This is a genomic window from Herbaspirillum sp. Her3, assembly GCF_057961275.1.
In genome coordinates this window covers 4659916-4716560 of the sequence record NZ_CM176328.1, presented here as the reverse complement: position 1 = coordinate 4716560, position 56645 = coordinate 4659916, and the positions used below count along the sequence as shown (strand labels likewise).

General features: G+C 63.8%; 50 protein-coding genes (2 of these 50 only partly in view). 33 read left to right on the top strand and 17 right to left on the bottom strand.

Annotated elements, in window-relative coordinates:
• Window positions 1–28: the beginning of a nickel-responsive transcriptional regulator NikR gene (nikR, locus tag ACVC5H_RS21505; protein WP_489619763.1), read on the bottom strand. 440 nt of this gene lie to the left of the window's left edge; the window shows 28 of its 468 coding nt (coding positions 1–28); the start codon lies at window positions 26–28; the stop codon falls past the left edge of the window.
• Window positions 29–104: 76 nt separating this feature from the next.
• Window positions 105–1247, bottom strand: a complete 1143-nt coding sequence (locus ACVC5H_RS21500; protein WP_489619762.1) for a sigma-54 interaction domain-containing protein — start codon at window positions 1245–1247, stop codon at window positions 105–107.
• Between the two features lie 422 nt (window positions 1248–1669).
• Between ACVC5H_RS21500 and msuE the strand changes: the two genes are divergently transcribed.
• From msuE to ACVC5H_RS21460, 8 genes are all read left to right on the top strand, one after another.
• A complete protein-coding gene (msuE, locus tag ACVC5H_RS21495; protein ID WP_489619761.1) occupies window positions 1670–2230 on the top strand; it encodes an FMN reductase in 561 nt (186 codons plus the stop codon).
• A 218-nt stretch (window positions 2231–2448) separates the two neighbouring features.
• Complete coding sequence (gene sfnG / locus ACVC5H_RS21490) at window positions 2449–3597, top strand: dimethylsulfone monooxygenase SfnG (protein WP_489619760.1); 1149 nt, start codon at window positions 2449–2451, stop codon at window positions 3595–3597.
• The gene (locus ACVC5H_RS21485) at window positions 3594–4487 is read left to right on the top strand and encodes an ABC transporter ATP-binding protein (protein WP_489619759.1); all 894 of its coding nucleotides are present in this window, start codon (window positions 3594–3596) and stop codon (window positions 4485–4487) included. The genes sfnG and ACVC5H_RS21485 overlap by 4 nt, the downstream gene beginning before the upstream one ends.
• Entirely contained in the window at window positions 4487–5383 is an 897-nt protein-coding gene (locus ACVC5H_RS21480) for a branched-chain amino acid ABC transporter permease (RefSeq protein WP_489619758.1), read from the top strand. The genes ACVC5H_RS21485 and ACVC5H_RS21480 overlap by 1 nt, the downstream gene beginning before the upstream one ends.
• A 1-nt stretch (window position 5384) precedes the next feature.
• Window positions 5385–6440: a branched-chain amino acid ABC transporter permease gene (locus ACVC5H_RS21475; RefSeq protein ID WP_489619757.1), complete on the top strand. Its 1056-nt coding sequence runs from the start codon at window positions 5385–5387 to the stop codon at window positions 6438–6440.
• A 46-nt stretch (window positions 6441–6486) separates the two neighbouring features.
• A complete protein-coding gene (locus tag ACVC5H_RS21470) occupies window positions 6487–7803 on the top strand; it encodes an ABC transporter substrate-binding protein (protein WP_489619756.1) in 1317 nt (438 codons plus the stop codon).
• 74 nt (window positions 7804–7877) lie between these two features.
• Window positions 7878–9137 (top strand): SfnB family sulfur acquisition oxidoreductase, encoded by a 1260-nt coding sequence (locus ACVC5H_RS21465; protein WP_489619755.1) that lies wholly within the window; start codon window positions 7878–7880, stop codon window positions 9135–9137.
• A gap of 1 nt (window position 9138) precedes the next feature.
• A complete protein-coding gene (locus ACVC5H_RS21460; RefSeq protein ID WP_489619754.1) occupies window positions 9139–9900 on the top strand; it encodes an ABC transporter ATP-binding protein in 762 nt (253 codons plus the stop codon).
• A 4-nt stretch (window positions 9901–9904) separates the two neighbouring features.
• Here ACVC5H_RS21460 and ACVC5H_RS21455 read toward each other — a convergent pair whose 3' ends face one another.
• Window positions 9905–10819, bottom strand: coding sequence for a LysR family transcriptional regulator (locus tag ACVC5H_RS21455; RefSeq protein ID WP_489619753.1), 915 nt, complete (start codon window positions 10817–10819; stop codon window positions 9905–9907).
• A 255-nt stretch (window positions 10820–11074) separates the two neighbouring features.
• Here ACVC5H_RS21455 and ACVC5H_RS21450 point away from each other — a divergent pair, with 255 nt between their 5' ends.
• The 5 genes from ACVC5H_RS21450 to ACVC5H_RS21430 all read left to right on the top strand — a co-directional run bounded on the left by ACVC5H_RS21450 (window position 11075) and on the right by ACVC5H_RS21430 (window position 16985).
• Entirely contained in the window at window positions 11075–11941 is an 867-nt protein-coding gene (locus ACVC5H_RS21450; RefSeq protein WP_489619752.1) for an NAD(P)-dependent oxidoreductase, read from the top strand.
• Between the two features lie 15 nt (window positions 11942–11956).
• Window positions 11957–13471: an aldehyde dehydrogenase family protein gene (locus ACVC5H_RS21445; RefSeq protein ID WP_489619751.1), complete on the top strand. Its 1515-nt coding sequence runs from the start codon at window positions 11957–11959 to the stop codon at window positions 13469–13471.
• 94 nt (window positions 13472–13565) lie between these two features.
• Entirely contained in the window at window positions 13566–14900 is a 1335-nt protein-coding gene (locus ACVC5H_RS21440) for a DUF3100 domain-containing protein (RefSeq protein ID WP_489619750.1), read from the top strand.
• Window positions 14901–15052: 152 nt separating this feature from the next.
• Window positions 15053–16558, top strand: a complete 1506-nt coding sequence (locus tag ACVC5H_RS21435; protein ID WP_489619749.1) for a DASS family sodium-coupled anion symporter — start codon at window positions 15053–15055, stop codon at window positions 16556–16558.
• Window positions 16559–16676: 118 nt separating this feature from the next.
• Window positions 16677–16985, top strand: a complete 309-nt coding sequence (locus ACVC5H_RS21430) for a HigA family addiction module antitoxin (RefSeq protein WP_489619748.1) — start codon at window positions 16677–16679, stop codon at window positions 16983–16985.
• Between the two features lie 82 nt (window positions 16986–17067).
• Here ACVC5H_RS21430 and adhP read toward each other — a convergent pair whose 3' ends face one another.
• Complete coding sequence (adhP, locus tag ACVC5H_RS21425) at window positions 17068–18093, bottom strand: alcohol dehydrogenase AdhP (RefSeq protein WP_489619747.1); 1026 nt, start codon at window positions 18091–18093, stop codon at window positions 17068–17070.
• Window positions 18094–18407: 314 nt separating this feature from the next.
• Entirely contained in the window at window positions 18408–19166 is a 759-nt protein-coding gene (locus ACVC5H_RS21420; protein ID WP_489619746.1) for a DeoR/GlpR family DNA-binding transcription regulator, read from the bottom strand.
• Window positions 19167–19497: 331 nt separating this feature from the next.
• Between ACVC5H_RS21420 and glpD the strand changes: the two genes are divergently transcribed.
• The 8 genes from glpD to glpK all read left to right on the top strand — a co-directional run bounded on the left by glpD (window position 19498) and on the right by glpK (window position 28772).
• Complete coding sequence (gene glpD, locus ACVC5H_RS21415; RefSeq protein WP_489619745.1) at window positions 19498–21039, top strand: glycerol-3-phosphate dehydrogenase; 1542 nt, start codon at window positions 19498–19500, stop codon at window positions 21037–21039.
• 50 nt (window positions 21040–21089) lie between these two features.
• Window positions 21090–22190, top strand: coding sequence for an ABC transporter ATP-binding protein (locus ACVC5H_RS21410; RefSeq protein WP_489619744.1), 1101 nt, complete (start codon window positions 21090–21092; stop codon window positions 22188–22190).
• A gap of 1 nt (window position 22191) precedes the next feature.
• Window positions 22192–23280: an ABC transporter ATP-binding protein gene (locus tag ACVC5H_RS21405; RefSeq protein ID WP_489619743.1), complete on the top strand. Its 1089-nt coding sequence runs from the start codon at window positions 22192–22194 to the stop codon at window positions 23278–23280.
• Between the two features lie 3 nt (window positions 23281–23283).
• Window positions 23284–24174 carry a carbohydrate ABC transporter permease gene (locus ACVC5H_RS21400; protein WP_489619742.1) on the top strand — a complete coding sequence of 297 codons (891 nt, stop codon included), beginning with the start codon at window positions 23284–23286 and terminating at the stop codon, window positions 24172–24174.
• Window positions 24167–24985 (top strand): carbohydrate ABC transporter permease, encoded by an 819-nt coding sequence (locus ACVC5H_RS21395; protein ID WP_489619741.1) that lies wholly within the window; start codon window positions 24167–24169, stop codon window positions 24983–24985. Before ACVC5H_RS21400 ends, ACVC5H_RS21395 begins: the two co-directional genes overlap by 8 nt.
• A 2-nt stretch (window positions 24986–24987) precedes the next feature.
• Window positions 24988–25272, top strand: coding sequence for a DUF2160 domain-containing protein (locus ACVC5H_RS21390; RefSeq protein WP_489619740.1), 285 nt, complete (start codon window positions 24988–24990; stop codon window positions 25270–25272).
• 107 nt (window positions 25273–25379) lie between these two features.
• A complete protein-coding gene (locus tag ACVC5H_RS21385) occupies window positions 25380–27128 on the top strand; it encodes an ABC transporter substrate-binding protein (protein ID WP_489619739.1) in 1749 nt (582 codons plus the stop codon).
• 162 nt (window positions 27129–27290) lie between these two features.
• Window positions 27291–28772: a glycerol kinase GlpK gene (glpK, locus tag ACVC5H_RS21380; RefSeq protein WP_489619738.1), complete on the top strand. Its 1482-nt coding sequence runs from the start codon at window positions 27291–27293 to the stop codon at window positions 28770–28772.
• A gap of 30 nt (window positions 28773–28802) precedes the next feature.
• Here the strand turns inward: glpK and ACVC5H_RS21375 are convergent, their stop codons facing one another.
• A complete protein-coding gene (locus tag ACVC5H_RS21375; RefSeq protein ID WP_489619737.1) occupies window positions 28803–30023 on the bottom strand; it encodes a cyclic di-GMP phosphodiesterase in 1221 nt (406 codons plus the stop codon).
• Between the two features lie 704 nt (window positions 30024–30727).
• On the opposite strand from ACVC5H_RS21375, the gene ACVC5H_RS21370 reads away from it, so the two are divergent.
• Complete coding sequence (locus ACVC5H_RS21370) at window positions 30728–32551, top strand: methyl-accepting chemotaxis protein (RefSeq protein ID WP_489619736.1); 1824 nt, start codon at window positions 30728–30730, stop codon at window positions 32549–32551.
• A 125-nt stretch (window positions 32552–32676) separates the two neighbouring features.
• Window positions 32677–33396, top strand: coding sequence for a PEP-CTERM sorting domain-containing protein (locus ACVC5H_RS21365; protein ID WP_489619735.1), 720 nt, complete (start codon window positions 32677–32679; stop codon window positions 33394–33396).
• Between the two features lie 104 nt (window positions 33397–33500).
• Here the strand turns inward: ACVC5H_RS21365 and ACVC5H_RS21360 are convergent, their stop codons facing one another.
• Window positions 33501–34751, bottom strand: coding sequence for an MFS transporter (locus ACVC5H_RS21360; protein WP_489619734.1), 1251 nt, complete (start codon window positions 34749–34751; stop codon window positions 33501–33503).
• An 88-nt stretch (window positions 34752–34839) separates the two neighbouring features.
• Between ACVC5H_RS21360 and ACVC5H_RS21355 the strand changes: the two genes are divergently transcribed.
• Both ACVC5H_RS21355 and ACVC5H_RS21350 read left to right on the top strand, forming a co-directional pair.
• Window positions 34840–35661 carry an AraC family transcriptional regulator gene (locus ACVC5H_RS21355; protein ID WP_489619733.1) on the top strand — a complete coding sequence of 274 codons (822 nt, stop codon included), beginning with the start codon at window positions 34840–34842 and terminating at the stop codon, window positions 35659–35661.
• Between the two features lie 159 nt (window positions 35662–35820).
• On the top strand, window positions 35821–37677 hold the full coding sequence (locus ACVC5H_RS21350) for a hypothetical protein (protein WP_489619732.1): 1857 nt from the start codon (window positions 35821–35823) through the stop codon (window positions 37675–37677).
• A gap of 10 nt (window positions 37678–37687) precedes the next feature.
• On the opposite strand, the gene ACVC5H_RS21345 is transcribed toward ACVC5H_RS21350, so the two are convergent.
• Window positions 37688–39340 (bottom strand): isovaleryl-CoA dehydrogenase, encoded by a 1653-nt coding sequence (locus ACVC5H_RS21345; protein ID WP_489619731.1) that lies wholly within the window; start codon window positions 39338–39340, stop codon window positions 37688–37690.
• A 258-nt stretch (window positions 39341–39598) separates the two neighbouring features.
• On the opposite strand from ACVC5H_RS21345, the gene cysM reads away from it, so the two are divergent.
• Entirely contained in the window at window positions 39599–40501 is a 903-nt protein-coding gene (cysM, locus tag ACVC5H_RS21340) for a cysteine synthase CysM (RefSeq protein WP_489619730.1), read from the top strand.
• Window positions 40502–40660: 159 nt separating this feature from the next.
• On the opposite strand, the gene ACVC5H_RS21335 is transcribed toward cysM, so the two are convergent.
• Complete coding sequence (locus ACVC5H_RS21335; RefSeq protein WP_489619729.1) at window positions 40661–41011, bottom strand: hypothetical protein; 351 nt, start codon at window positions 41009–41011, stop codon at window positions 40661–40663.
• A 337-nt stretch (window positions 41012–41348) separates the two neighbouring features.
• On the bottom strand, window positions 41349–41948 hold the full coding sequence (locus ACVC5H_RS21330) for a DUF1415 domain-containing protein (protein WP_489619728.1): 600 nt from the start codon (window positions 41946–41948) through the stop codon (window positions 41349–41351).
• Window positions 41949–42088: 140 nt separating this feature from the next.
• Here ACVC5H_RS21330 and ACVC5H_RS21325 point away from each other — a divergent pair, with 140 nt between their 5' ends.
• Window positions 42089–42631 (top strand): YaeQ family protein, encoded by a 543-nt coding sequence (locus tag ACVC5H_RS21325; protein ID WP_489619727.1) that lies wholly within the window; start codon window positions 42089–42091, stop codon window positions 42629–42631.
• Between the two features lie 94 nt (window positions 42632–42725).
• On the opposite strand, the gene ACVC5H_RS21320 is transcribed toward ACVC5H_RS21325, so the two are convergent.
• From ACVC5H_RS21320 to mltB, 3 genes are all read right to left on the bottom strand, one after another.
• The gene (locus tag ACVC5H_RS21320; RefSeq protein WP_489619726.1) at window positions 42726–43898 is read right to left on the bottom strand and encodes a phosphotransferase enzyme family protein; all 1173 of its coding nucleotides are present in this window, start codon (window positions 43896–43898) and stop codon (window positions 42726–42728) included.
• 23 nt (window positions 43899–43921) lie between these two features.
• Window positions 43922–46090: a TonB-dependent siderophore receptor gene (locus ACVC5H_RS21315; protein ID WP_489619725.1), complete on the bottom strand. Its 2169-nt coding sequence runs from the start codon at window positions 46088–46090 to the stop codon at window positions 43922–43924.
• 74 nt (window positions 46091–46164) lie between these two features.
• Window positions 46165–47319, bottom strand: coding sequence for a lytic murein transglycosylase B (gene mltB / locus ACVC5H_RS21310; protein ID WP_489619724.1), 1155 nt, complete (start codon window positions 47317–47319; stop codon window positions 46165–46167).
• 208 nt (window positions 47320–47527) lie between these two features.
• On the opposite strand from mltB, the gene ACVC5H_RS21305 reads away from it, so the two are divergent.
• On the top strand, window positions 47528–48469 hold the full coding sequence (locus ACVC5H_RS21305) for a histone deacetylase family protein (RefSeq protein ID WP_489619723.1): 942 nt from the start codon (window positions 47528–47530) through the stop codon (window positions 48467–48469).
• A gap of 59 nt (window positions 48470–48528) precedes the next feature.
• Here ACVC5H_RS21305 and ACVC5H_RS21300 read toward each other — a convergent pair whose 3' ends face one another.
• Window positions 48529–49401: a LysR family transcriptional regulator gene (locus tag ACVC5H_RS21300; RefSeq protein WP_489619722.1), complete on the bottom strand. Its 873-nt coding sequence runs from the start codon at window positions 49399–49401 to the stop codon at window positions 48529–48531.
• 185 nt (window positions 49402–49586) lie between these two features.
• Here ACVC5H_RS21300 and ACVC5H_RS21295 point away from each other — a divergent pair, with 185 nt between their 5' ends.
• Both ACVC5H_RS21295 and ylqF read left to right on the top strand, forming a co-directional pair.
• On the top strand, window positions 49587–51035 hold the full coding sequence (locus ACVC5H_RS21295; RefSeq protein ID WP_489619721.1) for an MFS transporter: 1449 nt from the start codon (window positions 49587–49589) through the stop codon (window positions 51033–51035).
• 137 nt (window positions 51036–51172) lie between these two features.
• The gene (gene ylqF / locus ACVC5H_RS21290) at window positions 51173–52135 is read left to right on the top strand and encodes a ribosome biogenesis GTPase YlqF (protein ID WP_489619720.1); all 963 of its coding nucleotides are present in this window, start codon (window positions 51173–51175) and stop codon (window positions 52133–52135) included.
• Window positions 52136–52258: 123 nt separating this feature from the next.
• Here the strand turns inward: ylqF and ACVC5H_RS21285 are convergent, their stop codons facing one another.
• From ACVC5H_RS21285 to ACVC5H_RS21275, 3 genes are all read right to left on the bottom strand, one after another.
• Window positions 52259–53056, bottom strand: a complete 798-nt coding sequence (locus ACVC5H_RS21285; protein ID WP_489619719.1) for a MetQ/NlpA family ABC transporter substrate-binding protein — start codon at window positions 53054–53056, stop codon at window positions 52259–52261.
• A gap of 64 nt (window positions 53057–53120) precedes the next feature.
• Entirely contained in the window at window positions 53121–53774 is a 654-nt protein-coding gene (locus ACVC5H_RS21280; RefSeq protein WP_058894348.1) for a methionine ABC transporter permease, read from the bottom strand.
• The gene (locus ACVC5H_RS21275) at window positions 53764–54801 is read right to left on the bottom strand and encodes a methionine ABC transporter ATP-binding protein (RefSeq protein ID WP_489619718.1); all 1038 of its coding nucleotides are present in this window, start codon (window positions 54799–54801) and stop codon (window positions 53764–53766) included. The genes ACVC5H_RS21280 and ACVC5H_RS21275 overlap by 11 nt, the downstream gene beginning before the upstream one ends.
• A 410-nt stretch (window positions 54802–55211) precedes the next feature.
• Here ACVC5H_RS21275 and ACVC5H_RS21270 point away from each other — a divergent pair, with 410 nt between their 5' ends.
• The 3 genes from ACVC5H_RS21270 to ACVC5H_RS21260 form a co-directional block, all read left to right on the top strand.
• A complete protein-coding gene (locus ACVC5H_RS21270; protein WP_489619717.1) occupies window positions 55212–55454 on the top strand; it encodes a type II toxin-antitoxin system Phd/YefM family antitoxin in 243 nt (80 codons plus the stop codon).
• Entirely contained in the window at window positions 55451–55708 is a 258-nt protein-coding gene (locus ACVC5H_RS21265; protein WP_489619716.1) for a type II toxin-antitoxin system YoeB family toxin, read from the top strand. Before ACVC5H_RS21270 ends, ACVC5H_RS21265 begins: the two co-directional genes overlap by 4 nt.
• 227 nt (window positions 55709–55935) lie before the next feature.
• Window positions 55936–56645, top strand: the 5' portion of a protein-coding gene (locus ACVC5H_RS21260) for a porin (protein WP_489619715.1). Its footprint extends 544 nt past the window's final position; only the first 710 of its 1254 coding nucleotides appear in the window; the start codon lies at window positions 55936–55938; its stop codon lies off the right edge, out of view.

Here is a 56645-nt window from a genome sequence, read left to right as displayed (position 1 = left end):
CATCGACCGAAATTGTCCAGCGCTGCATTGCCATTCCCCTAGAGTGATAGGCGGGATCATAACAATGCGGCGCCGCTGCGGTCAAAATGCGCAGACAGTGCGCTTCATTTCAATGCCGAAATCTGCCCGTTGCGGATCAGTCGCGCACGCAGCACGTTGCGGCTGATGTCGAGCAGGCGCGCGGCCTGCACCTGGTTGCGTTCGCAAAATTCGAAGGCAGTGCGGAAGATGGTGTCCTCGATCTTCTCGAACAGGCCGTCCTGCGACTGGTTGAAGAGCGTCTGCAAGGCCTGCTCAAGTCCGTGCAGCGGATCGCCGCTGGTGCATGAGACCGTCCCGGCGGCATAGTCCGCGCGGCGTTCCACGTGCGAGAGATGGAAGTGTTCGGGGCGCAGGGCGTCATCCTGGCAGATCAGCAGTGCATGATGGATGGCATTTTCCAGTTCGCGGATGTTGCCCGGCCAGTCGTGCTGGTGCAGCTTGCGCTCGCCCTCGGCATCGATGCGCGTGGCCCCATAGCCCAGCCGCTGGCGATACTCATGCAGGAAGTGATACGCCAGCGGCAGGATGTCGGCCGGCCGTTCGCGCAGGCGCGGGATGGCCAGCTGCACGACCTGCAGCCGGTAATACAGGTCCTGGCGGAAATGCCCGGCGGCCACCGCATCCTGCAGGCGCACGTTGGTGGCGGCGATGATGCGCACGTCGATGGGGATGCTGCGGCGGGAACCGAGCCGCACCACTTCGCGTTCCTGCAGCACCCGCAACAGCTTGACCTGGATGGCCAGCGGCAGGTCGCCGATCTCATCGAGGAACAAGGTGCCGCCATTGGCGGCCTCGAACCATCCGGCCTTGTGGGCGATGGCGCCGGTGAAGGCGCCCTTCTCATGGCCGAACAATTCGCTCTCGGCCAGGCTCTCCGAAAACGCCCCGCAGTTCACCGCCACGAAAGGCGCATCGCGCCGTGCGCTCAATGCATGGACGTGGCGTGCAATCAATTCCTTGCCGGTACCGGTGGCACCGATGATGACCACATTGGCGTCGCTGGGTGCCACGCGCTGCACGCGCTCCAGCAAGGCCAGCGAGACCGGGTCATGGAACACCTGCGCGGTGGCGCGAATGGAAGTGCCCAGCTTGCGCGCATGCGGCAGCGTCAGCAGCGGTGAGATAGTGCGCGCTGTGATGTCGCCGTCACCCTCTGGTGAAGAGGACAGCGCATAGAGATGGGCAGAGCGATGGCTGGCATGCATGTCAGGCTCCGGACTGGATGAGTCTCCTGCATCGGGGGGAGGCGCAGGAAGACAGCGAATTGATTCTAACAATATGCACAGGACGAATTAACGATCAATTCAGCATAAGCATGCTCGGTATACGTTGGTTCATCTGGCGCAAACACTTGTCTGACAAGGGCCTGACGATAGGGCGTCGTGTTGTGGCGACAACCAGGCCGAGGAGGGAAGAAGCTGTCATACAGCTTTGAAAACTTAGTAATTCGTAGATCAGAAAAACTGCTGCTGCAGCAGCAGTCCCTGAGCATCTTGCTGCTGCAGCAGTAGCGCATATTTTGCAAGTCATTGATTTGAAAGGCTTCACCAGATGGCACGTTCTTCGCTGAAGGAGAAGGGCGCAATTGATCGCGTCCCCCTCTAGCCATCCAAGGAGAGCCTTCTTCATGAGCCGTCCCCTGCAAGTCGTCATCGTCGCCGGAAGCGGCCGCCGTCCTTCCCGCACCCTGGGCCTGCTGCATGCCATCGCGGCGCAACTGGGCCAGCACCTTGCCATCCAGACCGACGTGGTGGCGCTGTCCGACCTCAGTGGCCAGTTGCTCAGCGCGACCGAATTGGAGCAATTGCCCGACCCGGTACGCCAGAAGATCGCCGCCATCGGCGCTGCCGACCTGCTGCTGGCCGGCAGTCCGGTCTATCGCGGTTCCTATTCAGGTTTGTTCAAGCACCTGTTCGACCTGGTGCCGCAGGAGTCGCTCTTCGGCAAGCCCGTGCTGCTGGCCGCCACCGGGGGCAGCGACCGCCACGCGCTGGTCATCGATCACCAGCTGCGTCCGCTGTTCGCCTTCTTCCAGACGCTGCCCCTGCCCCTGGGCGTGTATGCCAATGCCAACGAATTCGACAACGAAACGATTACCAGCCAGGCCTTGCAGGAGCGCATTGCACTGACCGTGCAGCGTGCGCTGCCGGTGCTGCAGGCGCTGGCAACAAGCGCAGCCCCGAGCTAGGTGGGCTGACTCGGTTGTGCCGCCAGACACCGTTCATCCTGAGTAGCGGCCTTGCCGCGTATCGAAGGACGCTCCGGCCGATGCGCGTCTTCGATACGGCCCTGGCGGGCCTACTCAGTCCGAACGGTCTCAGACTGGTTTGCATCAGTTGATTCTGTCCATTGCATTGCCCTTACATCCATTTTTTTGATGACCGCAAGATCCACAGGAGATTTTTCATGAGCCAAGCACAGTCCACCACCGCCCCGCGCACCGATGCCGTCAAGTTCGCCTATTGGGTCCCCAACGTCAGCGGCGGCCTGGTGGTGAGCAAGATCCCGCAGCGCACTGACTGGAGCCTGGAATACAACCAGCGCCTGGCCGTGGCCGCCGAAAAGGCCGGCTTCGAATACGCCCTGAGCCAGATCCGCTTTACCGCCGGCTATGGCGCCGAATACCAGCACGAGTCGGTCTCCTTCAGCCAGGCCCTGCTGCACGCCACCACCAGGCTCAAGGTGTTGGCCGCGATCCTGCCGGGCCCGTGGCATCCGGCCGTGGTAGCCAAGCAGATCGCCACCATCGATCACATCTCCAATGGCCGCATCGCCATCAACGTGGTCAGCGGCTGGTTCAAGGGCGAGTTCCAGGCCATCGGCGAACCCTGGCTGGAACACGACGAACGCTATCGCCGCTCCAATGAATTCATCCGCGCGCTCAAGGGCATCTGGACGCAGGACGACTTCACCTTCAAGGGCGATTTCTATCGCTTCAACAATTACACCCTCAGTCCCAAGCCGGTGCAAAAACCGCATCCGGAAATCTTCCAGGGTGGCAGCTCCCGCGCAGCGCGCGACAACGCGGCCAGCGTCTCGGACTGGTACTTCACCAACGGCAATACGGTCGAAGGCCTCAAGGCACAGATCGACGACATCCAGGCCAAGGCCGCGCAGAACGGCCACAAGGTGCGCATCGGCGTGAACGCCTTCGTGATCGCCCGCGATACCGAAGAAGAAGCGCAAGCCGTCCTGCAGGACATCATCAAGCATGCCCACGTGGAAGCCGTGCATGCCTTCGGCGATGCGGTCAAGCAGGCCGGCCGTGCATCACCGGAAGGGGAGGGTAACTGGGCCAAGTCCACCTTCGAGGATCTGGTGCAATACAACGATGGCTTCAAGACCAATCTGATCGGCACCCCGCAACAGATCGCCGAGCGCATCGTCGCGCTCAAGGCCGTCGGTGTGGACCTGGTGCTGACCGGCTTCCTGCACTTCATCGAGGAAGTCGAATACTTCGGCCAGAAGGTGTTGCCGCTGGTGCGCGAACTGGAAGCGCGCCAGGCCGCCTCGGCCGGCGCTGCGCAGGCGAACGCGCTGGAAGCGGTGGCATGAGCATCGGCAGCGCGCCCGCTTCGGCGCTGCCCGGCCTGGCCGGGGCAGCGCTCAGTGCGCAGGCCGGGCCGTCAGCAGCCGCACAGGCCGGTGCCACGCCGGTGCTGCAGCTGGAAGGCATCAGCCTCTCCTTCGGTGGTGTGCAGGCGTTGCGCCACGTCGACCTGGCCCTGCATGAACGCGAGATCCTGGCCGTCATCGGTCCCAATGGGGCCGGCAAGAGTTCGCTGGTCAACGTCATGAGCGGGCTGTACCGGCCTACGCAAGGCATGGTCCATCTCGGCGGCCGGCGTTTCCGCCAGGTGCCCACTGCACGGCTGGGGCGGCTGGGCGTGGCACGCACCTTCCAGAACCTGGCGTTGTTCAAGGGCCTGAGCGTGCGCGACAACATCGTGCTGGGCCGCGTCAATGCGATGCGCTCCAGCTTCGTGGAGCAGATCGTCGGCCTCGGGCGCGCCCGCCGCGAGCGCAGCGAGGCACGCGCGCTGGCGGATCAGATGATGGATTTCCTTGACTTGCGCAGCGATGCACATCGTCCCGTGGGCGGCCTGCCCTATGGCCTGCAGAAGCGCGTGGAGCTGGCGCGCGCGCTGGTGGCGCGACCGCGCCTGCTGTTGCTGGATGAGCCCATGGCCGGCATGACCGTCACCGAAAAAAGCGAGATGGCGCATTTCGTGCGCGCCGCCCGCACGCAGTTCGATACGGCCATCCTGCTGATCGAACACGACATCGGTGTGGTCTTCGGCATCTCCGACCGCGTGGTGGTGCTCCAGCATGGCAGCAAGATCGCCGATGGTGCACCCGCTGCGGTGCGCCAGGATGCCGCCGTGATCGATGCCTATCTGGGCGTGGCGCACGCCGCTCCCCAGCCTCAAGAGGAGGCCGCGTGATGGCTGATGTCGATTGGGTCTTCTTTGCCGAAGTGCTGACCGGTGGCCTGCTCTCGGGGGTCATGTATTCGCTGGTGGCCATCGGCTTCGTGCTGATCTACAAGACCTCGGGCGTGCTCAACTTTGCCCAGGGTGCGCAGCTGCTGTTTGCGGCGCTGACCTTCGTGAGCCTGGTGGAGCACGGCATTCCCTTTTTGCTGGCCTTGCTGCTGACGCTGGCGGCGATGATCCTGCTGGGCTTGTCGATTGAGCGGGTGGTGTTGCGTCCGCTGCAGAACCAGTCGCCGATGACCCTGTTCATGGCCACGCTCGGCCTGTCCTACGTCATCGAGGGCGCGGCGCAATTGCTGTGGGGGACGCAGGTGCATGCGCTGGAACTGGGCATCGCCGATACGCCGCTGCAACTGGGCGGGATGATGATTTCTTCCTTCGATCTCTTCGCGGCCGCTACCGCTGCCCTGATGGTGGCGCTGCTGTCGGTCTTCTTCCGCTACACGCGCCTGGGGCTGGAATTCCGGGCCTTGGCCGATGACGGCTTTGCCGCGCTGGCCGTGGGATTGCGCCTGCCGCGCATCCTCGCGGCGGTGTGGGCGACGGCCGGATTGATTGCGCTGATCGCCGGATTGCTCTGGGGCGCGCGCCTCGGGGTGCAGTTCTCGCTGTCGCTGGTGGTGCTGAAAGCCTTGCCGGTGCTGGTGCTGGGCGGATTCGATTCGGTGCTGGGCGCCATCGTCGGCGGACTGTTGATCGGTGCGTTGGAAAAACTGGCGGAGGTCTATCTCGGCCCGCTGGTCGGCAGCGGCATCGAGGGCTGGTTCGCCTATGTCGCCGCGCTGGCCTTCCTGCTGGTCAGGCCCAGTGGCTTGTTCGGCCAGCGTGCATTGCAAAGGGCATGACATGACCACTTCCGTTGCCACACCTTCCCGCGCGCTGTCCACCCGCAGCGCTTCCCTGCGCGGCGCATGGCCCTGGCTGCTCTTGCTGCTGGTGGCCTATGGCGTGCTGCCTTGGGCCGCCTCGGCCTATGTCATCGATGCCTTGCTGATTCCCTTCCTGGCGCTCTCGCTGGCGGCGGTCGGGCTGAACCTGTTGACTGGCTATGCCGGCCAGCTCTCGCTGGGCAGTTCGGCCTTCATGGCGGTGGGGGCCTTTGCCGCCTACAACCTCAACCTGCGCGTGGAGGGCTTGCCGCTGCTGGTCTCCATTGCGCTGGCAGGGCTGGCGGCGACCGCCATCGGCCTGGTCTTCGGCTTGCCCAGCCTGCGCCTGCGCGGCTTTTACCTGGCCGTCTCGACGCTGGCGGCGCAGTTCTTCGTGCAGTGGGTGCTGGTCAAGTTCAGCTGGTTCAGCAATGACAATCCCTCGGGCGTGATCGATGCGCCGGCGCTGGTGGTGGGCGGCATCGCCTTCGATACACCGGCCGGGCGCTACCTGTTCGCGCTGGCCATCGTCACCGTGCTGACCCTGCTGTGCTGGCGGCTGGTACAGAGCCAGACCGGCCATCACTTCATCGCCGTGCGCGACAACGAACAGGCCGCCCGCGTGATCGGCGTGCCGGTGCTGCGTACCAAGCTGCTGGCCTTTGCGGTCTCGTCCTTCATCATCGGCGTGGCCGGCGTGCTGTGGGGCTTCGTCTACCTGCGCACGGTGGAGCCGGCCGGCTTCAATCTGGATCGATCGCTGCAGATCCTCTTCATCGTCATCATCGGCGGCCTGGCGACGATACGCGGGGCCTTCCTGGGGGCGGCGCTGATCGTGGTGTTTCCGCTGCTGCTGTCGCGCCTGGGCAGCCTGCTGCTGGGGCAGTGGTTCGACTCGGGCGTGCTGGAGATGAGCCAGCGCATCGTGCTGGGGGCGCTGATCATCTTCTTCCTCATCGTCGAACCGCAGGGGCTGGCGGCGCTGTGGGGACGGGCGCGCCGCAGACTTCATACGCCTGCATCTTCACCATAACTTTTTACCTTCACTTCCACACTCACCACGGAGAAGCTTCCTCACCATGCTGCACTCAAAATTTACAAAAGCCTTCATACTCGTCACCGCCTTGCTGTCTGCAGGCCTGCAAAATGCCCGCGCCGATGAACAATTCTTCCCCCTGCAGAGTTACCGGGTCGGTCCTTACGCCGCTGGCGGGACCGGCTTCTTTGGCGGTTTCATCGATTACCTCAACCTCATCAACCTGCGCGACGGCGGCGTGGGCGGCGTCAAGCTGACCTGGGAAGAGGGCGAGACCCAATACGAAGTGGAGCGCGGCGTGGAAGTCTACGAGCGCCTGAAGCAGCGTCCCAACATCGCCACCTGGAATCCGCTCTCGGTGGGTATCGCCTATGCGCTGCTGGACCGCGTGACGGCCGACAAGGTGCCGCTCCTGACGATCAACCACGGCCGCACCGATACCACCGACGGGCGCGTGTTCAAGTACATCTTCCCGCTGCTGCTGAACCCGTACAGCGAGACCTCGGGCATCGTCAACTACATCGCCAGCAAGGAAGGCGGCACCGACAAGCTCAAGGGCAAGAAGATCGTGGTGCTCTATCACGGTTCGCCCTACGGCAAGGAGACCATCCCCATCTACCAGCTGCTGTCGGAAAAATATGGCTTCTCGCTGCAGCAGATCGAAGTGCCGCATCCCGGCAATGACCAGCAGGCGCAGTGGCTGGCGATCCGCCGCGCCAAACCGGATTACGTGGTGCTGCGCGGCTGGGGCGTGATGAATCCGGTGGCGTTGAAGACGGCGCAGAAGTCGGGCTTCCCGGCCGATCACATCATCGGCAACGTCTGGTCCAATTCGGAAGAGGACGTGATTCCGGCAGGCGATGCCGCCAAGGGTTACGTGGCCATCACCACCGTGGCAGCGGGGGCGCAGTATCCGGTGCTGCAGGATATCCAGAAGATCGTCTATGGCGCCGGCAAGGGGAACCTGCAGGATCCCAGGCGCATCGGCAGCGTCTATCACAACCTGGGTGTACTCAACGGCATCCTCAACGTGGAAGCGATCCGCATCGCCCAGGCCAAGTTCGGCAAGCGCACCCTCACCGGCGATGAAATCCGCTGGGGTCTGGAAAACCTCAACATCGATCAGGCACGCGCTGCCGCACTCGGTGCCAAGGGCCTGTTCCACTCCATCCACGTGACCTGGGACAACCACGAAGGCGATGGCCTGGTGGCCTTCCAGCAATGGGATGGCAAGCAGTGGCACGTGGTCTCCGACTGGATTGCGCCAGACTGGAAACTGCTGCGTCCCATCATCGAAAAGTCTGCCCTGGCCTATGCCAAGGAAAAGAATATCAAGGTGCGCAAGAGCATCGATGACTGATGGCCGGGCGGCCCGGGCCTTGCCGGGCCGCCTGCCTTTTCCCCCACCTCTCCATTTTTCTGAAAGGCCGAACCATGTCTGCCGTGCTCGCTCCCTCTTTCCACTCCACTTCGCTTGCCTCTGGCCCGGTGCCGGGTCTGCCGCTTTCCGACAAGCCGGCGCACGTGATCCGCGACGATGCCGAAGCCATTGCCGTGGCCCATGCGCTGGCCAGGCGCCTGGCCGAAGGCGCGTCCGAACGCGACCGCCTGCGCCGCTGGCCGGTGGAAGAAATCGAAGCCTATTCGCAAAGCGGCCTGTGGGCCATCAACGTGCCGCGTGCCTTCGGCGGGGCCGAAGTCTCTTATGCCACGCTGGCCGAGGTAATCGCCATCATCTCGGCGGCCGATCCCTCGCTGGGCCAGATCACGCAGAACCATCTGGGCTTCGTGGCAGCGGTGCGCACGGTCTCCGATCCGGAGCAGCAGAAGCGCTTCTTTGCCGATTTCCTGCGCGGCGTGCGCTGGGGCAATGCGTTTTCCGAATCGGGCTCCAAGCGCGCGGCGGACTTCGAGACACGTTTCATCGATGCCGGTGACCACGTGATCGTGACCGGCAAGAAGTTTTATTCGACCGGTGCGCTGCTGGCGCATTACGTGCCCATCGTCGCCAATGACGAAGAGAACCGCACCTGGTACGTGGTGGCCGAGCGCAATGCGCCGGGCCTGTCCGTGATCGATGACTGGTCCGCCTTCGGCCAGCGCACCACGCTGAGCGGCACCGTCATCATCGACCAGGTGAAGGTGCCCAAGACGCATCTGATCCCGGCCTACAAGGGCTACCTGGAACCCTCGGCCGATGGCGCCATCTTCCAGATCATCCAGGCCGCGGTGGACGTGGGCATCGCCCGCGCTGCCATTGCCGATACCCAGGACTTCGTGCGCACCAAGTCGCGGCCATGGATCGACAGCCAGCGCGACCATGCCTGGGAAGATCCGTATTCCATCCAGGCCGTGGGTGACCTGCAGATCCGCCTGCATGCCAGCGAAGCGCTGCTGGAACGCGCCGGCCGTGCCATCGATGCGGCCGTGGCGGCGCCCGATGCCGAGAGTGTGGCACGTGCGCAGATCCTGACGGCCGAAGCCAAGGTGCTCTCCACCGAGATCGCCATTCACGCCACCAACAAGCTCTTCGAACTGGCCGGCACGCGCTCCACCCTGGGCCAGTACAACCTGGACCGCCATTGGCGCAATGCGCGCACCCATACGCTGCATGATCCGGTGCGGTGGAAATATGCCCTCGTCGGCAATTACTACCTCAATGGCGTCAAGCCTCCCTTCCACGCATGGAGCTGAGATGAGTGCGCCGCTGTTGCAGATCGAGTCCATCGAGGTGGTCTACCAGGGCGCGCTGCTGGCCCTGGAGGACGTCAGCCTGGAGGTGCGGGCCGGTGAAATCCACGCGCTCCTGGGGGCCAATGGCGCGGGCAAGTCGACCACGCTCAAGGCGGTCTCGCATCTGCTGCCGGCGCAGCGCGGGCAGGTGCGCGCCGGCCGCATTCTCTTCGATGGCCGCGAGGTGGCCCGCAGCAGTTCGGCCGAACTGGTGCGGCTGGGACTGGCGCAGGTGCTGGAAGGACGGCACTGCTTCAGCTCGCTCACCGTGGAAGAAAACCTGCTGACCGGATGGCCTGGCCACTTCACGCGGCGCCCCGTGCTGCGCGAGGCGCTGGAGCGCATCTATGCTCTCTTCCCGCAATTGCAGCAGCGGCGCGGCAGTCTGGCCGGGCTATGTTCGGGCGGCGAGCAGCAGATGCTGGCCATCGGCCGCGCGCTGATTTCGCGGCCGCGTCTGCTGGTACTGGATGAACCCTCGATGGGCCTGGCGCCGAAAGTGGTGGCCGACATCTTTGCGCAGCTGAGCCGGCTCAACCGGGAGGAGGGCGTGGCGCTGTTGGTGGCCGAGCAGAACTCGGCGGTGGCGCTGCAATACGCGCATCGGGCCACGGTGCTGGAGCATGGCCGCAGCGTGCTCAGCGATGAGGCTCAGGCGCTGCGCCAGCGGGCCGATATCCAGTCCTTCTACTTTGGCGAGGGGCGCGGCCTGCAGGCGGCCTGAGCGCTCAGTGCTGGAAGGCTTTCATGCGCGTGCTCAGATGCTGCAATAACCGGTTGGCAGCGGTGGAGAGCTGCCGCCCGGTGCGCGTGATGAGGTGGGCTTCCGAGCGGGCCAGCAGGGCATTGCGTACCGGAATCGCATAGAGTTCGCGGGCCGCCAGTTCGGTGGTCACGGCAAAGAGCGGCAAGAGCGTGAAGCCCAGTTCGGACTTCACGAAATGCTTGAGGATGGCAATCGAGTTGGTGGTGATGGTGGGCGTGAGCCGGGTCTTCTCGATCAGCGTGGCCGCTTCCACCAGCTGCCGCGTGCCATAGGCCAGGTGCGTGAGCGCCATCGGATAGCCCGCCAGTTCGCGCAGCGTCACCGACTCCACTTTCCCCAGCAACGGAAACTGCCGGCCCACGATGGCATACATGGGCTGGCGCGCCACTGCGCGGCTGACGATCTTGGCCTCCACCGGCGGATTGAAGACCAGCTCGATCTCGGCCTCGTCGGCGGCCACCGCACTGACCACTTCATTGGTGCCGGCCAGGTCCAGCACCAGCGCAATCTCGGGGTACTTCTTGCAGAACTGCTTGATGGGCCCGCTCACCATGTCCGAGATGAATCCCTCCCCCATGATGATGTTGATCGATCCGCGCTTCAGGCCGCGAATCTCCTGCAGCTTGGCCAGCACGTCGGACTGGTGCGAGCGCTGCTCCCGGTAATACTCCAGCAGCAGGGCGCCGGCTTCGGTCGGGCTGACGCCGCGCTTGTGGCGCTCGATCAGCGGCACCGCCAGTTCCTGTTCCAACAGGCTGATCTGGCGGCTCACCGCCGAGGGCGCGATGTCGAGGGCATCGGCCGCCGCCCGTACGCTGCCGGTGCGGACCGCTTCGTGCAGATAGGCAATGCGGTGGTCATTGAGCGTGTCGCCCATGCGCGTCTCCGTGTTCTCAAAATTAGAACAATAAACATGATCTGTGCGGATTGATTGTAGTGATCAAAGCCGCCAAACTCAATGCCCATCAGATGCAAGTTCGCGTATCACGCTGCGAACACCTTGCATCTTGTGCGGTATGTCAGTGATTTTGCTGCGATGCGCAAAATCGGTGCGGACCTCGCATCATGCTGGCGCAAGGCCGCCTCCATTTGGTGAACATGAGTTGATCGTTTGAGAACGCAAAGGACGAGGATGAAGAAGATCGGAGTGATTGGCCTGGGCAACATGGGCCGTGGCATGGCGTTTTCCCTGCAGCGCGGGGGCTATGAGGTGCTGGGCTATGACGCCCAGGAATCCACCCGCACCGCGCTGGCCCAGCAGGGGCTGCGCTGCGTGGACTCGATAGCGGCGCTGGCGCCGGCCGTGGAGATGGTGGTGCTGTCGCTGCCGACCTCGGACATCGTGGAGCAGGTGGTAGAGGGCGAGGGTGGCCTGTTGCAGCATGGCATGCCCGGGCTGGTGATCGTCGACACCACCACGGCCGACCCCAACAGTACCCGGCGCCTGGCCGCACTGTTGCAGGCGGCCGGCATGGAGCTGGTGGATGCGCCGGTCAGCGGCGGACCCAAGGGCGCGGCCACGGCCACCATGGGCATGGTCATCGGCGGCAGCGAACAGACCGTCGCGCGCATCGAGCCGGTCCTGGCGGTGATGAGCGCCAAGCGCGTGCACGTCGGCCCGGTGGGCGCGGGTCACGTGGCCAAGCTGCTCAACAACCTGGTCACCGGCACCCATCTGCTCATCGCTGGCGAAGCGGCGCGCATTGCGGCGGCCGCCGGGCTGGATGCGCGCCAGATCTTCCAGGGTCTGGCGTCGGGTTCGGCCAACAGCAAGGTGATCGAGGTCTTCTATCCGACCTGGATCTTCAATGAAGCCTTCGATTCCGGCTTCACCATGAAACTCATGCGCAAGGACCTGCGCCTGGCCATGAACCTGATCGAAGAGACCCGCAGCACCACGCCCCTGGCCAGGGAAGCGGGGCGGCTGTGGGCCCGCAGCGTGGAAGGCCTGGCCGATGCAGAAGATTTCAACCGCATCGTCAATTACATCGAACACTGATTTCCGGAGTCCTCCATGCAAAGCAATGACGCAGAAAACCTGATGCTGGCCTTTGGCCATTTCTTCCCCGGTGCCAAGGAGATCGGCTCCTGGATCAACGGCGAGCTGGTCGCCGGGCAGGGCGAGAGCATCCAGCTCTACAACCCCGCCACCGGCCGCGCTTCGCTGAGCTACCGCGATGGCGGTGCCGCAGCGGTAGAGGCGGCCGCTGTCGCCGCCCAGCGCGCACAGCGCCAGTGGTGGGCGCTGAGCCACGCTGCACGGGGCCGCGCCCTGTATGCCGTGGGCGCAGTCATTCGCGCCGAGGCTGAACCGCTGGCGCGACTGGAAGCGATCTCCTCGGGCAAGCCCATTCGCGATTGCCGTGCCGAGATGCAAAAGGTCGCGGAGATGTTCGAGTACTACGCAGGATGGGCCGACAAGTTCTACGGCGAAGTCATTCCCGTTCCCAGTTCGCACCTGAACTACACCCGCCGCGAACCCTATGGCACGGTGCTGCAGATGACGCCCTGGAACGCGCCGGCCTTCACCTGCGGCTGGCAGCTCGGCCCGGCGCTTGCCACCGGCAATGCGGTGCTGCTCAAGCCTTCCGAACTGACGCCCTTCTCCTCGCTGGCCATCGCCCGCCTGGGCGAGCAGGCCGGTCTGCCGGCCGGCCTGGTCAACGTGCTGGCCGGACTGGGCCAGACAATGGTGCCGCAGGCCATGGCGACCTGGACGGTGAAGAAGGTGATCTTCGTCGGTTCGCCCGCTACCGGCGCACTCATCGCCAAGGCTGCGGCCGCACGCGTGATGCCCTGTGTACTGGAGCTGGGTGGCAAGTCGGCCAACATCATCTTCGAGGATGCCGACCTGCGCCTGGCGGCCTTCGGGGCCCAGGCGGCGATCTTCTCGGGCGCCGGGCAGAGTTGCGTGGCCGGGTCGCGCCTGCTGGTCCAGCGCAAGGTCTATGACCGCTTCGTCGAGACGGTGGCCGCTGGTGCCGAGAAGATCCGCCTGGGCGCGCCGCTGGACGATAGCACCGAAGTTGGCCCGATCAACAACCGCAAGCAGTACGAGCACATCCAGCGCATGGTGGCCCGTGGACTGGAAGCGGGCGCGACCCTGGCAGCCGGCCACACGCGCTATGGCGAGGAGGGCTACTTCGTGCGCCCGACGCTGCTGGCGCATGCCAGCAATGCCATGGAGGTGGCGCGTTCGGAGATCTTCGGTCCGGTGGCCGTGGCCATTCCCTTCGAGGATGAAGAGGAAGCCATCGCCATCGCCAACGACAGCGAATTCGGCCTGGCCGGCGCGGTCTGGACCCGCGACGTGGCGCGTGCCCATCGGGTGGCGGCCAGCGTCAACGCCGGCACCTTCTGGGTCAACAGCTACAAGACCATCAACGTGGCCTCGCCCTTCGGCGGCTTCAACCGCAGCGGCTACGGGCGTTCCAGCGGCATGGAAGCGCTCTACGACTATACGCAGACCAAGAGCGTCTGGGTCGAGACCTCGGCCAATCCGGCCACGCCTTTCGGCTATGCCGGCTGAGGCCCGGCACTTTACGTAGTACACACTGACCGATCCACCACCAACCGGCCGCCTTGCCTGCGCAAGGTGGCCGTCGCCACGAGGGAGAAGCAAGATGCAAGCAAGCTATGCCAGTCATGTCGCGCCACCACAGGGAGAGCGTAGCCGCTTCCCCTTCCTGAAGCTCTACTTCCTGACCGCCATCGTGATGCTGCTGGCCGACTGGATCGGTTCGGTCACGTTCAACGTGGGTCCGGGCAAGGTGGTGCTCCTGCCCATGGTGTGGGCCATCCTCATGGGCGGCGTGCTGGGGCTGCTGCACAAGTCCATGCCGGCGCCGCTGCGGCTGGATACGTCCCTGCAATTCCGCGCGGCCTCGGTGCTGCAGCCGGCGCTGCTGCTGTTCATCGCCAAGCTGGGCGTGATGGTGGGCAGTTCGCTGCCCAAGCTGGCTGCTGCCGGCTGGGCGCTGGCTTTCCAGGAGCTGGGGCATTTCGTCGGCACCATCCTGATCGGCCTGCCGCTGGCGCTGTTGCTGGGCATCAAGCGCGAAGCCATCGGTGCCACCTTCTCGGTAGGGCGCGAACCCAGCCTGGCCATCATCGGCGAGCGCTATGGCATGGATTCTCCCGAGGGGCGCGGCGTGCTGGCCGAGTACCTGACCGGCACCCTGTTCGGCGCCGTGTTCATCGCCATCCTGGCGGGCTTCCTGGCCAGCCTCAACATCTTCCATCCGTATGCACTGGCCATGGGGGCGGGCGTGGGTTCGGGCAGCATGATGGCGGCGGCGGCCGGCGCCGTGGCGGCCCAGCAGACTGCCGACGTGGCCAAGGACGTGATGACCTTTGCGGCGGCCAGCAACCTCATCACCACCACGCTGGGTACCTACTTCACGCTCTTCATCTCGCTGCCGCTGGCGGTGTATGGCTATCGCGTGCTGGAACCCATCCTCGGGCGCACCACGCGCGCTTCCACCGAGCAGAGCCAGGTCAGCGCCAGCGACCATGCCGAAGCGCCGGAGCTGAACCCGCTGCAGAAGTGGGGCGCCTGGGGTGTGGCGGCGGTACTGACCCTGGTGAGCGACTGGATTCTCTATGGCAGCAAGCCCATCGAGACCTTGCCCGGCATGCTGGTGATCCTGGCGGCGGTGGCGGTGGGTGACGTGCTGTGCCGCCTGACGGGGCGCAAGGTACCGGCGGTGTGCTGGGTTTCCGTCGTGGCCATGGCCCTGACCTCGCCGATCTGTCCGTGGGCGCCGCAGCTGGTGGCGCTGACCGGCAAGATCAATTTCCTGTCGGTGACGCCGGTCATGCTGACCTTCGCCGGCCTGTCGCTGGCCAAGGATATTCCGGCCTTCCGTCGCCTTGGCTGGCGCATCGTGCTGGTGTCCTTCGCCGCCAATGCCGGCACCTTCATCGGTGCCACGCTGGTGGCCGAGATCTTCCATTGAGCGCCAATAAAACTGCACTTTGCTGGCCCAGATCAAAACATCGGCAATGAGCGCGACTGCGCGCTGACCCGGCTGACTATACTGGCGCAAGGATGGCCGTACGGCAACAGGCTGTGCGGCCATCTTGCTTTCATAGTCTTCAGGATGATGCGATGTTCAATCAACTCAAAGCCACCTTCAAGTATTTCAACGACGCTGTTCCCTTCAAGCTGGTGCCGGCCCTGATTGCCACGGCGGTACTGATCCTGCTGCTGCTCACCCCCTGTCCGGCCGGCCTGGAGCCCAAGGCCTGGGCGCTGGTGGCGATCTTCCTCACCACCATCGTGGCCATCATTCTGAAGGTCATGCCCATCGGCGTGATGGCGATGATGGCCATCGTCATCGTCTCGCTCTCGCAGGTGACGTCTACCTCATCCAAGGGGGCGATTGCCGATGCGTTGGCCAGTTTTTCCAATCCGCTGATCTGGCTCATCGTGGTGGCCATCCTGATTTCGCGCGGGCTGAAGAAGACCGGGCTGGGTCGGCGTGTCGGGCTGATGTTCATCGCGCTGCTGGGCAAGCGCACGGTCGGTATCGGCTATGGCCTGGCCATCTGTGAACTGGTGCTGGCACCCTTCACGCCCAGCAATACGGCGCGCGGTGGCGGCATCGTCCATCCCATCATGAAGTCGATTGCCAATGCCTTCGATTCCGATCCGGCCAAGGGCACGCAGAACAAGGTCGGCACCTACCTGGCGCTGGTCAACTATCACGCCAATCCGATCACCTCGGCCATGTTCCTCACGGCCACCGCGCCCAATCCGCTGGTGGTCAATTACGTGGCCAAGGCCACCGGGCATGCGCTGCAATTGTCCTGGACCACCTGGGCGCTGTGCATGCTGCTGCCGGGTCTGGTGTGCCTGCTCATCATGCCGCTGGTGATCTACCTGCTCTCGCTGCCGGAACTGAAGTCCACTCCCAATGCGGTCGATTACGCCCGCAGCGAACTGGACAAGATGGGCAAGCTCGGCGCCAGCGAAAAGGTCATGCTGGGCACCTTCGCCCTGTTGCTGCTGCTGTGGGCCAATGTCCCGGCCATGCTGCTGGGGGCGGCCTTTACGCTCGATCCGACGGTGGTCGCTTTCGTGGGGCTGTTCGTGCTCATCATCACCGGCACCATCGATTGGGATGACGTGCTCTCGGAGAAGAGTGCCTGGGATACCCTGGTCTGGTTCGGTGCGCTGGTGATGCTGGCCGAGCAGTTGAACAAGACCGGCGTCATCGCCTGGTTCTCCGAAGGCATGAAGGCCGCCATCATTGCCAGCGGCATGGGGTGGACGGCTGCGGCAGCGGTGCTGCTGATGGTATTCGTGCTGTCGCATTACTTCTTTGCCAGTACCACGGCGCACGTCAGCGCGATGATGCTGGCCTTCCTCACCGTGGGCGCGCAACTGCTGCCGCCGCAGTACGTAGTCCCCTTCATGCTGATGATGACCGCCGGTTCCGGCGTGATGATGACGCTGACCCATTACGCTACCGGTACCTCGCCGATCATCTTCGGCAGCGGCTATGTGTCCATGGGCAAGTGGTGGGGCGTGGGCTTCGTGATGGCGGTGGTGGAGCTGCTGGTGTTTGCGACGGTGGGGATGGTGTGGTGGAAGGTGTTGGGGTATTGGTAGAAAGGTGACGTTCTCGAAGCGGAGCAACATTGCGGCTGTTGTTGGTGGTGCGGCTTCGCTTCGTGATCGGGCTGGGCCAGAATGCAGCTTCCATCGTCACCTCAGCGAGGTCTGCATCATGCGAGAAATTGGTTCTGTATCGCCAGGCGAATTGCTTAAGCGGGAGTTCCTGAAACCCATGGGCATTACTCAATACCGCCTGGCAAAGGAAATCGGCGTCTCGCAGTTGCGCATCAGTGAGATCGTCAACGGCAAGCGCGCCATCACGGCAGAGTCTGATTTGCGGCTGGCGCGCTTCTTCGGTGTATCCGATGGCTATTGGCTGCGCGCTCAGGTTGCGCATGACACCGAGGTGGCGCGCGAAAAGATGCGCGATGTGCTGGCGGGCATCAAACAATGGCAGCCCAAGGAATCCACCCCTGCCTGAAAGTGAAACGCAGTCAATGAAAATGGCGGCTTCCACAAGGAGCCGCCATTTTTCATACTGCTGATCTGATTGCTTCGGACGCTTACTTCAGATCCAGCACAATGCGCCCATCAATCTTGCCCTCTTCCATGCGCGCAAAGATGGCATTGATGTTGTCCAGCTTGTCCCAGGTGAAGTGGGCCGCGACCTTGCCTTCGGCGGCGAAGACCAGCGACTCTTCCAGATCCTGGCGGGTGCCGACGATGGAGCCGCGCACTGTGATGCGCTTCAAGACCGTGTTGAACACCGGCAGGCTGATGTCACCCGGCGGCAGGCCGACCAGGGCCATGGTGCCGCGTGCGCGCAGGAAGCCGAAGGCCTGTTCCATCGCCTTGGGTGACACCGCCGTCACCAGCGCACCATGCGCACCACCGATGATGCGCTGGACCTCGGCCACCGCATTGTGGTCGCGGCCATCGACGGTGAGGTCCGCACCCAGCTTCTTGGCCAGGGCCAGCTTGTCTTCGTGGATGTCGGCGGCGACCACGTGCATGCCCATGGCCTTGGCATACTGCACGGCCATGTGGCCCAGGCCGCCGATGCCGGAGATGACCACCCATTCACCGGGACGTACCTCGGTTTCCTTCAAGCCCTTGTAGACGGTCACGCCGGCGCACAGCACCGGGGCGGCGGGGCCGAATTCCAGCGCGTCGGGCAGGCGGCCGACGAAGTTGGGATCGGCCAGGCCGTATTCGGCAAAGCTGCCGTTGACCGAATAGCCGGTGTTCTGTTGTTCGGCACACAGGGTTTCCCAGCCGGTACGGCAGGGCGAGCAGCAGCCGCAGGCAGTGTGCAGCCAGGGCACGCCGACGCGGTCGCCTTCCTTGACGTGCTTGACGCCCGCACCGAGCGCGGCGACGTAGCCGGTGCCTTCGTGGCCGGGAATGAACGGGGGCGTGGGTTTGACGGGCCAGTCGCCATGGGCCGCGTGCAGGTCGGTATGGCACACGCCGCTGGCTTCGAACTTGACCAGGATCTGGCCCGGACCCGGCGTCGGGACGGGCACTTGTTCGATGGACAGGGGCTTGCCGAATTCGCGGACGACGGCCGCTTTCATCATTTGCGTCATATGCACTCCTCGGGGGGATCAACGGGATGCAAGGGCAGGGCGGCGCGCTTGTGCAGAAATGGCGGCCTGTTGTTCCTGCCTGCAAATGCCACTATCCTCCGCACCCGCAATGACGACAATCGATGATTGCGCATGGATTGATCCATGTCGCCCATCGTTGAAAAACTCGAGGGCGCGGTCGCGCTGTTGCCATCCGCTGATCACACTTCGCAGCGCCTTCGATACGGCCCTGACGGGCCTGCTCAGTCCGAACGGGGGGAGTGGCGCAGATGACTTCCCTTGCGCTGGCGTCAGGTCCCGTCAGCCTGCGCTTCTTACTTTGCGATCACCACCTCCACATCCGTCTCCGCCAGTAGCGCAGCCAGTTCAGGCGGCGGCGGGGCATCGGTGAAGAGCACGTCGATCTGCGACAGGTGCGCCATCTTCACCAGCGCCTGCCGGCCGAACTTGCTGGCGTCGGCCACCAGCCAGACCTGGCGCGATTGTTCGATGATGGTCTGGGCCACCTTGACCTCGCGCGCATCGAAGTCGCGCAGTACGCCATCCATCTCGATGCTGGAGATGCCGATGATGCCGATGTCCACCTTGAACTGCCGGATGAAATCGATGGTGGCCTCGCCCACGATGCCGCGGTCCCGCGCGCGCACCACGCCACCGGCAATGATGACCTCCAGCGCCGGATTGCTGGCCAGCGAGGTCGCCACGTTCAGGTTGTTGGTGACCACGTGCAGGTTCTTGTGCTGCTGCAGGGCGCGCGCCACCTCTTCGGTGGTGGTGCCCAGGTTCAGGATCAGCGAACAGCCGTCCGGCACCCGCGCGGCCACCGTGCGGCCGATGCGGCGCTTGGCGTCCGCATGCATGACCTGGCGCTCGGGATAGGCAATGTTCTCGGTCGAGGACAGCAGGCTGACGCCGCCGTGATAGCGCGCCAGCAAACTCGCATCGACCATGGCCTTGACGTCGCGGCGGACGGTCTGGGTGGTCACGTTCAGTTGCTGGGCCAGCTCTTCCACGGAAATGGTGCCGTGCTTGCGGACGCATTCCAGCAGCGTCTGTTGCCTGGGATTGAGCATGGAGGTGGTGGGAATCCGTTGATTTTTGGAAAACACTTTGGGCGCTATATGAACATTAAAAAACATAAACGAACACAAAACAACAAATAATTGTTGATTTACTTTCGGGATGTCGCTTATCTTACGGTGCACTGACAACTCTAGGGAAAGTCCGCGCGGCGTAGCAGGTGATGCGCACCAATACACCGGCATCGCTGGCAGCAATACGGTTCTTTCCTTGGCGCAATACAGTCTGAAACCGGCAGCAACACGGTAGCAATACAGCCTCACTACAGTGAGCAATACAGTTTCAACACAGTTTCATTACGGAACAAACACGGAGAAGCGGCGAATGACGCTCGAATATGATCTCTTGGTGGTAGGCGGCGGCATCAACGGCGCGGGCATCGCGCGCGATGCGGCCGGCCGTGGCCTGCGGGTGCTGCTGTGCGAACAGCATGACCTGGCCCAGCATACCTCCTCGGCCAGCACCAAGCTCATCCATGGCGGCCTGCGCTACCTCGAGTACTACGAATTCAAGCTGGTGCGCAAGGCACTGCAGGAACGCGAAGTGCTGCTGCGCTCGGCACCGCACATCATCTGGCCGCTGCGCTTCGTCATGCCGCACGACGCCAGCCAGCGCCCGGCCTGGATGATCCGCGCCGGCCTGTTCATGTACGACCACCTGGCCAAACGCGAGATCCTGCCGCCCTCCGAAGGGGCCAACCTGAGCCGCCACGCCGCTGGCCAGCCGCTCAAGGGCGACTACCGCAAGGGGTTCGTCTATTCCGATGGCTGGGTCGATGATGCACGCCTGGTGGTGTTGAATGCGATGGACGCGCAAGAACACGGCGCCCGCATCCTCACCCGCACCAAGTGCATCAGCGCCCGCCGCGAAGGCGACCTCTGGCACGCGGTGCTGGAACATCAGCATGCCAGCGGCGTGCAGCAGGAAGAAGTGCGCGCCCGCGCCATCGTCAACGCCGCCGGACCCTGGGCTGCGCGCTTTGCGCAGGCGGTGCCGCAGGCCAAGACCGGACGCAGCCTGCGCCTGATCAAGGGCAGCCACATCGTGGTCAAGCGCCTGTTCGATCACCCTTACGCCTACATCTTCCAGAACCCGGACAAGCGCATCATCTTCGCCATCCCCTACCAGGAAGAATTCACCTTGATCGGTACCACCGATCTCGAATACCACGGCGATGCCGGCAAGGTCGAGATCGATGCGCAGGAGATCGAGTATCTCTGCGAGATGGCCAACCGTTATTTCAAGCGCCAGATCAGCCAGGCCGACGTGGTGTGGACCTACTCGGGCGTGCGTCCCTTGCTGGACGACAGTGCCGAGAATGCCTCGGCCATCACGCGCGACTACCTGCTCGAATGCGACGATGCCGGCGCGCCCATGCTCAACGTCTGGGGCGGCAAGATCACCACCTACCGCAAGCTGGCCGAAGAAGCGCTGTCCATGCTGGCCCCGCACCTCGGTGCATCGAGCCAGCCGTGGACGGCCGGTGCGCCGCTGCCCGGCGGCGACCTGGAGCAGCCCGGCAAGATGGTGGCACGCTACGACTTCGATGCCTGGCTGCGCAAGTTCCAGGCGCGCCATCCGTGGCTGCCGGCTGAGCTTGCCCATCGCTATGCGCGAAGCTATGGTTCGCGCGTGGAGCAGATCATCGGCCAGGCCGACAGCCTGGCCGCGCTGGGAGAAGAACTGACACCGGGCCTCTATGAGGCCGAAGCGCGCTATCTGGTGCAACACGAATGGGCGCGCGGCGCGGACGACATCCTGTGGCGCAGGAGCAAGCTGGGCCTGCACTGCGGGCCGCAGCACAGAGGACGATTGGAGGCGTGGCTGGCCAGTGTGCCGGACCCCGCCGTCCCGGTCCCCCACTGAGCCAGGTCGTCGCACACCATCAATCAAAAAAAATGTAGCGAGGAGACAGCGTGACCCTGGAACTGAAACAAGTGGCCAAGACGGTGGGTGCCGAAACGCACCTGTACCCGCTTGACCTGAACCTTGCCAAAGGCGGCATCAATGTCCTGCTGGGGCCGACCCAGGCGGGCAAGACGTCGCTCATGCGCATCATCGCCGGGCTCGACAAGCCCACCGCAGGACGCGTGCTGGTCGATGGCCAGGACGTGACCGGGGTGGGCGTGCGCGAGCGCAACCTGGCGATGGTGTACCAGCAATTCATCAACTATCCCGGCCTGACGGTGTTCGAGAACATCGCCGCGCCGCTGCGCCTGCAGAAGCAGCCCGGGCAGACCATCACCCAGCGCGTCAACGAGATCGCCGAGAAGCTGCACATCGCCCATCTGCTGCAACGCCTGCCGCTGGAACTGTCCGGCGGCCAGCAGCAGCGCTGCGCACTGGCACGCGCGCTCATCAAGCGTGCGCCGCTGGTGCTGCTGGATGAACCGCTGGTCAACCTCGACTACAAGCTGCGCGAAGAATTGCGCAGCGAACTCATTTCTCTCTTTGCCACCGGCGACACCACCGTGGTCTATGCCACCACCGAGCCGCAGGAAGCACTGCTGCTGGGCGGGCACACCGCCGTGATGCACGAGGGCCGCCTGCTGCAGTTCGCGCCTACGCTGGAACTGTTCAACAGTCCGGCCTCCACGCAGGTGGCCGCGATCTTCAATGATCCGCCGATGAACCTGCTGGACGCCACGGCGATCTCCTCGGCCCATGGCGTGGCGGCGATCCGCATGAACGACGGTAGCGTGCTGGAAATCGCCGGACGCCCGCTGGCCTTGTCCGAAGGCCAGTCCTGCAAGCTGGGCATCCGCTGCAACGACGTGCGCCTGGAAGCGCTCACCGCACCCGGCGTGAGCCTGGGATGCAGCGTGGCCCTGGCCGAACTCTCCGGTTCCGAAACCTACCTGCACCTGCGCCATGGCGACGTCCCGCTGGTGGCGCAGCTGTCGGGCGTGCATGAAGTGGCCATCGGCAGCACGGTGCAGGTGAGCATCGCCGCCGCCAAGGCTTTCCTGTTCGATACACAAGGGCGCCTGTTGAGCGCTCCGCTGGAGACTCGCTGACATGGCCCGCATCGAATTCAAGAACCTGGGCCACGCCTACGGCAGCAACCCGTCCAGCCTCAAGGACTACGCCCTGCAACCCATGAACATGGTGTGGGAAGACGGTGGCGCCTACGCCTTGCTCGGTCCCTCGGGCTGCGGCAAGTCCACGCTGCTCAATATCATTTCCGGCCTGCTGCAGCCCTCCGAAGGGCAGGTGCTCTTCGATGGCCGCGACATGACCCGCATGGCCACGCGCGAGCGCAACATCGCCCAGGTGTTCCAGTTCCCGGTGCTGTACGACACCATGAGCGTGTTCGACAACCTGGCCTTCCCCTTGCGCAACCGCAAGATGCCCGAGCGCGAAGTGCAGGCGCGGGTGCGCGAGATCGCCGAGATGCTCGATCTCACCCGCGACCTCAAGCAGCGCGCCGCCGGCCTGTCGGCCGACGCCAAGCAAAAGATTTCGCTGGGCCGGGGCCTGGTGCGAAAGGACGTGGCGGCGATCCTCTTCGATGAACCGCTGACGGTGATCGATCCCCACATGAAGTGGGAGCTGCGCCAGAAGTTGAAGGAAATCCATCATCAGTTGAAGCTCACCCTCATCTACGTCACCCACGACCAGGTGGAAGCGCTGACCTTCGCCGATGAAGTGGTGGTGATGACCGAGGGCAAGGTGGTGCAGCAGGGCAAGCCCGAGGCCTTGTTCCTGCGTCCCGATCACACCTTCGTCGGCTATTTCATCGGCAGCCCCGGCATGAACTTCTGCCCGGTGCGCGTGGAAGGCGATGCGGTCCTGCTGGGCCAGCAGCGCGTGCAGGTCGAGGCCACCCAATTGCAGGCGCTCAAGAACAGCAACGGTGAACTGAAGCTGGGCATCCGTCCCGAATTCGTCGAACTGGCCGCGCCCGGCACGGCCGGCGCGGTCAGCGCCGAGATCACCCAGGTGCAGCACCTGGGCACCAGCCAGCTGGTGACGGCGCAGTGCGAGGGCGTGAGCGTGAAGGCGCGCGTGGCGCCCGAGATGAAGATCGCCACCGGTCCGCACTGGCTGCGGCTGGCCAAGCCCGAGACGATCTACTTCAGCAACGACCAGAGAATAGGACGCTAAGCCATGAACAAGCCCTACAACAACAAGGCCTGGTTCTTCATCCTCCCGGTCTTCCTGACGGTGGCCTTCTCGGCCATCATTCCGCTGATGACGGTGGTCAACTATTCGGTGCAGGACATCATCAGCCCCGAGCAGAAAGTCTTCGTGGGCCTGGACTGGTTCCGCGAGGTCATGCGCGATGGCGAGCTGCATGCGGCCCTGCTGCGCCAGCTGATCTTTTCCTTCTGCGTGCTGCTGGTACAGATTCCGCTGGGCATCGGCCTGGCGCTGGCCATGCCCCACAAGGGCTGGAAATCCTCGGCCACGCTGGTGATCCTGGCCATGCCGCTGCTGATTCCCTGGAACGTGGTCGGCACCATCTGGCAGATCTTCGGCCGTGCCGACATCGGCCTGGGCGGCTACCTGCTCAACCTGCTGGGCATCGACTACAACTATGCCTCCAATCCGGCCGACGCCTGGCTGACCGTGCTGGTGATGGACGTCTGGCACTGGACGCCACTGGTGGCGCTGCTGGCCTTCGCCGGGCTGCGCTCGATTCCCGATGCCTATTACCAGGCGGCGCAGATCGATGGCGCCAGCCGCTGGGCGGTGTTCCGTTTCATCCAGCTGCCCAAGATGCGCGGCGTGCTGGTGATCGCGGTGCTGCTGCGCTTCATGGACAGCTTCATGATCTACACCGAGCCCTTCGTGCTCACCGGTGGCGGCCCTGGCAACTCGACCACCTTCCTGAGCCAGTACCTCACGCAGAAAGCCGTGGGCCAGTTCGACCTCGGACCGGCGGCCGCCTTCTCGCTGATCTACTTCCTCATCATCCTGCTGTTGTCCTTCGTGCTCTACAACTGGATGCAGAGCGCCGGCAACAATGCCAATGCTTCGGGTGGCCAACATGAATAAGACTCAAGACAAGACCTTTACCCGCCTGCTGGTGATGCTGGTCTACATCGCCTTCACGCTGGTGCCGCTGTACTGGCTGCTCAACACCTCGCTCAAGACCAACGAGGAAACGCTCTCGGTCTTCACGCTGTGGCCGAACGCGCCCACGCTGGACAACTACAAGGTGATCTTCACCGATCCCTCGTGGTATTCGGGTTACATCAACTCCATCATCTACGTGGCCATGAACACGGTCATGTCGCTGCTGGTGGCCTTGCCGGCCGCCTATGCCTTCTCGCGCTACCGCTTCCTGGGCGACAAGCACATGTTCTTCTGGCTGCTGACCAACCGCATGACGCCGCCCGCAGTGTTCCTGCTGCCGTTCTTCCAGCTCTATTCCACCATCGGCCTGTCGGACACGCACATCGCGGTGGCGCTGGCGCACATGCTCTTCAACGTGCCGCTGGCGGTGTGGATCCTGGAAGGCTTCATGTCGGGCGTGCCGCGCGAGATCGACGAGACGGCCTACATTGATGGCTTCTCCTTCCCGCGTTTCTTCCTGCGCATCTTCCTGCCGCTGATCAAATCGGGTGTGGGCGTGACGGCCTTCTTCTGCTTCATGTTCAGCTGGGTGGAGCTGCTGCTGGCCCGTACGCTCACCTCGGTCAATGCCAAGCCGATCAGCGCCATCATGACCCGTACCGCTTCGGCGGCGGGGATGGACTGGGGCATCCTGGCAGCGGCCGGCGTGTTGACGATTGTTCCGGGAGCGTTGGTGATCTGGTTCGTGCGCAACCACATCGCCAAGGGCTTCGCGATGGGGAGAGTGTGATCATGGGAAATGCATTGTCGTGGATGTCGTGGACGCCACCGGTGGCGATCTTTTTCGTGTGCGTGGTGCTGATGCTGGTGGGCATGACGGTGTGGGAAATCCGTTCGCCGACCATTGAGCGCAAGGGTTTCTTGCCCATGCGCACCACCCGGGGTGACCGGCTGTTCATCGGTCTCTTGACCGCGGCCTACATCAACCTGGCCTGGGTCGGGCTGACCGATATGGATCAGTGGTATGCCGCCGCGCTGGGTTTGCTGGCGCTGGTGCTGGTCATGCGCAAGGGTTAAGTTTTTAGTGTTGAAGCAGCAGGCAACAGATCTGTAATCACAATGGACGTCCGGGGATTCTCCTTCCCTACCCGGCACGCCAATTCAGGGGAAGGTGACGAGGAGACATGATGCAGAACATGCGGAAAATCAAACTGACCGTGCTGGTCGCCGCCATGGCCATGGCCGGGGTGGCCGGTAATGCCTGGGCCGACATCAAGGCGGCCGAAAAATGGGTGGATGCGGAGTTCCAGCCCAGCACGCTCTCGCGTCCGCAACAGGTCAGCGAGATGCAATGGTTCATCGACGCCGCCGCCAAGCTCAAGGCCAAGGGCGTCAAGGAAATCCACGTGGTCTCGGAGACCCTGGATACGCACGCCTACGAGTCCAAGACCCTGGCCAAGGCCTTCGAGGAAATCACCGGCATCAAGGTCATCCACGACGTGATCCAGGAAGGCGACGTGGTGGAAAAGATGCAGACCTCGCTGCAATCGGGCAAGTCCATCTATGACGGCTGGGTCAACGATTCCGACCTGATCGGTACCCACTACCGCAATGGCCAGACCGTGGTGCTGACCGACTACATGGCCGGCCCCGGCAAGGAATACACCAACCCCGGCCTGGACCTGAAGGACTTCATCGGCACCAGCTTCACCACCGCGCCCGACGGCAAGCTCTACCAGTTGCCCGACCAGCAGTTCGCCAACCTGTACTGGTTCCGTGCCGACTGGTTCGCGCGCAAGGACCTGCAGGACAAGTTCAAGGCCAAGTACGGCTATGAACTGGGCGTGCCGCAGAACTGGTCGGCCTACGAAGACATCGCGGCCTTCTTCACCAATGACGTGAAGGAGCTCGATGGCAAGAAGATCTATGGTCACATGGACTACGGCAAGAAGGACCCCTCGCTGGGCTGGCGTTTCACCGATGCCTGGCTGTCCATGGCCGGTGCCGCCGACAAGGGTCTGCCCAACGGCTTGCCGGTTGATGAGTGGGGTATCCGCGTGGCCGACGACAAGTGCACCCCGGTGGGCGCTTCGGTCTCGCGCGGTGGTGCTACCAACTCGCCGGCTGCCGTCTACGCCCTGACCAAGTACCTGGACTGGATGAAGAAGTACGCCCCGCCTGAAGCGCTGGGCATGACCTTCTCCGAAGCCGGCCCGGTGCCCTCGCAAGGCCACATCGCGCAGCAGATCTTCTGGTACAGCGCCTTCACCGCCAGCATGACCAAGCAGGGCCTGCCGGTGGTCAACGCCGACGGTTCGCCCAAGTGGCGCATGGCGCCCGGCCCGCATGGCCCGTACTGGAAGGATGGCATGCAGAACGGTTACCAGGACGTCGGTTCGTGGACCTTCCTGAAGAGCACCCCGCCGGACCAGATGGCCGCCGCCTGGCTGTATGCGCAGTTCACGACCTCCAAGACCGTCTCGCTGAAGAAGTCCATCGTCGGCGTGACCTTCATTCGTGACTCCGATATCCGTTCCGACTACTTCACCAAGAACGCCGCCAAGTACGGTGGCCTGATCGAGTTCTACCGCAGCCCGGCACGGGTGGCGTGGACGCCGACCGGGACCAACGTGCCTGACTATCCGAAGATGGCGCAGCTGTGGTGGAAGAACATCTCCTCGGCCATCTCCGGCGAGAAGACCCCGCAAGGTGCAATGGACAACCTGGCCGAAGAGATGGACGGTATCATGGCCCGCCTGCAGCGCGCCGGCATGAAGCAGTGCGCACCCAAGCTGAACCCGAAGAAGGACCCGGCCACCTGGCTCTCCGACAAGGGCGCACCGTGGGCCAAGCTGGCCAATGAAAAGCCCAAGGGCGAGACCATCCCCTATGACAAGCTGTTGCAGGCCTGGAAGGATGGCCGCGTACGCTGATGTGCTCTGACTGGCATCGTGTTTGAAAAGGCGCCATTCCGGCGGTGTCGGGATGGCGTTTTCGTGCTTCGGGTTGTATTTTTTTGTTAGTTTTCCGGTTGTAAAAATTTAGTCTTTCCGTTTTCAAACCTTAGTTTTTCAGTACGTCTGCAAGGAACAGTCATGGCTTATCTGCTCGCCCTCGACCAGGGTACCTCCAGCTCGCGCAGCATCATCTTCGACCAGAGCGGCGCCGTCGTCGCCACCGCCCAGCAGGAATTCCCGCAGATCTTCCCGCAACCGGGCTGGGTCGAGCACGATCCCATGGATCTCTGGCAGAGCCAGTTGCAGACCGCGCAGAAGGTGCTGGCGCAAAGCGGCATCAAGGCTGAAGAGCTGACGGCCCTGGGCATCACCAACCAGCGCGAGACTACCGTGGTCTGGGAGCGCGCCACCGGCAAGCCGGTCTACAACGCCGTGGTCTGGCAGGATCGTCGCGCCGAAGTGGTGTGCGCTTCGCTGCGTGAACGCGGCCTGGGCGAGGCCATCCAGAAGAAGACCGGGCTGGTGCTCGATCCTTATTTTTCCGGCACCAAGCTGCGCTGGATCCTCGATAACGTCGAGGGCCTGCGTGCGCGTGCCGAGCGCGGCGAGCTGCTGTTCGGCACGGTCGATTCCTGGCTGGTCTGGAACCTGACCGGTGGCCGCCTGCATGTGAGCGATCTCTCCAATGCGTCGCGCACCATGCTGTGGAATATCCATACCGGTGCCTGGGATGAAGAGCTGCTGCAATGGCTGGGCATTCCTGCATGCATGTTGCCCGAGGTCCATGCCTCGGCCCACATTTACGGCGAGATCGATGCGCAGCACCTGGGCGCGGCGGTGAAGATCGGCGGCATCGCCGGCGACCAGCAGTCGGCCCTGTTCGGCCAGGCCTGCGTGCGTCCCGGCATGGCCAAGAATACCTATGGCACCGGCTGCTTCATGCTGCTGCATACCGGTGACCAGTGCGCGACCTCACACAACGGCCTCATCAGCACGGCCGCCTGCCAGGTCGATGCGCACAAGCAATATGCGCTGGAGGGCAGCGTCTTCATTGGCGGTGCGGTGGTGCAGTGGCTGCGCGATGGCTTGAAGGCCATCAAGACCTCCACCGACGTCGAAGGCCTGGCCTGCACGGTGGAAGATTCGGGCGGGGTGGTGTTTGTGCCGTCCTTCACGGGGCTGGGCGCGCCTTACTGGAATCCCTCGGCCAAGGGAGCCATCGTCGGCCTCAGCCGGGGCAGCACGGTGGCGCACATCGCGCGTGCGGCACTGGAATCGATTGCCTTCCAGAGCACGGCCTTGCTCAATGCGATGGTGCGCGATGCGGTCTCGCCCATTACCGAATTGCGCGTGGATGGCGGGGCGGCGGCCAACAACCTGTTGCTGCAATTCCAGGCCGACCTGCTGGGCATTCCGGTGATCCGTCCGCAAGTGACCGAGACCACGGCGCTGGGCGCGGCCTACCTGGCCGGTGTGGCCACGGGCGTCTATCGCGATCTGTCAGAACTGTCTTCGCAATGGCGCATGGAGCGCACCTTCGAGCCGCACTTCACGCGCGAGCAGGCGCAGGAACGCATCCACGCGTGGGAAGCGGCGATACGCCAGGTCAGCGCTGGCTGAGCCGGCGCTGACACAGCTTGGCGCCGGAGCTCAGGCGGGGGTGCCGGTACTGAGCAACTGCATGGCATCGAGGTGGCTCAGGCGGGCCCACTCTTCGCCGCCGCGTGCGACGATGGTGTCGGCTTCGGGCGTGGCCATGAGGTCGAGGATCTCGGTGTCGCTCATTTCCATGTCGTCGTTGTAGCGGAACACCTTCAGCACCGGGCGCGTCAGGTCTTGCGCATTCTGGCGGATCACGAAGCCGGTGCGGCCCGATTCCAGCTTGACGATGGAGCCCACCGGATAGATGCCCAGGGTCTTGACGAAGGCCAGGAACATGGCGCGGTCGAAGTGGCCGCTCCAGGAAGCCATGCTGGAAATGGCCTCGGCCGGATCCCAGGCGCGCTTGTAGGGACGGTCCGAAGTCAGTGCGTCATACACGTCGCAAATGGCGGCCATGCGCGCATACAGGCTGATCTGGCCGCTGCGCAGCGCATCCGGATAGCCGTTGCCATCCATCTTTTCGTGATGGTGCAGGCAGACGTCGCGGGCGTAGTCGGGTACGTTGGGGTCCAGGCTCAGGTATTTGTAGCCCAGCTCGGGATGCTTCTTGATCTGGGAAAATTCCTCGTCGGTCAGCTTGCCGGGCTTGTTGAGCAATTCATGCGACAGGAAGGCCTTGCCCACATCGTGCAGGAAGCCGCCCAAGCCGGCTTCGCGGCAGGCGTTCTCGTCCAGGCCCAGGGTGCGCCCCAGGGCCACCATCAGGGCACAAACAGCCACCGAGTGCAGGTAAGTGTATTCATCGGCCATCTTCAGGCGCAGCACGCTGAGCGTGCCATTGGGGCTTTGCAGGACCGCGCCGGCAATCTCTTCCACCACCGTGACGCAGCGCTCCATGTCCAGCGCCTTGCCCAGCCGGGCTTCGCTGAACATGGCCTTGGTGGCTTTCTTGGCGGTCTCGCGCAGGGCCACGGCGTCCATCAGCGTGGTATCGATGTCCGGGCCGGGAGGCAGTTCAGGCAGATCGGGTAATTCCGGGGCGCTGGCCTCGGGCGTTTCATCGCCGCCATCGTCCGCTTCGTCCACGTCCAGGCCGCGTTCCGTATCGATCCAGCAATACGGGATGCCGCTGGCGTAGGCTTGCCTGAGCTCGCTGTCGCTCTTGAGCAGGAACTTGTTCTTCCAGAACGGATGATCCATCCAGGCCGCTTCAAAGCCTGAAAAATACATGCCGAGGACCAGATCCTCCGTTTTAATTTTTTTCAACATTTCTCGTACATCTTTCCGGCGGACCGGGAGGGGCTTGGTGACTTGGCATCCCGGGCCGCGGGCGGTGGAGCGCCGAGGGCGTCGCGAGGCAGGATTGCCGGTTGTTAATCATCTCATATGCATGAGCATATGTGAAAGTTTCTGTTTGTTGCGATTTTACCCACATGCGTGTTTGCCGGTTTTCAGTGGCGGTGCCGGGACGAAAAAAAGCCCGTCCGGGGGATGGACGGGCTGAAGATCCGCTGGATGTCGTCGCAGCGGACAAGGGGAAGAGGAGTCCCGATGTGGCTACTTTAGGCCTCGAAAATTAAGCCAGACTTAAATCCGCAAAAAGCTTGGGGCAGCCCAGGCGGGCGGGAGGGATGGCACTTTCCGGCCGGTAATGTGGCATGCGCGCATCACTTCATCTGGCTTTTGTTGGAAGTGCATGAATTTGTGAAATTCCGGACCGCCCGCTGTTACGCTTGCGAACACTCGGATGGCATCAAGACCACGGGGAAATCCGAGGTGGGGGCCAGCCACGTCAGAACGGGGTGAGGTGCGGGCAATCGCACCGGGCTCCGGATGGCGTACCGGTTCACATTTCTTCCACGCCGGCCGGGCCGGCGTCACAACGACATTTCATCCTGCCCCGGATGCCGGCCAGCTGCGCGCCGGTACCAGGGCCATGCGGCCATCCACGGTTTTCTTCTGTTCACACCACCATGACATCTTCTACTTCCCTGCGTACCCGGCTCATCGTGCTCTGTGCCGGCATCGTCGTGCTGGCCATGCTGGCCATCGTGCTGACCAACTTCCTCACCGCGCGCTCGCGCACCATGAGCGCGCTGGACGGCCAGATGGCCCAGCTGGCGCAAAGCCAGGCCGCGGCCATTGCCGAATGGGCCCAGGCCAAGAAACTGGTGGTGACTTCCCTCAAGCAGGCCGCCGACGCAGCCGAGCCGCTGCCCTTCGCGAAGGCGGCGCAGACTGCCGGGGACTTCGACATGGCCTACGTGGGTTATGCCGACAAGCACGCGGTGTTCTCGCAGCAGCGCAGCCGCGCGCCGGACTACGACCCGACCAAGCGCCCCTGGTACCAGCTGGCTGCTGCCACCAAGGGACCGGTGCTGACCGCCCCCTACACCAGCGCCAGTACCGGCAAGCTACTGGTGACCTTTGCCGAAGCCATCAGCAAGGATGGCCAGGTCAGCGCCGTGGCGGCGGCCGACGTGCTGCTGGACAGCGTAGTGGCCGACGTGGTGGCCATCAAGCCGACCCCCAACAGCCATGCCTTCCTGGTCGACCTGGGAGGCAAGATCATTGCCCACCCGAATGACAAGCTGCGCCTGAAACCCTTGTCCGATCTCGATGCGGCCATCACCCCGCAATCGCTGGCGGCGGCCATGGCGGCCAACGGCCATCAGGAACTGTCCCTGGACGGTCGCCAGCAGATGCTCTATGCCGCCCGCGTGGCCGGCACCGACTGGCTGCTGGTGGTGGCGCTGGACCGCGCCGATGCACTGGCATCGCTGACCGCCATGCTGGCCAGCTCGGGCGTGATGGCCGTGCTGGTGACGGTATTGGCGGCGCTGGTGCTGGGTGCGCTGATTTCGCGCGTGCTGCGCCGGCTGTCGGTGGTGCAGCGGGCACTTGAAGAAATCGCCGATGGCGATGGCGACCTCACCCGCCGTCTCGATACCCACGGCAGCACCGATGAGCTGGGGCGCATCAGCGCCGCGTTCAACCGCTTCGTGGACAAGGTGGAGCACGTCATGCTCGACATCCGCCAGGCCAGCCACACCATCCACGCGGCCACGCGCGACATCGCCAGCGGCAACATGGACCTGTCGCAACGCACCGAATCCCAGGCCAGCTCGCTTGAGCAGACCGCCGCCGCCATGGAGGAGCTGACCTCCAGCGTGCGCCAGAATGCCGATAACGCCCAGCAGGCCAATGAGCTCTCGAAATCGGCCTCCGAGATCGCCGGGCGGGGCGGCGCGATGGTGGAACAGGTGGTGCAGACCATGAGCGCCATCAATGCCTCTTCGCAAAAGATCGTGGACATCATCAGCGTGATCGATGGCATCGCCTTCCAGACCAATATCCTGGCCCTCAATGCAGCGGTGGAAGCGGCGCGTGCCGGCGAGCAGGGGCGCGGCTTCGCGGTGGTGGCCTCCGAGGTACGTTCGCTGGCCCAGCGTTCGGCCACGGCGGCCAAGGAAATCAAGGTCTTGATCGGCGATTCGGTGGAGCAGGTGCGGGCCGGCGAGCAAACCGTCAGCCAGGCCGGCAGCACCATTCGCAGCGTCGTGGAGAGCGTGCGCAAGGTCAGCGACGTGGTGGCCGAGATTACCTCGGCCAGCCGCGAGCAGAGCCAGGGCATCCAGCAGACCAACGACGCCGTGGCACACATGGACCAGGCCACCCAGCAAAACGCGGCGCTGGTGGAAGAGGCCGCCGCCGGTGCGCAGCAATTGCAGGAGCAGGCAGCGCGCCTGGCCGAGGTGGTGGCGCTCTTCCGCTTGCGTGATGCCGGTGGGCAATGAAGATAACAGGCTTTGTGAATGTTGTTGTTTAAATAACATCAGAGTGTAAATTTTCCTCAGTATTTTGTTGTCATTTGATTAAAATCAGATCCGCACTGATATCAATTCGACAACAAAGAGGAAACATGAAAACCCTGATTGCAGCCATCCTTCTGGTAGCCAGTTCAATCGCTGCCGCCGCCCCGAATAACAACAAGGGCGGCGGCAGCTCGGGCAACTCGGGCGGTTCCGGAGGTTCCAGCAGCTCCAGCGTGGGCAGCGCCAGCGCCAGCGACGTGACCCTGGGCGGCCTGAGCGCCAACAAGTTCGTCCTTGCCTCCGGCAACGCCCAGGCCGGGCAGAATGGTGACAGTTCGCTGTTCAGCAGTACCTTCGGCGGCAGCTGGAGCCTGCTGGGCAAGGTCGGCTCCAATGGCGCGCTCACCGGCGCCACCAGCCCGGTGCTGGGCTCCACCATCACGGTCACCTTCGGCCTGGCCAATGGCAGCAAGTCCGGCACCTGGAGCATCACCTCCAGCAAGAGCCTGCAGATGGACCTGGTGCTGGGCATCCACGCCGGCAACGCTACCGGTTCCTTCCTGTTCGACAATCTGACCCTGCTCGCCGGCAAAACACAGACCGGCACCTTTGCCATCAACTGGAACAACAATGGGGGCCAGGTACCGGCGTTCTCCAACCTGACCCTGTTCACCTCCTCCGCCTCCACCGTATCGCTGCGCAGCGTGGCCCCGGTCCCGGAACCCTCGACCTATGCCATGCTGCTGGCCGGCCTGGCCATGGTGGGCTGCCTGGCCTGGCGCCGCCGCAGCAAGCTCGCGGCCCCCACGCCGCTGGGTGCGGCCTGACGGCTGCCTGGCCTTGCCTGCTCAGGCAGGTATATGAAGAAAAACGCGCTGGCTTGCAGGCCAGCGCGTTTTTTCATTCATGCAGTCGACTTCATCAATGAAGTTCAGCGCTCGCGGACATCCGGCAGCAGCACCGTCAGCACCCCCGCCAGCGGCAGGAAGGCACACAGGCCATAGACCCAGGCGATGCCATAGAGATCAGCCAGGTGGCCCAGCAGTGCCGCGCCGATGCCGCCAAAGCCGAACATCAGCCCGAAGAACACGCCGGCGATCATGCCGACCTTGCCCGGCACCAGTTCCTGCGCATAGACCACGATGGCGGCGAAGGCCGACGAGATGACCAGCCCGATCACCACCGACAGCACGGCCGTCCAGAACAGGTTGGCATGCGGCAGCATCAGGGCGAAGGGGGCGGCGCCCAGGATGGAGATCCAGATCACCAGCTTGCGGCCGATGCGGTCGCCAATCGGGCCGCCCACGAAGGTGCCCACCGCCACTGCGCCCAGGAACAGGAACAGGTACAGCTGGGACGAAGCCACCGACATCTGGAAGCGTTCGATCAGGTAGAAGGTGAAGTAGCTGGTGAAGCTGGCCATGTAGAAGTACTTGGAAAACACCAGCAGCGCCAGCACCACCAGCGCGCGGCGCACGGTGGCCGGCGGCAGCGTATGGGCGGCACGCGGCTTGCCGCGGCCCTTGTTGGCCGCCAGGTGGCCGCGATACCAGCGCGACACGCGCGAGAGCACCACGATGGCCAGCACCGACAGCAGCACGAACCAGGCCACGTTGCCCTGGCCATACGGCACCACGATGGCCGCAGCCAGCAGCGGTCCAAAGGCCGAGCCGGCGTTGCCGCCCACCTGGAAGGTCGATTGCGCCAGGCCGAAGCGTCCGCCCGAAGCCATGCGGGCGATGCGCGAGGCTTCCGGGTGGAAGGTGGAGGAGCCCACGCCGATCAGGGCGGCCGCCAGCAGGAAGGCGCCGAAGCTGCCCGCCAGTGCCAGCAGCACGATGCCGATCAGGGTGGCCACGGCACCGGTGGGCAGCAGCCAGGGCTGCGGATGGCGGTCGGTATACATGCCGATCCAGGGTTGCAGCAGCGAGGCAGTGACCTGGAAGGTCAGCGTGATCAGCCCGACCTGGGTGAAGCTCAAGCCATAGCCGCTCTTGAGCATCGGATAGATCGAGGGCAGCAGGGCCTGGATCATGTCGTTGATCAGGTGCGCGCCGCCGCAGGCCAGGATGATGCTCATCACCAGCGGTTGGGCGGCGAGGGCGGCAGTAGCATTGGCAGCGGTGGATGCGCTTGAAGTGCTGGACGGCACGGCGGCATTGGAGTCGGTGGCACTGGTCATGGTGTCTGGTCAAGCAAGCAGAAGGAGGACTCGAAGCGTATCATTGGCACCTATTCATGCTGATGACACTTGTTAGCGATTAAATGCCATGCGTGCCCACCTGACCTCCGTCTGCCCCAGCGCCGAAGTGGATACTTTCCAGCACCTGCCGAGCAGCGTGGTGGCCTTCGCCCGTGAACTGTCCTACCGCGACCTGCTGACGGCGCATTCGCATCGGCGCGGCCAGTTGCTCTATGCGGTGGAGGGCGTGATGCAGGTGCGCACCCCGCAAGGCGTGTGGCTGGTGCCGCCGCAGCGGGCGCTGTGGGTACCGCCCCGGGTGGAGCACGAGATTCTCATGCTCAGCAAGGTCAGCATGCGCACCCTCTACATCGAGCAGGCCCAGGGGCGCGAGATCGGCGAGCAGTGCCGCCTGCTGGAAGTGTCGGTGCTGCTGCGCGAACTGATCCTGGCCATGCTGGCCGAGCCGCGCGATTATGCGCCCCACAGCCGGGCCGGCCATGTGGCCGAACTGATCCTGTCGGAACTGGCGCGTGCGCCTGCCATTCCGGTGGCGATCCCCTGGCCGCGCGACCGCCGCCTGCAGGCGATCTGCGAAGCCATCCTGGCCGATCCGGGGCGGCAGTTTTCGCTGGCCGACTGGGCCGGCATGGGTGGGGCCAGCGTGCGCACCGTGATCCGGCTCTTTCCCAAGGAGACCGGTTTGCAGTTTCGCCACTGGGTGCAGCAGGTGCACCTGAGCGAAGCCCTGGTACGCCTGGCGCGCGGCGACGCCGTGGGTGTGGTGGCGCAGGCGCTGGGTTACCGCAGCCAGAGCGCGTTTTCCAACATGTTCCGCAAGGCCTTGCGCACCACGCCCAATCATTATTTGCCGCGCCAGGACCGGCGCCGCATCACGCTGGCGCAATAGGCAGGCGGCCACACGGGCGGATGCGTCGGGCGCCAATGCCTGCCCGCATGATCCGCCGAGACGCCGCGTCCCGCCTGGATGATGCCGGTTTGCAAGTGTAAAGATTGTCGATCTTTTACCGTAACCAAGTCATGAGAACTCCGCATCAGGAGAGTGAACATGACGATGGAAACCGATCTGGCCATCTCGGCGCGCGACGCGCTCACGCAACTGGCCCAGCAAAACCTGCCGCGCAATGATGCAGCCTCCACGCTGGCGGCTGCGCCGGCTGCGGTGACGGCCGTCCTGCCGGACGAAGGCGTGACCCTCTCCCTGTCTGCGCAGGGCAAGCTCATGGCGGCATTGGCCAGCGCGGTCGATAACGTCACGGCAGCCGCCGTCGATTCCACCGAAGCGGCCCAGGCCGCCAGCGTGCCAGCGGTCGCCCGGACGGTCCTCGATGCAGGCACTCCCATCACGCGCAACACCCTCTTCGCCATCGAAGCCCGGCTGGTGGCCGCACGCCGGGGCGCCGACGCCATCGCAGCCGCCGATGCCGAGCTGCCGCCTACGGATGATCCGCAGCGACTGCGCCAGGCACGCCAGGCCACCGAGTCCTTGTATGGACGCGCAGACAATCCGTTTGCAGACAAGACGCGCGCCGAGCTCTCGGCCATCGTCTATGACGAGAGCGGCGCCTACACCGTCAATGAACGCTATGCAGCCGCCAACCAGCGCACCGAACTGGACCAGAAGTTCTGGGCACCGGTGTTCCAGCGCGCGCTGGAGAGTGGCGACTGGAAGCCGGTCATCACGGCGGCCCTGGTGTTCTATACCAGCTTGTCTGCATTGGAGCAGACCGCGTATCCGGACAACTACGCGCAATTGCTGCAGCAATACCTCGACCTCTATCAGTGGCAGTCACCGTCCTCGCCAAGCACTTTGCCGCCGCAGCAGCAGGCCGACCTGGCGCGCATGCTGGAAACGCTGGTGTTGCCGCTGGGTCCGCTGGCGCTGGCCGGTGGCGTGATCCGCGGACTGATGTTGCCGCGCCTGGAACCGTCGCTGGCCGAACTGATCGCCGATGCACCGCGCCTGGCCGATCTGGTCCAGGTCAACAACAGCGCCCGCGCGGCCCAGGACAGCGCTTATCTGGTGTTGTTGCAACGGGTCTTCGGGGTGGCGCGCCGGGAGGACGAGCCGGTGCCGCTGCGCCGTGCGGCAGCGGCAGCCAGCCCGCGCGACTTCCTCGCCTTCGGCGACCGCCGCCTGCTGGCCGAGGCCTATGCCTACGCGCAACTGCATGAGATGGCATTGGAAGACGTCGATGCGCTGGCCCATGACCTGGCCGCTTATCGCCGCGCACGTGCCGGTGCGGCCAGCATGCGTGCTGCCGGCCAGAGTGATGCGAAGGTGGCGGCGGGCAGCAGGGAGGCAGTGGATGCAGCGCTGTCCCATGCCGCGCGCATGAGCAGCGAAGAGGCCGTCATCGCACGGCGACTGCTGACCAGCCGCACGGCCAGCATGACGCAGTTCGATCATGGTTTCCTGGCCTGGCTGCTGGACCCTGCCGGAGCTGGCTGGCGCGATGGCGAGCTGAGCGGCCACGCCGTCAGTTTCAGCGCGCTGGAAAAATTGTTGGCTGGTCTGGCAGGTGTGAGCGTGGGAGAGACCGTCGGTGAGGCCAGCGAGGTCGAGGCGTCCTATCGCATGACACTGGAACGCATCGCCCTGCAAGAGCCGCCACTGCTGCGCCCGCCATCGCAAGCGGCCGCTGAAGGGACGCAAACGCTGACCCTGGCCGCGCAGATGGCCGCGCTGGCGCGCAGCGATGCGGCCGACAATGCCTTCATGAACAATGCGCTGATGCTGCTGCGCATGTATCGCCTGTCGCTGACCATGAGCCCGGCCGAACAGCGCACGCTGGCCGAGCTGGTCTATGCGGCCATGAAGAAGCGCCGCGTGCGGCCGCGCCGTGGCAAGCTCTTCGTGGCCTGGGCCGAGCGCAGTCCGCTCATGCCGTCCTTGCCGGTTTGAGCGCGGCTACTCAGACATCAGGCCAGGCGCGCTGCAGGATCGCTTGCTGCGCGGCAAGACTGGTGCCGTCCAGGGTGCCGTAGACACGGCCGCCATCGCAGTCGCTGCGGCTGGCGAGGAAGGCATCGGCCGATCCTTGCGGTGCGTGACGCAGCATCAGCATCGCTTGCAATGCCAGTACCAGTTGCTGCACCAGGCGGCGGGCGCAGGCTTCGCGTTCTTCGTCGGGGGCCGCGAGCATCTGCTTGAGCGCACGCATACGCAGCGCCAGTGCGGGATGCGCGGTGGCGGCGTCGTCCAGTTCCATCAGCAACTGCGCAAAGCCTTCGGTCTCTCGGGTCATCGCGCGCAGCACGTCCAGGCACATCACGTTGCCTGATCCTTCCCAGATCGAATTGACCGGTGCTTCCCGGTAAAGACGCGCCATCGGACCGGTTTCCACATAGCCGTTGCCGCCCCAGACTTCCATGCATTCGCCGGTGAATTCGAGCGCACGCTTGCAGATCCAGAACTTGGCGGCGGGCGTGACGATGCGTTTCCAGGCACGCTGCAGCGGATCATCGGGCGCGTCGAAGGCATGTGCCAGGCGCAGCATCAGCATGGTGGCGGCCTCGCTTTCCAGTGCCAGGTCGGCCAGCACGGCGCGCATGATGGGCTGCCCGGCCAGCAGGCGGCCGAAGGCGCTGCGGTGGCGCGCGTGGTGCAGCGCCTGCACCAGCGCCTGGCGCATCAGGGCGGCGCTGCCGATGACGCAATCCAGGCGCGTGTGGTTGGCCATCTCGATGATGGTGGGGATGCCGCGTCCGTCTTCGCCGACCATGATGCCCATGGCTTCTTCGAATTCGACCTCGCTGCTGCTGTTGGAACGGTTGCCGAGCTTGTCCTTGAGGCGCTGGATCAGTACCGGATTGCGTGTGCCATCGGGCAGCCAGCGCGGCACGAAGAAACAGGACAGGCCATTCTCGGTACGCGCCAGCATCAGGTGCGCATCGCACATCGGCGCCGAGAAGAACCACTTGTGACCGGACAGCAGATAAGCCTTGCCGCGCCCCTCATCCAGGGGATCGGCCGGCATGGCGATGGAGGCATTGCTGCGCACGTCCGAGCCGCCCTGTTTCTCGGTCATGCCCATGCCGATCAGGATGGAGCGCTTCTGCGTCATCGGCAGGTCGCGCCCGTCGTGCTCGCGCGAGTAGAGGCGGCTGCGCAGTTGATCGAACAAGGCCGGTTCCTGCTGCAATACCGGAATGGCGGCGAAGGTCATGGTGGTCGGGCAGAGCGAACCGGCCTCCACCTGGGCGTGCAGGAAATATCCTGCGGCCCGTGCCGCGTGTGCGCCATCACCCGGCTGCATCCACGGCAGCGCATGCAAGCCGGCGCGGCGCAGCTGTTCCAGGAGCGTATGCCAGGCCGGGTGGAACTCCACCACGTCGATGCGATGGCCGGTGCGGTCATGCGTGTGCAGCACCGGTGCATGCGTATTGGCCAGCGCGGCCAGTTCGCTCATCTCGGCCTTGCCCAGCAGTTCGCCCTGGCTGGCGAGCGGGCCGTCGTGCCAGTGCGCGCCTTCGCGGTGCACGGCCTCGGTCAGGGCAAGGTCGCTGTGGTAGAGGTTGTAGTCGCACAGGTCGGGGACCTGGTTGGTGATGTCGTGGGTGTGCATGTCGTCTCCATGGTTGCGCAGCCGCTTGCCGATGAGTACGCCCTGTTGGAGTTGTGATGGGGACGTGCCCAATACAGTGAGTGTAGGGCATCGCCGGTGGGCGGACAGGGCAACATCCCTTTAAATGATTTGGCTATATCCTTATAAGCATCTTGTTAGGTCGGCCTGACAACATATGCGCAGCAGTCATATTAGAATGCCCCTTTCGACCAAAGATCGCCCCGTGCCCCGGCACGCCTGCGCAAGGAAGCCAAGCAGATGTCTTATCCGACCATCGAATCCACCATCGGCAACACCCCGCTGATCCAGTTGCCGCGCATCGGCGGCGAAGAAGCCAAGCGCCGCAACAACCTCATCCTCGGCAAGCTGGAGGGCAACAATCCGGCCGGCTCCGTCAAGGACCGTGCGGCCTATTCCATGATTACCCGTGCCGAGGCGCGTGGCCAGATCAAGCCGGGCGATACCCTCATCGAAGCCACCAGCGGCAATACCGGCATCGCCCTGGCAATGGTGGCGGCCATGCGCGGCTACAAGATGGTGCTGCTGATGCCGGAGAACCTTTCCGAAGAGCGTCGCCAGAGCATGGCTGCCTATGGCGCCAGGATCGTGCTCACGCCCAAGAGCGGCGGCATGGAATACGCGCGCGACCTGGCCGAGCAGATGCAGAAGAATGGCGAAGGCCTGATCCTCGACCAGTTCGCCAATCCCGACAATCCGCTGGCCCACTACGAGACCACCGGCCCCGAGATCTGGCGCGATACCAAGGGCAGCATCACGCACTTCGTCAGTGCCATGGGCACCACCGGCACCATCATGGGCGTGTCGCAATATCTGAAGGAGCAGAATGCCCAGGTGCAGATCGTGGGTGCGCAGCCGGAAGAGGGCTCTTCCATTCCCGGCATCCGCAAGTGGCCGGAAGCCTATCTGCCCAAGATCTTCGACCGTTCGCGCGTGGACCAGGTGGAGTCGGTCAGCCAGGCCGATGCCGAGAACATGGCCCGCAAGCTGGCCGTGACCGAAGGCTTGTTCTGCGGCATCTCGGCAGCGGGCGCCTGCGAAGTGGCGGTGCGCCTGTCGCATCAGCTGGAGAATGCGACCATCGTCTTCATCGTCTGCGACCGGGGTGACCGCTATCTGTCCACAGGCGTGTTCCCGGCCTGATGCGCTCAGCGGTGTGCAATGAAAAACGGAGCCAATGGCTCCGTTTTTTTATATGGCCGGGCTGCGCGATGACTTAGTTTTTATCCCCCAAAAACTAAGTAAACCGTCTGATGCCGCCCGCCACGCTGACTGCAGCGCGGGCACCCGGCCGGCTGCGGATTACTCCGGTATGTCGCCAGCCGGTGCCGGTGCGCCGGGAGCTGCACCTGGCTTGGGCTTGAACTGCTTGTCGCTGATGCGGAATTTTTCGCGGCGGTCGCCCATCAGTTCGCGCAGTTCGCGGATCGACAGTTCGCTCACCTCATGCATGCGGATCAGCAGCGATGCGCCCACCGGCAGGCGGCGGTGACGGATCTTGCTGATCACCGGCGGTGCCACTTCCAGCGCACGCGAGAGGGCCGCATCATTCTTCAGATGCAGCTTTTCGATCAGCGCATCGAGCAGATGGTTGGGATCGTAGTTGACTTGATCGGTAATCGAGTTGGATTCAGCAGTATCGTGGGTAGTCATGATCGGGACGTTCCATTATGCAGATGTTTGTGGAAGGCTTTGCGCCTATGCATTAATTGTTTGTAAAACTGCAAAACGCGACTGACGTTATCCGAGAAGGCGTTGCCTTTTTCTGCAAGATATCGAAAGCCCTATCAAAGAACGGCTTCAAAACAATACTTCTTATCAAATCTCTGTTCTCTGACCGTATGCGCTTGAAGCAGCGCAACAATAATTCTATGTCTATATAGAAATAATTGCACATTTTTCATGCAGTCAGAAAATTCTATTTCTCAATAGTTGCAGAAACTCATTTTCAAATTTGTAACAGATATTAACAGGATTTTTTCTTCATTTGCTAGCGTTGTCTTTTTGATACGACAAATGGCAACATATTCCAGCCGCTCAGCCCGAGATTACGCAGGGTAGCCATGTTTTTCTCGAAGATGGCGGCCGCATCGGGGTAGGCGGCGACGGCCCGGTCGATGCTGCTTTCTCGCAACAGATGGAGCATGGGAAAAGGCGAGCGGTTGCTGTAATTCTCGATATCGTCGGCGCCGGCATCGGCAAACTGGTAATCCGGGTGGAAGCTGGCGATCTGCAACACCCCGTCCAGCTCCATTCTTTCCAGCAAGCGGTCAGCCCAGTCCAGGAAATCGTTGTATTCCAGAAAATCGGCCAATGCGAGCGGGATGATGAAGAGGGTAGTGTCCACCTGTTCCGGGTCGGCCTTTGCCAAAAAGCTCAGTTCTTGTTCCAGATCAACTGAAAGATTATCCCAATCCTGATGCCGGCTGACGTGGTAGCGGACCTGATCCTTCACATGGACCGATTTTGCAAAAGGACACAGATTCAGGCCGATCACGGCCTGCTCCAGCCAGGCGCGCGTGAGCGCCACGACCTCGGCGTCAGCGGGAGGGGGCGGGAGGGAAGCGGGGGAAGGTGAAGAAGTGCTCATACCGGCATTGTCGCATGCGCCACAGGCTCCAAGCACATTTGCCCACAGCCGCGCCAGATCGGCTATGCTTGCCAACCTTTGGCGGCGCGGCCGGTATTGCGGTATTGCGCGGCTGCCCTTTCCTTGCACGAACAGATTTCATGGCGCTCAAATCCACCATCTTCAAGGCCGACCTGCAGATTTCCGACATGGATCGGCATTACTACCAGCAGCATGCACTGACCATCGCCCGCCACCCTTCCGAGACCGACGAGCGCATGATGATCCGCGTGCTGGCCTTCGCCCTCAATGCCAGCGAGGCGCTGGCCTTCGGCAAGGGCTTGTCGGACACCGATGAGCCCGACCTGTGGCAGAAGGACCTGACCGGGGCCATCGAACTGTGGATCGAAGTCGGCCAGCCGGACGACCGCGCCATCCTCAAGGCCTGCGGCCGCGCTGAACAGGTGCTGGTCTACAGCTACAGCAGCACTTCCAACATCTGGTGGAACCAGACCGGCAGCCGCGTGGACCGCGCCAAGAACCTCAAGGTCATCAATATCCCCGCCGAGGCCAGCCAGGCCCTGGCCGCGCTGGCCCAGCGCACCATGCAGCTGCAATGCACGATCCAGGACGGGCAGATCTGGCTGGGCGCCAATGAAAACATGGTGTTGATCGAGCCGGAGACGATCAAGGATTTTGCCTGATCCCGTGCATCAGGCTGGTCATTGCCGGGAGTAAAACGCGTGTGGAAAACTTAGTTTTTCACACGCGTTTTCTTAAGGTACGGGAAGGTGAAACTTAGTTTTTCTCCAGCGCCTGCGCGCGCTGCTCCAGATGCCCCAGCAGCCGCTGCCCTTCGCCGGAATGGAACCAGTCGGCATGCCCCAGGAAGTAGGTGTCATAGGCCAGCGAGGCATTCTGCGGCGACTGCGTGACGCCGTGGAAATAGTCCAGTTCCGCCAGCGCGAATTCGGCATGCACCAGCGGTAGCAGTGCAGCCAGCGCGCGCATCTGGCGCGCGTTCAGCGGCTGCTGCGAGGCGTAGCCATCGAGCATCGCATCGAGCAGATCCAGGTGGACCAGATGCACTTCCCGCTGTGCAATGGCCAGCCACTCGACAATGTTGCGCTCGATGGCCGTGGCCAGGTCATGCAGCGCGCAGGTGCGGTCGCACAAGCCGAAATCGAGCACCGTCTGCACGCGCGCTTCGCGCGTGCCATCGGTCCACAGCAGGTTGGAGGCATGCCAGTCATTGTGCGTCCACAGCGGCGTGAATTCATCCAGATAAGGTTTGAGCGCGGCATGCCAGGGCAGCAGGTGCTGCGCCACTTCGCCGCGCCAGGGGCGCCCTTCCAGGTATTCAGCAATGGCCGGGCGCTGCTCGATGTAGTGCTGCAGTGGCCGCACCGGATCTTCCTGTGAGAAGATCGTGAAGCTCGACACCAGCGGCCGTGCCGGGCGCGCCGGGGCATCGTAGCCGGCTGCGGCCTGGTGCAGGCGCGCCAGCATCTGTCCGGCTGAATGGGCATGGGTGCAGCTGGTAAAGGGTGTCCACGACATCGCTTCCCGATACAGATCCACGCCCGGCGCCAGCGGGAAGACTTCATAGGTCCAGTAGTCATCGGCCAGCGCCGTGGCGCCTCCGGCGGTGACCAGGGCGCTGATGACCGGCAGGCCGCGTGCCTGCAGATGCGCCACGAAGCGGTGTTCCTCCGCCAGCGCGGCGACGTCGCGCACGCGTGCGTGATGGCGCTTGATGATGATGGGGCCGCTCTCGGTCTGCATCACGCAGGCCGCCGAGAAGGGGCGCGGGCTGTGCCATTCCAGCCGCAGTGGCTGGCCCACGCCGGGATAGTGGCGCAGCACGCGGGCCACTTCGGCCGAGGTCAGTGCGGGCCAGTCCGAGATGACCGGCTCCACGCCCATGCCGTGGCTGATGACGCGGGTGAGGTGATGGGATGCGGCGTCCATGGAGTCGTCAGCGAATCGGCAGATCAGAAATCATATTGCAGCGACAGGCGCGCCGTACGCGGCGCCCCCAGGTGCACATAGCTGTCGCCCAGGTACTGGCCGGCATCCTTCCAGTAACGCTTGTCGAACACGTTGTCGACGTTGGCGCGCAGGGTGGCGGTGTGACCGTTGAGGCGCAGCTTGTAGCGCAGGCCGGCATTGAACACGTGCACGGCCGGCAGGCTCACGCTGCCATCGCGCGTGGCCGGCTTGCGCCCGCTGTAGAGCCAGCTGCCCATGAGGTTGACGCCTTCCACGCCCGGCAGCGCATAGTCGGCATAGACGCTGCTGCGCAGGCGCGGCACGTTGACCACCTGCTGGCCGTCATAGGCGGCGGTGCCGGTATCGCTGGCGCGCGCGCGGATGGCCGCCACGCTGGCACCGACGGCCAGGCGCGGGGTGAGCTTGCCGTTGGCGCCGAATTCGACCCCGGTATTGGTCTGGCGGCCTTGCTGGACGTAGGTGAAGCCGCTGCTGCTGTCGTCCGGCTTCTGGTATTCGTAGGCCGTGCGAATGCGGAAGACGGCGGCGCTCAGCGACAGATCGGGCGACACCTCATATTTGGCCCCGGCCTCCAGTTGACGTGCGACCGATGGCGGCAGCGTGGTCGGGTAGTTGCTGACCCAGAACGGCGCCGAACTGCCCAGCGTCAGGGTCTCGGCATAGCTGCCATAGAGCGAGACGTCCTGCACCGGCTTGAAGATCAATGCCAGTTGCGGCAGGAAGAGATTGCGCGAGGTGGTGCGCGTGACACTGCCATCGGAAGCAAAGGCCTGCTCGTTGAGCCACACCTGGCGGCCCCCGGCAATGGCTTGCCAGCGCTCCGAGAATTGCAGCCGGTCGCTGAAGAAGAGCGCCTTCTGGCGGCTGTCCAGGTTGCGGTAGGCTGGCGGGATGGTAGCGTCTGCCGCAGCCAATGCCGGCGTGCCCGTGTAGATGTTGCCGCTGCCGACCAGCACGCTGATGCCATCGGACTTGTCCACCACCCGGCGCGACATGGCCACGCCCATGGTGAGCTCGTGCTTGAGCCAACCGGTTGCGAACTTGCCGATCATGACCGCCTGTGCTTCGTCATCGCGGCGCTCGTCATCGGGCACGCGATAGTCGTAGACATCGAAGTCGCCATTGGCGGCAAAGGTGGAAGACGCCCCGCCACCGCTGCCATAGGGGAAGGCCAGATAATCATCGATGACGGCCCGGCTGCGGCCAGCCTGCACGTAACCACGCCAGTCCGCATTGAATTCGGTATCCACGCGCAGGCGATAGTTCAGCGAACTGTCCCGCACCGGCTGGGCCCAGGATTGCGGTGTCAGCATGGTGGTGGGCGACACGCCCGAGGGCAGCGTGGTCCCGCCCAGCAACTGATAGCCGGCCACCGAGTGCTGCGCCTTCTGCTGGTATTCGGCATCGAACTGCACCAGCGTCTTGGACGACACCGCCCAGGTCGCCGACAGCGAGGCGAAGTCGCGCCAGCCATCGCCATTGTTGACGTAGGAATGGATGTCTTCATGCGCGGCATTGATGCGCAGGCCGAACTGTTTTTGCTCGCCAAAGATCGCACCGAGGTCGGTGGCCAGATAGCGCGAGCCGTTCGAATCGGTGCCCAGCGTGACCGAACGCACGTCGGCCGGGCGCTTGGTCACGTAGTTGACGATGCCGCCCGCGCTGCTCACGCCCGCCTGCAGGCCGGCCACGCCCTTGAGGAATTCGACGCGCTCCTTGTTCTCCAGCGCGACGTTCTGTTCGCCCACGACGGTCAGGCCATCGATGCGATAGGCGCTGGCCGGGTCCAGCGCGATGCCGCGAATGGCGAAGTTTTCGTAGTAGCCGACCGGTGCATAGTTCTCGTTGATGGAGGCATCGTTCTTGACCACATCCGAGAGCAGGCGCGATTGCTGGTCACGCATCTGCGCCTCGGTGACGACCGACACCGAAGCCGGGGTGTCCAGCAGCGGGGCGTCATCGAAGCTGGCCACCGAGGCCGAGCGTGCATGGCTGGCATCCTTGCTGCTGCCGCTGGCGGTGACGTTGACGGTGGGCAGGGTCTCGCCCTTGTCATCGGCGCTGTCGGCCGCGCGTGCGGCCGAGAGGCCAAGCGAGGTGCCGGCCAGCGTCAGCATGAGCGTGGAGGCCAGGGGTGCAATGCGTATCATCGTGGTTCTGATCGTGGAAGAGGGCAAGCGGGAGCGTGCCGGACACGCTCCGTCATTCAACAGGGGCTGGTCAGTCAGGGATTGCGCGCCGTGGCGACGGCACGGCCGAGGTCGGCCACCGACATCGCGTAGAAGTAGCTGCGATTGTACTGCGTGATGGCGTAGAAGTTGTTGGTGGCAATCCAGTACTCGGTCGGGCCGGTGCCGTTCTGCAGGTCGACCAGGCCGAAGCGCATGCCGGCCGGCAGGTCCGGGGTGGAGATACCGGCAGCGTGCAGTTCGTCGGCGGTGTACCTGGCTTCCAGGCCCTGGTTGAGCATGGCCTCCCACTGGCGGTTATCGCTGGAGACCTGCACCGGGAAGGCCACCGGCTCGCCGCGCTGCCAGCCATGCACGGCCAGGTAGTGGGCCACGCTGCCGATGGCGTCCACCGGCGAATTGCGCAGGTCGATCTTGCCATCGCCATCGAAGTCCACCGCATATTCGCGGATGCTGCCCGGCATGAACTGCGGCCAGCCGATGGCCCCGGCATAGGAGCCGCGCAGCGACATCGGGTCGATGCCGGCTTCGCGCGCCCACAGCAGGGTGTTTTCCAGTTCGCCACGGAAGAAGGCCATGCGGGCGTCACGATTGGGCGTGTTGGGGTAATCGAAGGCCAGCGTGGTCAGCACGTCCATGACGCGGAAATTGCCGGTATTGCGGCCATACACCGTCTCCACACCGATGATGCCGACGATGATTTCCATGGGCACGCCATATTGCGCCTCGGCGCGGGCCAGCGCTACGCCATAGGTGTTCCAGAAATCGACGCCGGCATTGATGCGCACCGGTTCCACGAAGCGCGCCCGATAGGCCGTCCAGTTCTTGGGCTTGGTGCTGGGTGCCGGCTTGATGAGCTGGATGGCGCTGTCCACGTAGCGGGTCTGGGCGAAGAGCGCATTGAGGTCGCTGCGCTGGAACCGGTTGCGTTCCACCATCTCGTCCATGAAGCGGCCGACGTCCTTCCACTCGTTGAAGTTGACGAACTCGCCCTGGTCGTCGGCCGCCACCTTCTTCTTCGCTTGCGGCTTGGCCTTCTTCTCTGCCTTCTTCTTGTTCACCGCCTTCTTGCGGGTTGTCTTGTCCACAGGCTTGCCCTCTTGCGCGTGCACGCCCGGGGACAGGGCACACAGGCCGGCGAACATCAGGGTCAAGGTCAGGGAGGTCAGGCGGGGCAGGGAGATGGGCATGAGCGGGGTGGGCAGCAAACGAGGCAGGCGATCTGTTCGGCAAGGGGACAACGACAAGCGGGCAAGTATACCCCATCGAGGGTCTTGCCCCGTGCTGGTGCAGGGTGGCCGACGCGGCATTGACCACGATAAGCGACAGCAGATGTACACTAGTCCTACGAGACAACCCGGCTGGCCCCAGGCTTGCCAGATAGCAACAAGAGCAATAATGACCACCGCCATCTATACGCACGCCGATTGCCAGCGCCATGAAATGGGTGACTGGCACCCCGAGGCCCCGGCTCGCCTGGAAGCCATCGAAGACCAGCTGATCCTGAGCCGCATCGATCAATTCCTCGACCGCCGCGAAGCGCCCTTGGCCGATCCGGCCGAACTGGAGCGCGTGCATACCACCACGGCCGTCGATTACGTGCGCGAGCACTGCCATGCGTTGAGCCTGTCGGGCCAGCATTACTACTCCATCGACGGCGATACCCTGCTCAACAAGCACAGCTGGAGAGCCGCCCTGCGCGCGGCCGGCGCGGCCGTGGCGGCGACCGATGCGGTAATGGCGGGTGAACTGGACAACGCCTTCTGCGCGGTACGTCCGCCCGGCCACCACGCCACGCCGGGCCAGGCCATGGGTTTTTGCCTGTTCAACAATGTGGCGGTAGCCGCGCGCCATGCCATCGACGTGCACGGGCTGGAGCGGGTAGCGGTGATCGACTTCGACGTCCATCACGGCAATGGCACTGAAGACATCTTTGCCCATGATCCGCGGGTGCTGATGGTGAGCTTCTTCCAGCATCCCTTCTATCCCTTCTCGGGCGATGCGCCGACCGAGGCGCACATCGTCAACGTGCCGGTGCCGGCGTATGCCGATGGCGGCGCGGTGCGCCAGGTGGTCAACGAGAAATGGCTGCCGGCGCTGCATGCGCACCAGCCGCAGATGATCTTCATCTCGGCCGGCTTCGATGCCCACCGCGAAGACGACATGGGCCAGATGGGTTTGGTGGAGGCGGATTACGCCTGGATGACGCGGCAGATCATGAAGATCGCCGACCAGTATGCCAAGGGCCGCATCGTCAGCTGCCTCGAAGGCGGCTACAACCTCTCGGCGCTGGGGCGCAGCGTGGTGGCCCACCTGAAGGTGCTGGCCGACCTTGAGTAGTTAGTTTTTCCACAGGCGTTTCTTAGATCTGACCCGGTAAAAACTAAGCTTTTAGTCCATCAGCCCTCATGGGCCTCATAGGCCGCAATGATCGCATCGGCCACTGCCCGCACCCGCGCGGTGCGGTTCAGGTCGCTGTGCAGCACCAGCCACATGTCGTAAGGCGCGGTGCGCTGCGGCCAGATGCGTACCAGGCCGCTGGCCTTGTCGCCCACGTGCGTGGGCAACTCTCCTATCCCCAGGCCCGCCAACAGGCTGTCGTACATGACCAGGCCGGTGCTCACTTCCATGGCCACGCTGGCGTGGGCGATCGATTCACCGTAGAGCTGCTCGGATTTGCTGGGCCAGATGCTGCGCGGATAGATCACCACGTCGTGTCCCTTCAGACCCATGCCCGGTTCGGGCAGGCCGCGCTTCTTCACGTAGGCCTTCGACGCATACATGCCCACGTAAAGGCGCTTGAGGTGGCGCGCGATCAGGTCCGGCGCATCCGGTCGCACGGTGCGCACGGCGATGTCGGCCTCGCGCTTGGTCAGGTTGGTGAGCTGCGTGGAGGTCGAGAGCACCACGCGGATGGTGGGATGCTCATGGCGCAGCCGGTGCAATGCCGGCAGCAGGAAGTGGCGCGCAGTAAGGTCGGTGGCGGCCAGCCGGACCACGCCGCACAGGCGTTCATCCATGCCCTGCATCTGCCGCTGCAACTGTTCGGCGCCCTGTTCCATCTGGCTGGCTGCGGTGGCGGCCAGTTCGCCTGCAGGGGTGGGCACGTAGCCGCTGGGCGTGCGCAGGAACAGGCGCGCACCCAGCGAGGTTTCCAGTGCGGCCAGGCGGCGGCCGACGGTGGCCTGGTCGATGTCGAGATGCTCGGCCGCCCCGCGCAAGGTGCCTACGCGGTAGATGGCCAGGAAGACGCGGGCATTGTCCCAATCCATGATGTGCCTTTGCTGCGATCTGAGGGGGAAATGCTGATGCAAATTTGCATCAGTGCGCCGATTTTATACCTCTTTATTGCATCACCGCTGCGGCATAGAATCTGCCCCATTCTCACCTGCCCCGGCCTGCCGGCCGCAGGTTTGCCGTTCTCCCTCGCACCGCGCGTGCAGAAAGTCGCCTTGCCATGTCTTCTACCCAATGCCCTCATGTGCCGGCCACGGCGCTGGCTCCGCCCATTGTTGTTGCGGCCCCTGCGGCCAGCGCTGCCCCGCGCGCCGGCATGCTGCCGCTGGTGGCGCTGGCCATCGGCTTCGTCATGGCCATGCTGGACGTGACGGTGGTCAACGTCGGGCTGTCCAACATTTCTGCCAGCCTCGATGCGCCGCTGGCGACGCTGGTCTGGATCGTCGATGGCTATACGCTGACCTTCGCCGCCATGCTGCTGGTCGGTGGCGCCCTGGCCGATCGCTTCGGGGCGCGCAGGCTGTACCTGGCCGGCCTGTTCCTGTTCGTGCTGGCCTCGCTGCTGTGCGGGGCCGCGCCCAGCGGTCCTTTCCTGATCGCGGCGCGCCTGCTGCAGGGATTGGGCGCGGCCTTTTTCATGCCCAGTTCCCTGAGCCTGCTCACCCATGTCTATGAGGATGACCGCGTGCGGGCCCGCATGCTGGGCGTGTGGTCGGCCACCGTGGGCCTGGCCGCTGCCGCCGGCCCGCTGCTGGGTGGCGTGCTGATCCACTGGCTGGGCTGGCGCAGCGTGTTCCTCATCAACGTGCCGGTCGGCCTGCTGGGTTTGCTGATGGCGCGCAAGCTCATCCCGCAGGTGGCCGGACACGCCCGCGCACTGCACCTGTACAGCCACCTGGCCGGGGTGGTGATGCTGGCGGGACTGTCCTTCGTGCTGATCCAGGGACCGGTGTATGGCTGGACCTCGCCGCGCATCCTGGCCGCGCTGGTGGTGGCGCTGCTGGCCGCCGTGGCACTGGTGCGCCATGAACTGCGCGGCATTTCACCGCTGCTGCCCAAGGCGCTGTTCGCCACGCCGCAGTTTGCGGCGGCCAATGGCATCGGTTTTTTGATCAACTTCGGGGTCTATGGCTACCTGTTCTACCTGGCGCTGTTCCTGCAGCAGGGCCGCGGGGCCGATGCCCTGCAGACCGGATTGCAACTGTTGCCGATGATGGCGGTGATCTTCTTCGGCAACCTGATGTCGGGCCGCATGTCCGCCCACTGGGGGCCGCGCGTGCCGCTGCTGCTGGGGTTGTCGGTGGGCACGGTATTCATCGCCGTGGCAACCACTTTCCGGCCGGAGACCTCGTACTGGCTGCTGGCCCTGGTCTGCGCGACCGCCAACCTGGGCATCAGCACTGCCATTCCGGCCATGACCACGGTGGTCATGCAGGTGGCCGGCAAGGCGCACGCCAATAGTGCGGCCGCCGCTCTGAATGCCAATCGCCAGATCGGTGCGCTGGTGGGCGTGGCCGTGATGGGGGCGATCCTGCATAGCGTGAGCAGCTGGAGCCTGCGCAATCCGCTGGCCTTCGGGGTGATGGCGCTGAGCTATGGCCTGGCGCTGTGGCTGGTGTGGCGTTTCGTGGGTATTGTCAAGGAGCAATGGACGGTACGCGGCATCTGAGCGGTGTTGTTCCCTGTCCAACGGCCTGCCCCGACTTGTGCGCGGCGGGCCGTTTTCTTGGGGATTTGTTAGGGATTGGCGGGGCAGGGCCGTAAAATAGCGCCTTCAACGAAATACGCATCAGAAAGAAGCTCCGCATGTCCATCCAATGGTTCCCCGGTCACATGAACTCTGCCCGCCGCAAGGCGGCCGAGAGCATGGAAAAAGTCGATATGGTCATCGAAGTGGTCGATGCCCGCCTGCCCCAGGCCAGCTGCAATCCCATGATCGAGCAGCTGCGCAATGCGCGCCAGCGTCCCTGCCTGAAGATCTTGAACAAGACCGACATGGCCGACCCGGTGGCCACCCAGGCCTGGATCGACTACTACAACAGCCAGAAGGGCGTGACCGCCGTGGCGCTGTCCTGCAAGAAACCCTCGGACGTGGCGCGCGTGCCCAAGCTGGCCATGCAGGTGGCACCGCATCGCGGCACTGCCTTGAAGCCGCTGCGCATGATGATCATGGGCATCCCCAACGTGGGCAAGTCGACCCTGATGAATGCGCTGCTGAAAAAACGCGTGGCCGCCGTGGGTGATGAACCGGCCGTGACCAAGACCCAGCAGCGTCTTTACCTGGGCAACAACATGGTGCTCACCGACACGCCCGGCATGCTCTGGCCCAAGATCGAGCATCCCAGCGATGGCCTGATGCTGGCCGCCAGCCATGCCGTGGGCAGCAATGCCCTGATCGAAGAAGAAGTGGCCACCTTCCTGGCCGACCTGCTGCTGCAGCGTTATCCGCAACTGCTCAAGGCGCGCTATGGCTTCAATACCGAAGGCATGGATGGGGTGGCGGTGGTGGAGGGCGTGGCGGCCAAGCGCGGTTTCCGCCTCAAGGGTGGTGACTTTGACTTCGAGAAGGCCTCGCATACCTTCCTGCAGGATTACCGCAGCGGTGCGCTGGGCCGCATCTCGCTGGAGACGCCGCAGTCGCGCGCCGAACTGCTGGCGAACTATCGCTCCACCGACAATCCCGATGCGCTGCCGGCCGAGGATGAGGAAGACGAAGAAGAGGACTTCGACTGGCGAGACGCGCCGGATCATCGCGGGCGCAAAGACTAGTGTTACGGTCCCGAAAACTTAGACAATGGCGTTGAAAAACTAAGTTTTCAGGATCTTCCGCTCCATGCGAAAAGGCCAGCTCGATTGAGCTGGCCTTTTCGTTGATGCGAGTGAGGCTGCGGATTACCAGGAGGTGATCACGGAACCCTTGTACTTTTCCAGCACGAACTTCTTCACTTCCGGGCTGTGATAAGCCTTGACCAGCTTGGCAACCCAGGGCTTGTCCTTGTCGGCGATGCGCACGGCGATCACGTTGGCGTAGGGACCGGTGGAGGCTTCCACGGCGATGGCATCCTTGGTCGGCGAGAGGCCGGCCGATTCGGCGTAGTTGCCGTTGATGACGGCAGCATCGAAGTCATCCAGCGAACGCGGCAATTGCGCGGCATCCAGTTCGACGATCTTGATCTTCTTGGGATTGTCGACGATATCCAGCGGGGTTGCCTTCAGGCCGGCATCGGCCTTGAGCTTGATCACGCCCTTGGCCTGCAGCACCAGCAGGGCGCGGCCACCGTTGGTCGGATCGTTGGGCACGCCCACGCGAGCACCTTGCTTGAGGTCGTTGAGCGACTTGATCTTCTTGGAGTACACGCCCATCGGGAAGGTGATGGTGCTGCCCACGCTCACGAACTTGTAGCCGCGGTCCTTGATCTGCGCATCCAGGTAGGGCTGGTGCTGGTAGGAGTTGGCGTCCAGGTCACCGGCGGCCAGGGCGGCATTGGGCTGGATGTAGTCGGTGAACTCGATGACCTTCATCTGCACGCCGTCTTTTTCGAGCAGCTTCTTGACCTGTTCCATGATCTCGGCGTGCGGACCGGCGGTCACGCCCATCTTGATCTGGTCTTCGGCCATGGCGGGGGCGGAGATCAGGCCGGCGGCCAGGCCCAGGCCTGCGATGAATTGAATCAGTTGACGACGCTTCATGACTTTCCTTTCAAGCTTTGAGGTGGGCAGCGGATGGCTGCCGTTTTTGTATTGAGTGCAGTGCTCAGCGGTGGCTAAGTTTGCGCACCAGCAGGTCTCCCAGGGATTGCACCAGCTGGACGAACACGATCAGGATCAGCACCACGGCCAGCATCACTTCCGGCAGGAAGCGCTGATAGCCATAACGGATGCCCAGGTCGCCCAGGCCGCCGCCGCCGATGGCGCCGGCCATGGCCGAATAGCCGACCAGGCTGACGAAGGTGATCGTGAGACCGGCGACGATACCAGCAAATGCTTCGGGCACCAAGACCTTGTAAATGATTTGCCAAGTGGTGGCACCCATGGCCTGGGCCGCTTCCACCAGGCCGTGGTCGACTTCGCGCAGGGCGGTCTCGACCAGGCGCGCGATGAAGGGCGCAGCGGCGATCGTCAGCGGCACGATGGCCGCTGCCGTGCCAATGGAGGTGCCGACGAAGAAGCGCGTCATCGGAATCACCGCCACCAGCAGGATGATGAAGGGGGTGGAGCGCACGGCATTGACCAGCAGGCCGGCCACGCGGTTGAACACCACATTGGGCAGCACGCCCTTGGATTCGGTGATGTGCAGGGCGATGCCCAGCGGGATGCCCAGGAGCGATCCGACCACGCCCGAGATCACTACCATCATCAGCGTCTCACCGAAGGAGCTGACGAACAGATCGATCAGTTCAGATGACATGGTTGAGCTCCTCGACGACCACGCCCTGCTCGCGCAGGTATTGCATGGCCTGGTTGATGTTGTCCTGGGTGCCGTTGGCGAGGATTGCCAGCGAACCGAAAGCCTGGCCCTGGATCTCGTCGATCTGGCCGTGCAGGATGTTGAAGTCCAGGTTGAAGCGGCGCACCGCTTCCGACAGGTGCGGCTGGTCCACGTCATTGCCGGTGAAGGCAAAGCGGAACAGGTGGTCGGTGCCCTGGCCGGCATCGGCACGCGCCAGGCGCTCGCGCAGGCGTGCCAGCACGCCCTTGGGCAGCTCGTGGGCGATGACGTCGCCGATCAGGGCGCGGGTGACTTCGTGGCGCGGCTGGCGGAATACCTCCAGCACTTCGCCCTGTTCGATCACCTGGCCGGCTTCCATTACGGCCACGCGGTCGCAGATGTCCTTGATGACTTCCATCTGGTGCGTGATCAGGACGATGGTCAGGCCCAGTTCCTTGTTGATCTTGCGCAGCAGGTCGAGGATGGAGCGGGTGGTTTCGGGGTCCAGCGCCGAGGTGGCTTCGTCCGACAGCAAGACCTTGGGATCGTTGGCCAGTGCCCGGGCGATGCCCACGCGCTGCTTCTGGCCGCCGGAAATCTGCGCCGGATAGCGGTCGCGCAGGGCGGTCAGGCCGACCAGTTCCAGGAGCGGCTCGACCTTGGCGGCGATCTCCGACTTGCTCTTGCCGGCCAGTTCCAGCGGCAGGGCGATGTTGTCGTAGACGCTGCGCGAGGACAGCAGGTTGAAGTGCTGGAAGATCATGCCGATGCTGCGGCGCGCTTCGCGCAGTTGCGAGGCCGACAGCGAGGTCAGGTCCTGGCCATCGAGGACGATGCGGCCGGAAGTCGGACGGTTCAGCAGGTTCAGGGTGCGCACCAGGGTGCTCTTGCCGGCGCCGCTGCGGCCGATGATGCCGAAGATCTCGCCCTTGCGGATCGACAAATCGACATTGCGCACCGCTTCGACATTGCCGAATCGCTGGGTGACAGCTTGTATTTCGATCATGGTGGAAAAGAAGAATGGCAGCCGTCCCCGGGTTCCTGCGCCAGCGCGGCATCATGGGACGCTGCAGGCGGCTCAGGACCTCAGGTCTCCACTGCCATCAATATTTTTATAAGAAGCCGCTATTTTAAGGCTGCAAGGTTATATAGGGAAAATAAATTTTCGCCTATGCATATAACCGCTGCGTCTTAGCATGCGGCGGGAACCCGCATGCAGATTGCCTTTGCGGGGCGATGTGCGGGTGCCGCAAAGCGGTCTTGTCTCGATCTTGAACGAGAAAGTATTCGAATAAGTTTTAGCGTTCACTTCATTTTTGAGTGGAATGCCGCCGCGGACGTTGCCGGGGCTTATCTTGCTGGATTTTTTTGCCCGGCGTGCTGCAGCGCGCCGGGCCGAGCGCCGGAATCCTTCCCATGTATGCCTTTCCCGTCACTGACCTGGCCGTGCGTCTGGACGCGCTGCTGGAGCTGGCCGATATCGATGAAGTCATCCTCACCCGCGAGGGTGCCGACAACCTGGTGCTGGTGCGCGAACCCGTCTGGCGCGGCGTGCAGGAAGCGCTGCACCTGCTGGGCAACGATCTGAACGCCGAGCGCCTGCTGTGCAGCCTGTTGCAACTGCGCGCCGAGCTGCTGCCCGTGAAGAATTCGCCTTGATCCCCCTCTGGATGACCCCGCTGGCCCGCGAAGACCTGGCCTGGTGGCGCCGGCACGACCGGCGCGTCGCGCGCCAATTGCTTCATTTATTGCGCCGTCTGCGTGACGGAGCCTGCATTCCTTCGGCACGCCAGGCGGCCTTGCCCCTGCGTCTGCCGGGTCTGTTCGCCGTGCGCCTGCATGCGGAACACCGGCTGGTCATCGAGCGGGTGGCCGGGCGGGTGGTGATTCATCAGTGCCGCTTTCATTACTGATCGCCAACAAAATTGGTCTACCACTATGTGCGACAATGGTTGCAATAAAACTACAGAAAAGTCTTATAAATAAATGAAATTCAAAGAATGATGCATTTGAAAAAATAAAGTCGGTTTAGATTTGCGCTGACTTCTTGATGTTTCTTCCGGAAGCCTGGGTGGCGGCCTCGCCGTACGGCAGCGCCCGCCCGCCAATCAACAGCAATCAAACCACTACGGAGTACTCTATGAAAAAGACCATCCTGGCCCTGGCCGTGCTGGGTGCCTTCGGCGGCGCAGCGCACGCGCAAAGCGGCAGCGTGACCATCTACGGTGCAGTCGATGCAAGCCTGTCCTATGTCAACAAGATCTCCACCGGCGGCAAGGAGACGGGCAGCCAGATGGCCCTCGATTCCGGCCTGATGAAGGGTTCGCGCCTGGGCATCAAGGGCAGTGAAGATCTGGGCGGCGGTCTGAAGGCCGTGTTCACCATCGAGAACGGTTTCAACGTCGATACCGGCGAAGCCGGCCAGAAGGGCACGCTGTGGGGTCGCCAGGCGACCGTTGGCCTGTCCGGCAACTTCGGTACCATCCTGGCGGGCCGCCAGAAAGACGTGCTGGACGACGTGGGCAGCATCACCTCGCCGGGCGACTTCGGTGGCGTGGTCAGCCGCGTTCACTCGCTGAACCTGGACCGCACCAACGGCGAGCGCGTCAACAACTCCATCCGCTACAACACCCCGAACCTCAACGGCTTCACCGGTAGCGTCATCTATGGTTTCGGCGAGCAAGCGGGCAACACCGGCGCCGGCCAGTCGTTCGGCCTGGGCGGTACCTACGCCAACGGTCCGCTGAACATCGGCTTGGGCTACTTCCAGAGCAAGATGGGGGGTAGCTCCAGTGACGTCAACGGTGCCGCCGCTTGCAATGGCGCAGTGATGGTCAAGGGCAAGGACAA

Bases quoted from the DNA above. Each gene is read 5' to 3' on its own strand.
- adhP (WP_489619747.1), bottom strand. From the start codon at position 18,093: ATGACGCAAATGATGAAAGCGGCCGTCGTCCGCGAATTCGGCAAGCCC.
- ACVC5H_RS21385 (WP_489619739.1), top strand. From the start codon at position 25,380: ATGATGCAGAACATGCGGAAAATCAAACTGACCGTGCTGGTCGCCGCC.
- ACVC5H_RS21295 (WP_489619721.1), top strand. From the start codon at position 49,587: ATGTCTTCTACCCAATGCCCTCATGTGCCGGCCACGGCGCTGGCTCCG.
- ACVC5H_RS21360 (WP_489619734.1), bottom strand. From the start codon at position 34,751: ATGACCAGTGCCACCGACTCCAATGCCGCCGTGCCGTCCAGCACTTCA.
- ACVC5H_RS21345 (WP_489619731.1), bottom strand. From the start codon at position 39,340: ATGCACACCCACGACATCACCAACCAGGTCCCCGACCTGTGCGACTAC.
- ACVC5H_RS21370 (WP_489619736.1), top strand. From the start codon at position 30,728: ATGACATCTTCTACTTCCCTGCGTACCCGGCTCATCGTGCTCTGTGCC.
- ACVC5H_RS21325 (WP_489619727.1), top strand. From the start codon at position 42,089: ATGGCGCTCAAATCCACCATCTTCAAGGCCGACCTGCAGATTTCCGAC.
- ACVC5H_RS21315 (WP_489619725.1), bottom strand. From the start codon at position 46,090: ATGATACGCATTGCACCCCTGGCCTCCACGCTCATGCTGACGCTGGCC.
- ACVC5H_RS21405 (WP_489619743.1), top strand. From the start codon at position 22,192: ATGGCCCGCATCGAATTCAAGAACCTGGGCCACGCCTACGGCAGCAAC.
- ACVC5H_RS21280 (WP_058894348.1), bottom strand. From the start codon at position 53,774: ATGTCATCTGAACTGATCGATCTGTTCGTCAGCTCCTTCGGTGAGACG.
- ACVC5H_RS21445 (WP_489619751.1), top strand. From the start codon at position 11,957: ATGCAAAGCAATGACGCAGAAAACCTGATGCTGGCCTTTGGCCATTTC.
- ACVC5H_RS21390 (WP_489619740.1), top strand. From the start codon at position 24,988: ATGGGAAATGCATTGTCGTGGATGTCGTGGACGCCACCGGTGGCGATC.
- sfnG (WP_489619760.1), top strand. From the start codon at position 2,449: ATGAGCCAAGCACAGTCCACCACCGCCCCGCGCACCGATGCCGTCAAG.
- ACVC5H_RS21300 (WP_489619722.1), bottom strand. From the start codon at position 49,401: ATGGATTGGGACAATGCCCGCGTCTTCCTGGCCATCTACCGCGTAGGC.
- ACVC5H_RS21500 (WP_489619762.1), bottom strand. From the start codon at position 1,247: ATGCATGCCAGCCATCGCTCTGCCCATCTCTATGCGCTGTCCTCTTCA.
- ACVC5H_RS21400 (WP_489619742.1), top strand. From the start codon at position 23,284: ATGAACAAGCCCTACAACAACAAGGCCTGGTTCTTCATCCTCCCGGTC.
- ACVC5H_RS21320 (WP_489619726.1), bottom strand. From the start codon at position 43,898: ATGGACGCCGCATCCCATCACCTCACCCGCGTCATCAGCCACGGCATG.
- glpD (WP_489619745.1), top strand. From the start codon at position 19,498: ATGACGCTCGAATATGATCTCTTGGTGGTAGGCGGCGGCATCAACGGC.
- ACVC5H_RS21485 (WP_489619759.1), top strand. From the start codon at position 3,594: ATGAGCATCGGCAGCGCGCCCGCTTCGGCGCTGCCCGGCCTGGCCGGG.
- ACVC5H_RS21395 (WP_489619741.1), top strand. From the start codon at position 24,167: ATGAATAAGACTCAAGACAAGACCTTTACCCGCCTGCTGGTGATGCTG.
- mltB (WP_489619724.1), bottom strand. From the start codon at position 47,319: ATGCCCATCTCCCTGCCCCGCCTGACCTCCCTGACCTTGACCCTGATG.
- ACVC5H_RS21355 (WP_489619733.1), top strand. From the start codon at position 34,840: ATGCGTGCCCACCTGACCTCCGTCTGCCCCAGCGCCGAAGTGGATACT.
- ACVC5H_RS21420 (WP_489619746.1), bottom strand. From the start codon at position 19,166: ATGCTCAATCCCAGGCAACAGACGCTGCTGGAATGCGTCCGCAAGCAC.
- ACVC5H_RS21460 (WP_489619754.1), top strand. From the start codon at position 9,139: ATGAGTGCGCCGCTGTTGCAGATCGAGTCCATCGAGGTGGTCTACCAG.
- ACVC5H_RS21275 (WP_489619718.1), bottom strand. From the start codon at position 54,801: ATGATCGAAATACAAGCTGTCACCCAGCGATTCGGCAATGTCGAAGCG.
- ACVC5H_RS21335 (WP_489619729.1), bottom strand. From the start codon at position 41,011: ATGACTACCCACGATACTGCTGAATCCAACTCGATTACCGATCAAGTC.
- ACVC5H_RS21435 (WP_489619749.1), top strand. From the start codon at position 15,053: ATGTTCAATCAACTCAAAGCCACCTTCAAGTATTTCAACGACGCTGTT.
- ACVC5H_RS21270 (WP_489619717.1), top strand. From the start codon at position 55,212: ATGTATGCCTTTCCCGTCACTGACCTGGCCGTGCGTCTGGACGCGCTG.
- ACVC5H_RS21440 (WP_489619750.1), top strand. From the start codon at position 13,566: ATGCAAGCAAGCTATGCCAGTCATGTCGCGCCACCACAGGGAGAGCGT.
- ACVC5H_RS21470 (WP_489619756.1), top strand. From the start codon at position 6,487: ATGCTGCACTCAAAATTTACAAAAGCCTTCATACTCGTCACCGCCTTG.
- ACVC5H_RS21285 (WP_489619719.1), bottom strand. From the start codon at position 53,056: ATGAAGCGTCGTCAACTGATTCAATTCATCGCAGGCCTGGGCCTGGCC.
- ACVC5H_RS21330 (WP_489619728.1), bottom strand. From the start codon at position 41,948: ATGAGCACTTCTTCACCTTCCCCCGCTTCCCTCCCGCCCCCTCCCGCT.
- ACVC5H_RS21350 (WP_489619732.1), top strand. From the start codon at position 35,821: ATGACGATGGAAACCGATCTGGCCATCTCGGCGCGCGACGCGCTCACG.
- ylqF (WP_489619720.1), top strand. From the start codon at position 51,173: ATGTCCATCCAATGGTTCCCCGGTCACATGAACTCTGCCCGCCGCAAG.
- ACVC5H_RS21480 (WP_489619758.1), top strand. From the start codon at position 4,487: ATGGCTGATGTCGATTGGGTCTTCTTTGCCGAAGTGCTGACCGGTGGC.
- ACVC5H_RS21305 (WP_489619723.1), top strand. From the start codon at position 47,528: ATGACCACCGCCATCTATACGCACGCCGATTGCCAGCGCCATGAAATG.
- cysM (WP_489619730.1), top strand. From the start codon at position 39,599: ATGTCTTATCCGACCATCGAATCCACCATCGGCAACACCCCGCTGATC.
- ACVC5H_RS21475 (WP_489619757.1), top strand. From the start codon at position 5,385: ATGACCACTTCCGTTGCCACACCTTCCCGCGCGCTGTCCACCCGCAGC.
- ACVC5H_RS21450 (WP_489619752.1), top strand. From the start codon at position 11,075: ATGAAGAAGATCGGAGTGATTGGCCTGGGCAACATGGGCCGTGGCATG.
- ACVC5H_RS21375 (WP_489619737.1), bottom strand. From the start codon at position 30,023: ATGTTGAAAAAAATTAAAACGGAGGATCTGGTCCTCGGCATGTATTTT.
- ACVC5H_RS21365 (WP_489619735.1), top strand. From the start codon at position 32,677: ATGAAAACCCTGATTGCAGCCATCCTTCTGGTAGCCAGTTCAATCGCT.
- ACVC5H_RS21455 (WP_489619753.1), bottom strand. From the start codon at position 10,819: ATGGGCGACACGCTCAATGACCACCGCATTGCCTATCTGCACGAAGCG.
- msuE (WP_489619761.1), top strand. From the start codon at position 1,670: ATGAGCCGTCCCCTGCAAGTCGTCATCGTCGCCGGAAGCGGCCGCCGT.
- ACVC5H_RS21465 (WP_489619755.1), top strand. From the start codon at position 7,878: ATGTCTGCCGTGCTCGCTCCCTCTTTCCACTCCACTTCGCTTGCCTCT.
- glpK (WP_489619738.1), top strand. From the start codon at position 27,291: ATGGCTTATCTGCTCGCCCTCGACCAGGGTACCTCCAGCTCGCGCAGC.
- ACVC5H_RS21430 (WP_489619748.1), top strand. From the start codon at position 16,677: ATGCGAGAAATTGGTTCTGTATCGCCAGGCGAATTGCTTAAGCGGGAG.